The sequence below is a fragment of the Achromobacter aegrifaciens genome, from assembly GCF_902859735.1.
GTDB lineage: Bacteria > Pseudomonadota > Gammaproteobacteria > Burkholderiales > Burkholderiaceae_B > Achromobacter > Achromobacter aegrifaciens.
This window is the reverse complement of record NZ_CADIJY010000002.1, coordinates 735,636-790,937: the sequence shown is the minus strand read 5'-3', so window position 1 is coordinate 790,937 and position 55,302 is coordinate 735,636. Positions and strand designations below refer to the sequence as shown.

56 protein-coding genes (2 of these 56 running past the window's edge) are annotated in these 55,302 nt (G+C 66.9%); 35 read left to right on the top strand and 21 right to left on the bottom strand.

Translation table 11 applies throughout. From position 1 onward, the window contains the following. From HV766_RS09600 to HV766_RS09570, 7 genes are all read left to right on the top strand, one after another. Positions 1-433, top strand: partial view of an AAA family ATPase gene (locus HV766_RS09600; RefSeq protein ID WP_175181033.1) — the end only. 2,195 nt of this gene lie to the left of the window's left edge; only the last 433 of its 2,628 coding nucleotides appear in the window; the start codon falls outside the window, past its left edge; its stop codon occupies positions 431-433. A 373-nt stretch (positions 434-806) separates the two neighbouring features. Next, positions 807-1,688 (top strand): DMT family transporter, encoded by an 882-nt coding sequence (locus HV766_RS09595; protein ID WP_119449646.1) that lies wholly within the window; start codon positions 807-809, stop codon positions 1,686-1,688. 159 nt (positions 1,689-1,847) lie between these two features. Continuing rightward, positions 1,848-3,029, top strand: a complete 1,182-nt coding sequence (locus HV766_RS09590; RefSeq protein ID WP_175181032.1) for an acyl-CoA dehydrogenase family protein — start codon at positions 1,848-1,850, stop codon at positions 3,027-3,029. Then, positions 3,026-3,709, top strand: a complete 684-nt coding sequence (locus tag HV766_RS09585; RefSeq protein ID WP_119449648.1) for a TetR/AcrR family transcriptional regulator — start codon at positions 3,026-3,028, stop codon at positions 3,707-3,709. The genes HV766_RS09590 and HV766_RS09585 overlap by 4 nt, the downstream gene beginning before the upstream one ends. Beyond that, positions 3,702-4,757, top strand: coding sequence for a hypothetical protein (locus tag HV766_RS09580; protein ID WP_415823312.1), 1,056 nt, complete (start codon positions 3,702-3,704; stop codon positions 4,755-4,757). The genes HV766_RS09585 and HV766_RS09580 overlap by 8 nt, the downstream gene beginning before the upstream one ends. Positions 4,758-4,781: 24 nt before the next feature. Beyond that, positions 4,782-5,924 carry a CaiB/BaiF CoA transferase family protein gene (locus tag HV766_RS09575; RefSeq protein ID WP_125472313.1) on the top strand — a complete coding sequence of 381 codons (1,143 nt, stop codon included), beginning with the start codon at positions 4,782-4,784 and terminating at the stop codon, positions 5,922-5,924. Between the two features lie 40 nt (positions 5,925-5,964). Then, positions 5,965-6,930 (top strand): Bug family tripartite tricarboxylate transporter substrate binding protein, encoded by a 966-nt coding sequence (locus tag HV766_RS09570; RefSeq protein ID WP_175181030.1) that lies wholly within the window; start codon positions 5,965-5,967, stop codon positions 6,928-6,930. A gap of 34 nt (positions 6,931-6,964) precedes the next feature. Here HV766_RS09570 and HV766_RS09565 read toward each other — a convergent pair whose 3' ends face one another. Continuing rightward, positions 6,965-7,846, bottom strand: coding sequence for a hypothetical protein (locus tag HV766_RS09565; RefSeq protein ID WP_175181029.1), 882 nt, complete (start codon positions 7,844-7,846; stop codon positions 6,965-6,967). A 463-nt stretch (positions 7,847-8,309) separates the two neighbouring features. Beyond that, entirely contained in the window at positions 8,310-9,290 is a 981-nt protein-coding gene (locus tag HV766_RS09560; protein WP_175163865.1) for a Bug family tripartite tricarboxylate transporter substrate binding protein, read from the bottom strand. A gap of 560 nt (positions 9,291-9,850) precedes the next feature. Between HV766_RS09560 and HV766_RS09555 the strand changes: the two genes are divergently transcribed. The 10 genes from HV766_RS09555 to HV766_RS09510 all read left to right on the top strand — a co-directional run bounded on the left by HV766_RS09555 (position 9,851) and on the right by HV766_RS09510 (position 18,944). Then, positions 9,851-12,766: a monovalent cation/H+ antiporter subunit A gene (locus tag HV766_RS09555; RefSeq protein ID WP_175181028.1), complete on the top strand. Its 2,916-nt coding sequence runs from the start codon at positions 9,851-9,853 to the stop codon at positions 12,764-12,766. Continuing rightward, positions 12,766-13,110 (top strand): Na+/H+ antiporter subunit C, encoded by a 345-nt coding sequence (locus HV766_RS09550; RefSeq protein ID WP_054453926.1) that lies wholly within the window; start codon positions 12,766-12,768, stop codon positions 13,108-13,110. The genes HV766_RS09555 and HV766_RS09550 overlap by 1 nt, the downstream gene beginning before the upstream one ends. Next, the gene (locus tag HV766_RS09545) at positions 13,107-14,738 is read left to right on the top strand and encodes a monovalent cation/H+ antiporter subunit D (protein ID WP_175181027.1); all 1,632 of its coding nucleotides are present in this window, start codon (positions 13,107-13,109) and stop codon (positions 14,736-14,738) included. Before HV766_RS09550 ends, HV766_RS09545 begins: the two co-directional genes overlap by 4 nt. Beyond that, positions 14,738-15,220, top strand: coding sequence for a Na+/H+ antiporter subunit E (locus HV766_RS09540; protein ID WP_054453929.1), 483 nt, complete (start codon positions 14,738-14,740; stop codon positions 15,218-15,220). Before HV766_RS09545 ends, HV766_RS09540 begins: the two co-directional genes overlap by 1 nt. Further along, a complete protein-coding gene (locus HV766_RS09535) occupies positions 15,217-15,498 on the top strand; it encodes a K+/H+ antiporter subunit F (RefSeq protein WP_013394078.1) in 282 nt (93 codons plus the stop codon). Before HV766_RS09540 ends, HV766_RS09535 begins: the two co-directional genes overlap by 4 nt. Further along, positions 15,495-15,836, top strand: coding sequence for a monovalent cation/H(+) antiporter subunit G (mnhG, locus tag HV766_RS09530; RefSeq protein ID WP_054453932.1), 342 nt, complete (start codon positions 15,495-15,497; stop codon positions 15,834-15,836). Before HV766_RS09535 ends, mnhG begins: the two co-directional genes overlap by 4 nt. Before the next feature lie 130 nt (positions 15,837-15,966). Next, positions 15,967-16,449 carry a hypothetical protein gene (locus HV766_RS09525; protein WP_254593302.1) on the top strand — a complete coding sequence of 161 codons (483 nt, stop codon included), beginning with the start codon at positions 15,967-15,969 and terminating at the stop codon, positions 16,447-16,449. Positions 16,450-16,559: 110 nt separating this feature from the next. Beyond that, positions 16,560-17,408, top strand: coding sequence for an HAD family hydrolase (locus tag HV766_RS09520; RefSeq protein ID WP_059380070.1), 849 nt, complete (start codon positions 16,560-16,562; stop codon positions 17,406-17,408). Between the two features lie 10 nt (positions 17,409-17,418). Beyond that, on the top strand, positions 17,419-17,910 hold the full coding sequence (tadA, locus tag HV766_RS09515; protein WP_054453937.1) for a tRNA adenosine(34) deaminase TadA: 492 nt from the start codon (positions 17,419-17,421) through the stop codon (positions 17,908-17,910). Continuing rightward, positions 17,907-18,944 (top strand): LD-carboxypeptidase, encoded by a 1,038-nt coding sequence (locus tag HV766_RS09510; RefSeq protein ID WP_175181026.1) that lies wholly within the window; start codon positions 17,907-17,909, stop codon positions 18,942-18,944. Before tadA ends, HV766_RS09510 begins: the two co-directional genes overlap by 4 nt. A gap of 36 nt (positions 18,945-18,980) precedes the next feature. Here HV766_RS09510 and HV766_RS09505 read toward each other — a convergent pair whose 3' ends face one another. Genes HV766_RS09505 through HV766_RS09495 form a run of 3 tightly spaced genes read right to left on the bottom strand, consistent with a single transcriptional unit; the run spans position 18,981 to position 22,497 of the window. Beyond that, positions 18,981-20,549, bottom strand: a complete 1,569-nt coding sequence (locus HV766_RS09505; protein WP_175181025.1) for a M48 family metalloprotease — start codon at positions 20,547-20,549, stop codon at positions 18,981-18,983. Between the two features lie 7 nt (positions 20,550-20,556). After that, positions 20,557-20,913, bottom strand: coding sequence for a hypothetical protein (locus tag HV766_RS09500; protein WP_054453943.1), 357 nt, complete (start codon positions 20,911-20,913; stop codon positions 20,557-20,559). A gap of 6 nt (positions 20,914-20,919) precedes the next feature. Further along, positions 20,920-22,497 carry a CHASE2 domain-containing protein gene (locus HV766_RS09495; RefSeq protein ID WP_054453945.1) on the bottom strand — a complete coding sequence of 526 codons (1,578 nt, stop codon included), beginning with the start codon at positions 22,495-22,497 and terminating at the stop codon, positions 20,920-20,922. A 235-nt stretch (positions 22,498-22,732) separates the two neighbouring features. Between HV766_RS09495 and HV766_RS09490 the strand changes: the two genes are divergently transcribed. Beyond that, positions 22,733-24,337, top strand: coding sequence for an ABC-F family ATPase (locus HV766_RS09490; protein ID WP_119449656.1), 1,605 nt, complete (start codon positions 22,733-22,735; stop codon positions 24,335-24,337). A gap of 51 nt (positions 24,338-24,388) precedes the next feature. Here the strand turns inward: HV766_RS09490 and HV766_RS09485 are convergent, their stop codons facing one another. From HV766_RS09485 to HV766_RS09455, 7 genes are read right to left on the bottom strand one after another with little or no spacing between them, the layout of a single operon-like run. Next, positions 24,389-25,165, bottom strand: a complete 777-nt coding sequence (locus HV766_RS09485; RefSeq protein WP_119449657.1) for an SDR family NAD(P)-dependent oxidoreductase — start codon at positions 25,163-25,165, stop codon at positions 24,389-24,391. 17 nt (positions 25,166-25,182) lie between these two features. Then, positions 25,183-26,340, bottom strand: coding sequence for a thiolase family protein (locus tag HV766_RS09480; RefSeq protein WP_054453947.1), 1,158 nt, complete (start codon positions 26,338-26,340; stop codon positions 25,183-25,185). After that, positions 26,337-26,732: a Zn-ribbon domain-containing OB-fold protein gene (locus HV766_RS09475; RefSeq protein WP_054454816.1), complete on the bottom strand. Its 396-nt coding sequence runs from the start codon at positions 26,730-26,732 to the stop codon at positions 26,337-26,339. Before HV766_RS09475 ends, HV766_RS09480 begins: the two co-directional genes overlap by 4 nt. Positions 26,733-26,737: 5 nt before the next feature. Next, positions 26,738-27,520 carry an enoyl-CoA hydratase/isomerase family protein gene (locus HV766_RS09470; RefSeq protein ID WP_175181024.1) on the bottom strand — a complete coding sequence of 261 codons (783 nt, stop codon included), beginning with the start codon at positions 27,518-27,520 and terminating at the stop codon, positions 26,738-26,740. Beyond that, positions 27,517-27,996 carry a MaoC family dehydratase gene (locus HV766_RS09465; RefSeq protein ID WP_175181023.1) on the bottom strand — a complete coding sequence of 160 codons (480 nt, stop codon included), beginning with the start codon at positions 27,994-27,996 and terminating at the stop codon, positions 27,517-27,519. Before HV766_RS09465 ends, HV766_RS09470 begins: the two co-directional genes overlap by 4 nt. 12 nt (positions 27,997-28,008) lie before the next feature. Further along, positions 28,009-28,974 (bottom strand): Bug family tripartite tricarboxylate transporter substrate binding protein, encoded by a 966-nt coding sequence (locus tag HV766_RS09460; RefSeq protein ID WP_054453953.1) that lies wholly within the window; start codon positions 28,972-28,974, stop codon positions 28,009-28,011. Positions 28,975-29,023: 49 nt separating this feature from the next. Next, the gene (locus tag HV766_RS09455) at positions 29,024-30,265 is read right to left on the bottom strand and encodes a CaiB/BaiF CoA transferase family protein (RefSeq protein ID WP_175181022.1); all 1,242 of its coding nucleotides are present in this window, start codon (positions 30,263-30,265) and stop codon (positions 29,024-29,026) included. A 274-nt stretch (positions 30,266-30,539) separates the two neighbouring features. On the opposite strand from HV766_RS09455, the gene HV766_RS09450 reads away from it, so the two are divergent. From HV766_RS09450 to HV766_RS09430, 5 genes are all read left to right on the top strand, one after another. Then, entirely contained in the window at positions 30,540-31,310 is a 771-nt protein-coding gene (locus HV766_RS09450) for an ABC transporter ATP-binding protein (protein ID WP_175181021.1), read from the top strand. Between the two features lie 70 nt (positions 31,311-31,380). Continuing rightward, entirely contained in the window at positions 31,381-32,379 is a 999-nt protein-coding gene (locus HV766_RS09445) for an ABC transporter substrate-binding protein (RefSeq protein ID WP_054453961.1), read from the top strand. After that, positions 32,376-33,149: an ABC transporter permease gene (locus HV766_RS09440; RefSeq protein WP_119449661.1), complete on the top strand. Its 774-nt coding sequence runs from the start codon at positions 32,376-32,378 to the stop codon at positions 33,147-33,149. The genes HV766_RS09445 and HV766_RS09440 overlap by 4 nt, the downstream gene beginning before the upstream one ends. Before the next feature lie 18 nt (positions 33,150-33,167). Continuing rightward, on the top strand, positions 33,168-33,974 hold the full coding sequence (locus HV766_RS09435; protein WP_119449662.1) for a transporter substrate-binding domain-containing protein: 807 nt from the start codon (positions 33,168-33,170) through the stop codon (positions 33,972-33,974). Between the two features lie 27 nt (positions 33,975-34,001). Then, entirely contained in the window at positions 34,002-34,589 is a 588-nt protein-coding gene (locus tag HV766_RS09430) for an IMPACT family protein (RefSeq protein ID WP_054454822.1), read from the top strand. A gap of 28 nt (positions 34,590-34,617) precedes the next feature. On the opposite strand, the gene HV766_RS09425 is transcribed toward HV766_RS09430, so the two are convergent. The 3 genes from HV766_RS09425 to HV766_RS09415 all read right to left on the bottom strand — a co-directional run bounded on the left by HV766_RS09425 (position 34,618) and on the right by HV766_RS09415 (position 37,678). Then, the gene (locus HV766_RS09425) at positions 34,618-34,992 is read right to left on the bottom strand and encodes a thioredoxin family protein (protein ID WP_013394055.1); all 375 of its coding nucleotides are present in this window, start codon (positions 34,990-34,992) and stop codon (positions 34,618-34,620) included. A gap of 168 nt (positions 34,993-35,160) precedes the next feature. Then, a complete protein-coding gene (locus tag HV766_RS09420; RefSeq protein WP_175181020.1) occupies positions 35,161-36,177 on the bottom strand; it encodes an LLM class flavin-dependent oxidoreductase in 1,017 nt (338 codons plus the stop codon). A 208-nt stretch (positions 36,178-36,385) separates the two neighbouring features. Then, positions 36,386-37,678 (bottom strand): NCS2 family permease, encoded by a 1,293-nt coding sequence (locus HV766_RS09415; RefSeq protein WP_119449664.1) that lies wholly within the window; start codon positions 37,676-37,678, stop codon positions 36,386-36,388. Between the two features lie 110 nt (positions 37,679-37,788). On the opposite strand from HV766_RS09415, the gene tsaD reads away from it, so the two are divergent. Then, a complete protein-coding gene (gene tsaD / locus HV766_RS09410) occupies positions 37,789-38,820 on the top strand; it encodes a tRNA (adenosine(37)-N6)-threonylcarbamoyltransferase complex transferase subunit TsaD (RefSeq protein WP_054453971.1) in 1,032 nt (343 codons plus the stop codon). Between the two features lie 51 nt (positions 38,821-38,871). Here tsaD and plsY read toward each other — a convergent pair whose 3' ends face one another. Next, on the bottom strand, positions 38,872-39,513 hold the full coding sequence (gene plsY / locus HV766_RS09405) for a glycerol-3-phosphate 1-O-acyltransferase PlsY (RefSeq protein ID WP_054453973.1): 642 nt from the start codon (positions 39,511-39,513) through the stop codon (positions 38,872-38,874). A 188-nt stretch (positions 39,514-39,701) separates the two neighbouring features. On the opposite strand from plsY, the gene surE reads away from it, so the two are divergent. From surE to rlmD, 7 genes are all read left to right on the top strand, one after another. Then, complete coding sequence (gene surE, locus HV766_RS09400) at positions 39,702-40,460, top strand: 5'/3'-nucleotidase SurE (protein WP_054453975.1); 759 nt, start codon at positions 39,702-39,704, stop codon at positions 40,458-40,460. Continuing rightward, positions 40,445-41,269: a protein-L-isoaspartate(D-aspartate) O-methyltransferase gene (locus HV766_RS09395; RefSeq protein ID WP_254593301.1), complete on the top strand. Its 825-nt coding sequence runs from the start codon at positions 40,445-40,447 to the stop codon at positions 41,267-41,269. The genes surE and HV766_RS09395 overlap by 16 nt, the downstream gene beginning before the upstream one ends. Positions 41,270-41,286: 17 nt before the next feature. Further along, positions 41,287-42,141 (top strand): peptidoglycan DD-metalloendopeptidase family protein, encoded by an 855-nt coding sequence (locus HV766_RS09390; protein WP_054453979.1) that lies wholly within the window; start codon positions 41,287-41,289, stop codon positions 42,139-42,141. Next, positions 42,138-42,917: a 3'-5' exonuclease gene (locus HV766_RS09385; protein WP_054453981.1), complete on the top strand. Its 780-nt coding sequence runs from the start codon at positions 42,138-42,140 to the stop codon at positions 42,915-42,917. The genes HV766_RS09390 and HV766_RS09385 overlap by 4 nt, the downstream gene beginning before the upstream one ends. Before the next feature lie 180 nt (positions 42,918-43,097). Beyond that, the gene (locus tag HV766_RS09380) at positions 43,098-43,703 is read left to right on the top strand and encodes a hypothetical protein (protein WP_119449666.1); all 606 of its coding nucleotides are present in this window, start codon (positions 43,098-43,100) and stop codon (positions 43,701-43,703) included. A gap of 357 nt (positions 43,704-44,060) precedes the next feature. Continuing rightward, positions 44,061-44,813, top strand: coding sequence for a TorF family putative porin (locus HV766_RS09375; protein ID WP_054453985.1), 753 nt, complete (start codon positions 44,061-44,063; stop codon positions 44,811-44,813). A 185-nt stretch (positions 44,814-44,998) separates the two neighbouring features. Continuing rightward, positions 44,999-46,486 (top strand): 23S rRNA (uracil(1939)-C(5))-methyltransferase RlmD, encoded by a 1,488-nt coding sequence (rlmD, locus tag HV766_RS09370; RefSeq protein ID WP_119449667.1) that lies wholly within the window; start codon positions 44,999-45,001, stop codon positions 46,484-46,486. 25 nt (positions 46,487-46,511) lie between these two features. Here rlmD and cueR read toward each other — a convergent pair whose 3' ends face one another. Continuing rightward, complete coding sequence (cueR, locus tag HV766_RS09365) at positions 46,512-46,904, bottom strand: Cu(I)-responsive transcriptional regulator (protein ID WP_054453989.1); 393 nt, start codon at positions 46,902-46,904, stop codon at positions 46,512-46,514. 124 nt (positions 46,905-47,028) lie between these two features. Between cueR and HV766_RS09360 the strand changes: the two genes are divergently transcribed. From HV766_RS09360 to HV766_RS09350, 3 genes are all read left to right on the top strand, one after another. Beyond that, positions 47,029-47,229, top strand: coding sequence for a heavy-metal-associated domain-containing protein (locus HV766_RS09360; RefSeq protein ID WP_054453991.1), 201 nt, complete (start codon positions 47,029-47,031; stop codon positions 47,227-47,229). Positions 47,230-47,405: 176 nt separating this feature from the next. Then, entirely contained in the window at positions 47,406-48,134 is a 729-nt protein-coding gene (locus HV766_RS09355; RefSeq protein WP_054453993.1) for a glutathione peroxidase, read from the top strand. Between the two features lie 213 nt (positions 48,135-48,347). Then, on the top strand, positions 48,348-49,784 hold the full coding sequence (locus HV766_RS09350; RefSeq protein ID WP_119449668.1) for a dihydrolipoyl dehydrogenase: 1,437 nt from the start codon (positions 48,348-48,350) through the stop codon (positions 49,782-49,784). A gap of 71 nt (positions 49,785-49,855) precedes the next feature. Here HV766_RS09350 and HV766_RS09345 read toward each other — a convergent pair whose 3' ends face one another. The 3 genes from HV766_RS09345 to HV766_RS09335 form a co-directional block, all read right to left on the bottom strand. Further along, entirely contained in the window at positions 49,856-50,746 is an 891-nt protein-coding gene (locus HV766_RS09345) for a 23S rRNA (adenine(2030)-N(6))-methyltransferase RlmJ (RefSeq protein WP_054453997.1), read from the bottom strand. A gap of 12 nt (positions 50,747-50,758) precedes the next feature. Then, entirely contained in the window at positions 50,759-51,508 is a 750-nt protein-coding gene (ugpQ, locus tag HV766_RS09340) for a glycerophosphodiester phosphodiesterase (RefSeq protein WP_175160423.1), read from the bottom strand. 109 nt (positions 51,509-51,617) lie between these two features. Next, positions 51,618-52,910 carry a M20/M25/M40 family metallo-hydrolase gene (locus tag HV766_RS09335; protein WP_054454001.1) on the bottom strand — a complete coding sequence of 431 codons (1,293 nt, stop codon included), beginning with the start codon at positions 52,908-52,910 and terminating at the stop codon, positions 51,618-51,620. 343 nt (positions 52,911-53,253) lie between these two features. Here HV766_RS09335 and HV766_RS09330 point away from each other — a divergent pair, with 343 nt between their 5' ends. Then, the gene (locus HV766_RS09330; RefSeq protein WP_119449669.1) at positions 53,254-55,215 is read left to right on the top strand and encodes a SurA N-terminal domain-containing protein; all 1,962 of its coding nucleotides are present in this window, start codon (positions 53,254-53,256) and stop codon (positions 55,213-55,215) included. A gap of 11 nt (positions 55,216-55,226) precedes the next feature. Here the strand turns inward: HV766_RS09330 and HV766_RS09325 are convergent, their stop codons facing one another. Next, positions 55,227-55,302, bottom strand: the final stretch of a protein-coding gene (locus HV766_RS09325) for an arylesterase (RefSeq protein WP_054454005.1). It continues 572 nt past the right edge of the window; only the last 76 of its 648 coding nucleotides appear in the window; the start codon falls outside the window, past its right edge; the stop codon is at positions 55,227-55,229.

The window sequence follows — 55,302 nt, the reverse complement described above, 5'->3', positions numbered from 1 at the left end:
GCTGGAACTCCTGCAAAAGCTGCTGGCAGACAAGCGCGCGGCGGCGACGCAACGCCTGCAAGCGCCGCTGGCGCGCCGGCTGAACCACTACCTGGCGCTGCTGTTTCCGGAAGCCGACCTGCGACTGGACGATGCCTTGCTGCCTGCCGCGCTGCGCCGCGCGGGCGGCGAGGACCAGCTGTCCGCGCTCAGCTTCGGCACGCGCGAACAACTGGGCATCCTGGCCCGCTTCGCCTATGCCGATCTGCTGCGCGAAGCAGGGCGGCCGACGCTGCTGCTGCTCGACGACGCGCTGGTCCACACGGACGACGCGCGGCGCGACTTCATGAAGCGCGCGCTGTTCGACGCGGCCACGCGGCATCAGATCCTCATGTTCACCTGCCATGGCGAAGCGTGGCGCGACATGGGCGTGGAGCAGCGGCGCATCGCTTGACCGCGCCGCGCGCAGCCGGTAGGCTACGCCCCATGCCTGACCACACGCTCCTCGCCGATTCCGCATCCGCTGCCCGCGCAGCGGATACGCGTGCGCGTGTGCTGTCCCGACGCTCCGCAGTTTCCCCCGGTTTTTCTCCTGTCGTGTCCACGGTGGTATCGCCGCCGGTCGCGCCGCCTTGCGACGTGGTCTCGGGTGCTTACCCGCCTAGCGCGGTCGTCGTCGGCTGACGCCGTCCGCAACGCGACTCCAGCCTTTTTTCAAAAAGCTTCGTCAGACGTCCTGATGCATATTGCATCCGTCTAGCGCATGCTTATGCCCGCTTGCGCGGGCGGGGCTGGAGCCTGTTCATACCCCGACAGGTAGAAACCTCATGTCTTTCGATAGATCTGCGTGGACCTCCTATGGCTCCACTTCCTTGTTCGTGCTGCTGTGGAGCGGCGGCGCGATTTTCGCCAAGTGGGGGCTGTCCCACGCCTCCGCCTTCGGCTTCCTGCTGTTGCGCTTCATCCTGGCGCTGGCCGCACTGATGCTGTTGTGCGCGTGGCGGCGGCGTTGGCTGCCAGAGCCTGGCACGCGTCTGACGGTCGCGGCCACTGGCCTGCTGCTCATCGGCGGCTACTCCATCTGCTATCTGCTGGCGCTGGACCACGGCATCACGCCGGGCGTGCTGGCCACGCTGCTGGGTGCGCAGCCCATTCTGACGTTGGCGGTGATGGAAAGGCGTTACTCATTGCCGCGCGTGGCGGGCCTCGGCCTTGCCTTGTGCGGGCTGGTGATGGTGGTCTACCAGAGCATAGGCATGGCGCGCTTTTCCGCGGCCGGCATGGCCTACGCGCTGGCCGCGCTGCTTTGCATGACCAGCGGCGCGATGCTGCAGAAACGCGTGCGCCAGGCGCCCATGGACGTCATGCCGTTGCAGTACTTCGTCAGTCTGGCGTTGTGCCTGCTGTTCGTGCCATTCCAACCGATCCGCGTGGAGTGGGTGATCGGTTTCATCCTGCCGCTGATCTGGATGGGCCTGGTGATCTCGGTGGGCGCGACCCTGCTGTTCTACCGCATGATCCAGGCTGGCAACCTGGTCAATGTCACCAGCCTGTTCTATCTGGTGCCGGCCGGCACGGCAGCCCTGGATTACCTCATCCTGGGCAACCGGTTGTCGGCGTTGAGTCTGGGCGGGATGGCGGCGATCCTGCTGGGCCTGATGCTGGTGTTGCGCAGTCCGGCGCCAGCGGCGAAAGCGGTGCAGACCTGACCGTTGCCAGTTGAGGCATGACCCCGCGAGCGGATTTGAGTGCGCCCGCGGGGCAACTCATTGGGTCGCGGGTTTTCCCCAGGTATCGAAGAAAAATACCAAGTAGTATGTTCTCATCCAGCTTATTAAATACTCATTAGTATGTTGCTGGAGACAACGATGTCCGTGATCTGGAATCCCCCGCTCGACCCGCAGGCAAGCGCCTGGCGCGACAAGGCCGCCGACCTGACCGCGCGGGCGTTCGCGCCGGCGGCCGCCGCCATAGACCGGGAACAACGCTATCCCGTGGAGCACCTGGCGCCGTTGCGGGAAAGCGGGATCTCGGGACTCTTCTTTCCGGCCGAGTACGGTGGCGCGGGCGCATCGCTGACCTCGCTGGTGGCGGTGGTGGAAACCGTGGCCCAGGGCTGCGCCTCCACGGCCGCCATCCTGGCGGCGCTGTCGCTGGGCGCGTTTCCGGTCATCCTGGGAGGTACCGCCGAACAGAAGATGGTGCTGCTGGGCGGCCTGGCGCGCGACGGCCACGCGGTCAACTTCGCCCTGAGCGAGCGCGGCGCCGGTTCGGATGCGGCGGCCCTGTTGACCACGGCCGTGCCCGAGGGCGACGGATGGCGCATCCGGGGCGAAAAATGCTGGCTGGGCAACGGCGGGCATTCGCGCCATTTCATCGTGTTCGCCCGCACGGGCGAGCCGGGGGCGCGCAACAACATCAGCGCATTCGTGGTCGACCGCGACGCAAGCGGCGTGGTGGTAGACCACTACGAAGACAAGATGGGCATACGCGGCACCACCACCACGAACCTGAAACTGGACACCTGGGTCGGCGCTGAAAGCGTGGTCGGGACGCTGGGAGAAGGGCTGAAGCTCGCCTTGGCGACTTTGAGCATCGGCCGCGTGGTGGTGGCGGCCCAGGCCAACGGTATCGCCTTGTGCAGCTATGCCGAGGCGCGAGACTTCGCGGTGCAGCGCCAGACCTTCGGGCGCAGCATCATCGACCACCAGGGCGTGGGCTTCAAGCTGGCCGACGCCGCCACCGCGCTGTCGTCCTCGCGGATGATGACCTACGAAGCCGCGCGCGCCTACGACGCCGGGCAGGACATCGGCACGCTGGGCGCGATGGCCAAGCTGCTGGCCAGCGAAACCTCGCACAGCGTGGTGGACGACGCGATGCAGATTCTCGCCGGACGCGGCTATGTGAAGCCCAGCGCGGTGGAACGCTGCTACCGGGACCAGCGCATCACCGAAATCTACGAAGGCACCTCCGAAATCCAGCGCGTGGTCCTGGCCCGCGCCATCAAGAAAAGCGCAGGCGCTGCGGCGCAGCGCGGGGAGTTCGCATGAAAGCCAAGACTGCCATTCCTTATGACGAGATGCCCCTGCGGCAAGTGGAGCTGCTGGACGCGGCCGCGCATGCCTTCACCGAAATGGGATTCGCGGCGACCACGATCGATTCGGTCGCCGACCTGATCGGCGTCACGAAAGGCAGCGTCTATTACTACTACCGCAGCAAGACCGACCTGTTCTTCGCCGTGCACCGGCGCGCCATGCAGTTGAACCTGGACACGGTGACGCCGCTGGCGGAGGACGAGGCCGCGTCGCCGCCTCAGCGGCTCTGGAACATGGCCCACGCCCACACGCATCTGATGATGGCGCACCTGCCGTACCAGCGCGTCACCGTGCAGGGCGTCGAACTGCACCTGGCCGGACGCACCACGGCGAACCAGCGTGCCGAGCTGGAAGAACTGGTGCGGCAGCGCGACCGCTACGAGTCGCTGTTCCGCAGCGTGGTCGAGGCGGGCATGGCGACCGGAGACTTCCGGCGCGGTCCGCCGGCCTTGCAGGTCAAGCCGCTATTGGGCGCCTTGAACTGGACCACCATGTGGTATCGCCCCAGGGCCGGCGAATCCGAAGCGGATCGCGAAGCCATCGCGCGCGACATCGCGGATTTCGCTGTCGCGTCCATGCAATCCCTGCTGCCCGGTTCCGTGGCGGTTCCCACTGGAGTGAATGGCCATGCATGACATGCAATCCGAGGAACGCGGCTGGCGCGCGGTTTCCGAGTGGTATCACGCATTCTTCACCGGCATCGTCCTGTCGGCCGTGACGCGCCGCGGCACGGCGCGCGCGGCCGAACTGGTCTACGAAATCTTCTGCCGCCAGCGCAACGAGCGCTTCCTGCCGGGCCTGAAGAAGCTGGGCATCGCGCATCTGCCGCCCGCGGTGGCGGCGGCGCAGTACCACTACCTGTCCAACCATATCGGCGGCGTGGCGGTGCAGTACATGTACGAGTCCGACCGCAAGGCCTGGATACGCTATTCCGCACCGCGCTGGATCTGGTCGGGCACCGCGCTGTGCGCGATACCGTCGGAGGTGTCGCGCGCCATGCTGGCGGGCTGGCATGCGCAGAACGGCGTGTCGCTTAACAATCCGCGGCTGGGTTTCGTATGCACCAAGCAGGCTGTCGACGGCCAGTCTGGGCTGGAGGGCTACTACTACGAGTACGACCGCGACCTGCAGCCGCATGAACGCCTGCGCTTCAGCCGCAATGAGGACGCGCCCGATTTCGACGCCGCTGCCGCACCGACGCTGCCCACCGTGGATTGGCCCGCGACGCGCCTGGCCAAGGCCAGCCGCAACTACGCCATGGAGTACGTGCGCAGCGCCTTGCCCGTAGCGGTGAACCTGTGGGGGCCGGAGGACGCGACCGCGCTGCTGCACCTGACGGGAAGAATGATAGGCATGCAGTTCTATCACGAGACGGCGCGGGCGCTGGGCGTGGGGCAGGATACTTCCGCGCTGCAGTTCGGGCGCTTCATGGTGGCGCTGGCGCAAGCACAGGGCGACACGTGCGAGTTGAGCGAAACGGCGGAAGGCGTGCGTGTGACGCAACACGGCTGGAACCTGATGGACGCTGTGGCCGATGCGCACCCCTGCGTGGCGCAAGCCTGGAACGGCCTGCTGGAAGGCGCGCTGGATGCGCACAATCACCGGCTTGCGCTGCGCATGAACACGCAGGCGGGCGCGCAGGGCAGGGAATTCAGCTGGCTGATCGCCCGCACTTCGGCCTGAGCCTGAAATCGAAGGAGACAGACTATGCATAGCAGCGATACCGGCGGCGCGCTCGCCGGCCTGCGCGTCATCGACGCGTCGCGCGTCCTGGCAGGGCCATTCTGCGGCCAGATGCTGGGCGACCATGGCGCCGACGTAATCAAGATCGAATCGCCGGAAGGCGACGAATGCCGCGGTTTCGGTCCCCCCTTCGTGGACGGCAGTTCGGCCTATTTCCGCGCCGTGAACCGCAACAAGCGCAGCATGGTGCTGGACCTGAACAGCGAAGCCGGCCGCGAGACGTTCTGGCAATTGCTGGAAACGGCCGACGTGCTGATCGAGAACTTCAAGGCCAGCACGCTGCGCGCTTGGGGCGTGGCCGAACCGTCCGCCATCACCGAGCGCTTTCCGCGACTGGTCCATTGCCGCATCACGGGCTTCGGCGACGATGGCCCGCTGGGCGAATTGCCCGGCTACGACGCCGCGGTGCAATCCATGGCCGGCCTGCTCAGCATCAACGGCGAGGCGGGTGGCGAACCCTTGAGGCTGGGCGTGCCGGTGGTTGACCTCACCACCGGCATGAACGCCGCGATCGCCGTGCTGCTGGCCCTGCAGGCCCGGCACCGCACGGGGCGCGGCCAGATGGCGGACGTGTGCCTCTACGATTCCGCCGTATCGGTGGCGCATCCGTTCCTGGCCAATTACCTGGCGTCGGGCAATACGCCGCGCCCCAGCGGCAACGGGCATCCCAACATCGTGCCCTACAACGTTTACCAGACCCGGACCTGCCCCTTGTTCATCGCGGTCGCCAACGATCGCCTCTTCACCAAGCTGTGCACGCAGCTGGGCATTGCCGACATGGCGCAGGACGAACGCTACAAGTCCAACGGGCAAAGAGTGGTCAACCGCGAAGCCGTGGATGCGGCGCTGGCCCAGGCGTTCGCGCAGGTCGATGGCGAGGCGTTCGGCAAGCAGTTGCTGGCGCAGAACGTGCCGGCCGCGCCGATCCTGGACATGGCATCGGTGGCCGCAGCCGCCCATACCGAGCATCGCCAGATGGTGGTCCGGCGCGACGACTACCACGGCCCGGGCATACCGATAAAACTGTCCGGCACGCCGGCGGCCATACGCCGGGGCCCGCCGCGCTTGGGCGAAATGAACGCCGCAACACCGCCGTCAGAGCGGTAAGGCGAACCAGGCAGTACCCATAAAACCAGGAGACTAGACCATGAAAACGATTCGATTCGCGCTGTTGGCATGCGCGCTGCTGAACCTGTCCGCGCAAGGCGCGGCGCAGGCCGAGACCTATCCGGGCGACAAGCCCATCAAGATCGTCGCGGCTTTTTCGCCAGGAAGCGCGACCGACACCAGCGCCCGCATCATCGCGGAAGAACTGCGTAAGGACCTGAACGCCAACGTGATCGTCGAGAACAAGCCCGGCGCCCAAGGCCTGATAGGCACCGAGTATGCGGTGCGTTCGCCGGGCGACGGCTACACGCTAACGATCTCCAGCAGTTCGCTGAACTCCATCAATCCGGGGCTGTTCAAGAAGCTTCCCTACGATGCGCAGAAGGACTTCAGCCACGTGTCGCGCCTGACCACCATGCCCATGCTGCTGCTGGTGCGCGCGGACGGTCCGTACAAGGACTTGGCCACGTTCGTGAAGAAGGCGGCCTCGGGTTCCTTGAACTACGGCTACGGCTCGCCGGGCGGGCAGGTCGGCGCGGCGGCGTTCAACCGCATTGCCGGCGTGCGCGCGGAAGGCGTGCCGTACAAGAGCCAGCCCCCGGCGTTGACGGACCTGGCAGGCGGGCAGGTCGATTACGTGATGGCGGACCTGTCGGTCGCCACGCCGCTGCTGCGCGGCGGCAAGCTGCGGGCGCTTGCCATCAGCACCGAGCGCCGCTTGCCGGACCTGCCGGATGTGCCAACCTTTGCCGAAACGGAATATAAGGATTTCGACCTGGTGGTATGGGTAGGCCTGGCCGGTCCCGCCGGCATCCCCCAGCCTATCCTGGAGCGCTTGAACAAGACGGTGAACGACGCGCTGGCGCGTCCCGAGGTGCAGCAGAAGTTCGCCGCCCTGGGCATGACGGCCGCGCCGAACACGCAGGCGCAACAGCAGGCTTTCGTGGAGGCGCAACTGGGCACCTGGGGCCGCCGCATGCAGGAAGCGAACATCAAGCCGGAGTAGGCGGCTTTGCGCCCCGGCTGCGCCGGGGCTGCGGTTATGCGTAGGCGGCGCTGTCCTGGCCGTCCCAGTGCCCGCTGACCAATTGCTCGGGCCGGCTCTGCGCCACCACCCGCGCGCAGGCGGCCCAGGCGTCCAGGCGGACGCTCAGGCCGGCGTAGATGCCGTGGCCCGCGCCGGCCTCGATCACGCCTTCGGCCTGCACGCCTTCGCCTGCCCGGATTGCGCCTTCGGCGCGGATGTCCTCGCCGGCGATCAGGCCCCAGCCGGAAGCGAGGTGCTCGCCGCACTGGATGGAGCCCCCGGCCTGGATGCCGCAGGCGGCGTCGATTTCCTTTTCGGCGCGCACGTCGCCGCCGGCCTTGATGCCCTGGCCGCATTTGATGGCGCCTTGCGTCTGGATGTCCTGCCCGGCATGCAGGTGGCCGGTCACGGCCAGGTCCTGGCCGGCGCAGATGTCCCACTTGGCGCGCACATTGCCGCCGCAGTCCAGGCGCGTGGCGGTTTCGATGCCCCAATCGGCGCTGATGTCTCCGCCCGCGCGCAGGTTGCCGCCGCTGGCGAGGTTGGCGTTGGCGGTGATGTTCTCGCCCGCCTGGATGGTTTCGCCGGCGCGGATGCCGCCGCCCGTGACGATGCTGCGCCCGGCGCGCACCACGCTGTCCACATTGATGCCCATGCGCACTTCCAGCGTGCCGGCGAACACGATGGCATTGGCGTCGACCGAATCCAGCCGCAGCACCGCGTCGGTGGGGCCGAACTGGTCCAGCAGCCAGCAGGCGTCGCTGACGCGGCCGTCAGCGACCAAGGCGTCAAGCACGGCCTGGTAGTCTCCCTGGCCGTTGTGGTCGCGGATGAACCATTTGTAGCCGCCCGCGCAGGGGTTCTTGGCTTTGACGAAGTTCTTGGTGAGTTGCATGGCGCTTGAATAGGTCGGTGCGTGGCCTGGCCGCAAGCCTGCGTTGGCGTTGCGGATCGAGGGACGAGACGCGGATCCCGGCCACGCGGCAGGGCGTCCGCCGGCCGGCAGCAAGGCTGCCGGATGCGCGAATGTGCGCAGGCAGCCGGCGGCGGGCCGGTGCAGGAATCAGAAAGAGGAAAAGCGGGCGATTAGCCGGGCTTGGAGCGCGCGTAGGCGGAGCGCGCGGCGACTTCCTGCGAGCTCAACAGGGTCGAGCGCAGGGCGCAAAGCGCGCAGGCGGCGCAGGGAGGGGGAGAAAGATGGGATCGCACGGTCGCACATGCTACCACCGGGGCGATTGCAGTCAAGCGCAGCCCTTGGAACGTTGGGGGCGCAAGGCGGGCGCGAAAAAAAACCGGCCTGGGAAACAGGCCGGCCTTGGGGCGGCGCCGGACTGGGCCGGCGCGCTGTCCGCTGACGATCAGTTGGTCGACTGGATGTTGCGTTCCTTGGCGATGCGTTGGCGCAGTTCCAGCTCGCGCTTGATCTGGGCGGCGTATTCGGCGGGCGTGTTGCCGTCCACCAGCGAGCCGCCGTCGGCCAGGCGCTGCACGATCTTCGGATCCTTGAGCGCCTTGACGGTGGCGTCATGGATGCGGTCGACCACCGCCTGCGGCGTGCCGGCGGGAGCTACCAGGCCGTACCAGGCCATGTTGTCCATTTCCGGCAGGCCGCCTTCGGAGAAGGTCGGCACGTCCGGCAGCGCGGGCAGGCGCTTGGGCGCGGCCACGGCCAGGGCGCGCAGCTTGCCGGCCTGGATGTGGGGCATGGACGAGGGCAGGTTGTCGAACTGGGCGTTGACCTGGCCGGCGATCACGTCATTGAGGGCCGGACCCGAACCGCGGTAGGGCACGTGCACCATGTCGGTCTTGGTCAGCGACTTGAAGAGCTCGCCGTCCAGGTGGCCGATGCCGCCCGCGCCCGAGGACGCGTAGGCGTACTTGCCGGGGTTGGCCTTCAGCAGGGCAATGAACTCGGCCAGGGTCTTGGCCGGCACGGCCGGGTTCACCGTCAGCACGTTGGGAACGTTCACCATATTGGTGATGGGGACGAAGTCCTTCAACGGGTTGTACGGGTTCTTGGGGTTGGTGGCCGGGTTGGTGGCCATGGTGCTGACGGTGGCCACGCCCAGGGTGTAGCCGTCGGGCGTGGACCGCGCCACGGCATCGGCGCCGATCGAGCCGCCGCCGCCGCCTCGGTTCTCGACCACCACGGCCTGGCCGAGCTCGCGGGTCAGGCCTTCGGCGACGATGCGCGCGACGATGTCGGTGGTGCCGCCCGCGGCGAACGGGACGATCAGGCGGATGGGTTTGTTGGGGTAGGGGTCGGCTGCCTGCGCGGCGGTGGTGAGGCAGAGGCCGGCGATGGCGGCGGCCAGGACGGCCTTGGCTTGGGACAGCATGGTCAAGAGTCTTCTCCAGATTATTTGAATTTCCGACCCGGCCGGCTTCTTGGGCCGGCGTCGGTGAAGCCTGCCGCGCCCGGATGCTGGCGCGGTGGATGCTTCGTGGGCGCCATTCCACACAGTAAATATCCGTCGGTCAACCCGGATAGACCCTGGCTTGTCCAGGGTTATTTTTTTACGGCGCCGTTGCCGGGAGAAGACGGCAATAGACGAAAAAATCCAATGCTGACAAAGACATGAACAGCTTCCGGAATATTTCAATTGCGCAAGGATTGCGCATCTATCTTGCTGTCATCCGCATCGTAAACACATAAATCTCTGCATAACTTACAAGAATCTGATATTTTTCGTATGAGATTCTTGGCCGGTCTTGCAAGAAAGCTATTGCGTTTGTTTCTGTCTGCGCCGTTCAATGGCGTTGGTTGATGCCCCCCGCGGGGCAACGTGTAGTGCAGCGACGCACCGGGCCAGGGTTCCGTCCGTTTTTCAATCCCCGGTCTGTTCGTCTTTCGCTGCCTTGCGCTGGCGGGAGGGGGCCCGGACACTCTCGGAACGCCATGTCGCTGATCCTGATCCTCGCTCTGCCGTTTGCCGGCAGCCTGTGCGCCGCGCTTCTGCCATCCAACGCCCGCAATGCCGAGGCCTGGCTGGCGGGCCTCATCGCACTGGTCTGTGTGGTGCTGGTCATCAGCCTCTATCCCGAGGTCGCCAACGGCGGCGTGGTCCGCTTCGACATGCCCTGGGCGCCCGCCCTGGGCCTGCAGTTCACCCTGCGCATGGACGGCTACGCCTGGCTGTTCGCGCTGATCGTCGCCGGCATGGGGGCGCTGGTGGTGCTGTATGCGCGCTACTACATGTCGCCGGAAGATCCGGTGCCGCGCTTTTTCTCCTTCTTCCAGGCCTTCATGGCCGCCATGCTGGGCGTGGTGCTGTCGGGCAACCTGATCCAGCTGGTCATGTTCTGGGAAATGACCAGCCTGGCGTCCTTCATGCTGATCGCCTACTGGCATCACCGCCTGGACGCCCGCCGGGGCGCGCGCATGGCGCTGACGGTCACGGGCGGCGGCGGGCTGTGCCTCTTGGCCGGCGTCCTCATCCTGGGCCATATCGTCGGCAGCTATGACCTGGACCGCGTGCTGGCCGCGGGCGATCTGGTGCGGGCCGACCCCTGGTATCCGGCCGTCCTGATCCTGGTGGCGCTGGGCGCGCTGACCAAGAGCGCGCAGTTCCCGTTCCATTTCTGGCTGCCCAACGCCATGGCGGCGCCCACGCCGGTATCCGCCTACCTGCATTCGGCGACCATGGTGAAGGCCGGGGTGTTCCTGCTGGCGCGCTTCTGGCCGGTGCTGTCGGGCACCGACGAATGGTTCTGGATCATCGGCGGGGCGGGGCTGATCACGCTGGTGCTGGGCGCGTACGCCGCCATCTTCCAGCAGGACATGAAAGGGGTGCTGGCGTACTCCACCATCAGCCACCTGGGGCTGATCACGCTGCTGCTGGGCCTGAACAGCACGCTGGCGCTGGTGGCCGCCATCTTCCACATGATCAACCACGCCACTTTCAAGGCCTCGCTGTTCATGGCGGCGGGCATCGTGGACCACGAGACCGGCACGCGCGACCTGAGCCGTTTGTCCGGCCTGTACAAGGCCATGCCGATCACCGCCACGCTGGCCATGGTGGCGGCTGCGTCGATGGCGGGGGTGCCGCTGCTCAACGGCTTCCTGTCCAAGGAAATGTTCTTCGCCGAGACCACCTTCGTCAGCGGCGACCGCATCACCGAGATCGGCCTGCCCCTGGTGGCCACCATTGCGGGCGCGTTCAGCGTGGCCTATTCGCTGCGCTTCATCCTGCAGGTGTTCTTCGGCCCCCCGGCCACCGACCTGCCGCGCGCGCCGCACGAGCCGCCGCGCTGGATGCTGTTCCCCAGCGCGCTGCTGGTGGCGATCTGCCTGCTGGTGGGCGTGGTGCCGGGCCTGACGGTCGGCCCGTTCCTGGCGACCGCGGCCCAGAGCATCCTGGGTCAGGACATGCCGGAGTACAGCCTGGCCGTCTGGCACGGCTTGAACCTGCCTTTGGTCATGAGCCTGGTTGCGACCACGGCCGGCATTCTGCTTTATCTCGCCCTGCGCGCCCATCAGCGCGCCAATCCGGGCCGGGTGCCGTTCATCTACCGCCTGGACGGCCGCCGCAGCTTCGAGGCGCTGCTGGACGGCTCCAGCGTGGCCGCGGCCTGGCTGCTGCGCTGGCTGGCGTCCTCGCGCCTGCAGGTGCAGATGCTGCTGATCGTGCTGGGTACGCTGTTCGTGGCCTGGCTGCCGCTGCGCGCGGGCGGCTGGCTGGATGGCTCGGGCCGCATGACGCCGATCGATCCGGCCTTCGCGCTGCTGTGGCTGGTGGGCGCGGGCTGCGCGCTGGCCGCCGCCTTCCAGGCCAAGTACCACCGCCTGGCGTCGCTGGCGCTGGCGGGCGGCGCCGGCCTGATCACCTGCCTGACCTTCGTCTGGTTCTCGGCGCCCGACCTGGCGCTGACCCAGCTGTCGGTCGAGGTCGTGACCCTGGTGCTGTTGCTGCTGGGCCTGCGCTGGCTGCCGCGGCGCATTGCACAGGATGAAGACGAAAGCCTGAAGGCCACGCTGCGGGCTCGCGGGCGGCGTCTGCGCGACCTGTTGCTGGCAGGCGCCGCGGGCACCGGCATGGCCGCACTGGCCTATGCGGTGCTGGTGCGGCCGCAAGGCGACACCATCTCCTCGTATTTCGTCGACCGTGCGCTGCCCGATGGCGGCGGCACCAATGTGGTGAACGTGATCCTCGTGGACTTCCGCGGTTTCGATACCTTCGGCGAAATCACGGTGCTGGGCATCGTGGCGCTGACCGTCTACGCGCTGCTGCGCCGCTTCCGTCCGGCCGCCGAAAGCGCGGACCTGCCGCGCCAGCAGATCGACCAGGACGGCGGCGTGCCGGCCGCGCCGGACATCAAGTCTCTGGTGCCCACGGGTTCGATGATGGTGCCGACCGTGCTGGTGCGCCTCTTGCTGCCCACCGCCGCGCTGATTTCCGTGTACTTCCTGCTGCGCGGCCACAACGAGCCGGGCGGCGGTTTCGTGGGCGGATTGATCTTCGCCACCGCCGTCATCCTGCAATACATGGTCGGCGGCGTGTACTGGGTGGAGTCTCGCAGCCGCCTCAACCCGCAGAACTGGATCGGCATCGGCCTGTTGTTCGCCGGCACCGCGGCGGTGAGCGCGTGGCTCGCCTACAAGCCTTTCCTGGCGGCGCTGGCCTGGGATGTCGCGCTGCCGCTGATCGGCCACGTGCATCTGTCCAGCGTGCTGCTGTTCGACCTGGGCGTCTACATGCTGGTCGTGGGATCCACCGTGCTGGTGCTGGTGGCGCTGGCCCACCAATCGCTGCGCGCGCAACGCAAGGCTGCCGTCGAAATCCAGGCGGCGGCCGCACAAACAGGGGAAGCCTGATGGAATTGATATACGCCATCGCTATCGGTGTCTTGGCGGGCTCGGGCGTCTGGCTGCTGCTGCGGCCGCGGACCTTCCAGTTCATCATGGGCCTGTCGCTGGTTTCCTACGCGGTGAACCTGTTCATCTTCGGCATGGGCCGGCTGACCTCGGGCCGTCCGCCCGTGGTCGATCCGGCAATGGCCCATGATCCTTCCTGGTATGCGGATCCGCTGCCGCAGGCGCTGGTGCTCACGGCCATCGTGATCGGCTTTGCCACCACCGCGCTGTTCCTGGTTGTGCTGCTGGCCTCGCGTGGCCTCACGGGTACCGACCACGTTGATGGACGGGAGTCCCAATCTTGAATTTTTGGCTGCAACACCTGCCCGTATTGCCCATCGTCACGCCGCTGGCGGCTGGCGCAGCGATGCTCCTGCTGGCGGACACCCGCCGCTACACCCGTGGCGCCATTGCGCTGGTTTCGACGCTGGGCCAACTGGCCGCCGCCATCGCGCTGCTGGTGGTGGCGGGCGGCGGCGTGCCTGGCGTCTGGCCGGACGGGGTCGGAGTCTATCTGGTGGGCGACTGGCCCGCGCCCTTCGGCATCGTGCTGGTGGTCGACCGCCTGGCTGCGGTGATGCTGGCCCTGACCGCGGTGCTGGGGCTGGCGACGCTGGTCTATGCGCTGGCGCGCTGGGACCGCGCCGGAGTGCATTTCCATTCGCTGTTCCAGTTCCTGCTGATGGGCCTGAACGGCGCCTTCCTCACGGGCGACCTGTTCAATCTCTTCGTGTTCTTCGAGGTGCTGCTGGCGGCGTCCTATGGCCTGTTGCTGCACGGCTCGGGCGTGGCGCGCGTGAGCGCCGGCCTGCAGTACATTGCGGTCAACCTGGTGGCCTCGTTCCTGCTGCTGATCAGCATCGCGCTGATCTACGGCGTCACCGGCACGCTGAACATGGCGGACCTGGCGGTGCGCGCCGGCAACCTGGCGGGCGCGGACCGCATGCTGTTCGAGGCGGGCGCGGCCATCCTGGGCGTGGCCTTCCTGGTCAAGGCGGGCGCCTGGCCGCTGAACTTCTGGCTGGTCAAGGGCTACGGCTCGGCTGGCGCCCCGGTCGCGGCCATGTTTTCCATCATGACCAAGGTCGGCATCTACGCGCTGCTGCGCATCGGTTCCTTGCTGCTGCCCACCGGCGCGCCGGCGGCCTTCAGCCTGGATTGGATGTTCGCGGCGGGGTTGGCCACGCTGCTGTTCGGCGGCCTGGGCCTCCTGGCGACCCAGCAACTGGAAAAGATGGTGGGTTACTGCGTGATCGTGTCGGCCGGCACGCTGTTGACCGCACTGGGCATGCCCGGCGTGACGCTGACGGGACCGGCGCTGTTCTACCTGCTCAGCTCCGTGCTGACCACGGGCGCGTTCTTCCTGCTGGCTGAGTTGATCGAGCGCACCCGCAGCTTCGGCGCCAACGTGCTGGCGGTCACCCTGGACGCATTCGACCTGGACGACCCGGCCTCGGTCAACCGTTCCGACGACGTGGTGGGCGTGGCCATTCCCGCCGCCATGGCCTTCCTGGGCCTGGCCTTCATTTCCTGCGCCTTGCTGGTAACCGGCCTGCCGCCGCTGTCGGGCTTCGTCGCCAAGCTGTCGCTGCTGTCGGCGGCGGTGTCGGCCGCCAACGAATCGGCCGTGCCCATGGACGCCTGGATACTGGTGGCCGCGGTGTTGCTGTCGGGGCTGGCGGGCCTTATCGGCCTGGGCCGCACCGGCATCCGCGTGTTCTGGGCCAGCGATGACCGCAGCACGCCGCGCCTGCGCTTGATCGAAGCCGGGCCGGTGGCCGTGCTGTTGCTGCTGTGCGTGGGCCTGGCGGCCGGCGCCGGCCCCGTGTCGGCCTATCTGGACGACGCGGCACGGTCGCTGGACCAGCCCAAGTCCTATATCGACGCCGTCATGTCTGCGCAGACCGTGCGCGGCCTCAAGGGAGGAAGCTGATGCGCCGCCTCTACTTCCTGTTCCTGCCCGTCTACCTGTTCGTCCTGTGGCTGGTGCTCAACCAGAGCGCGTCCGCGGGCCAGATCGCGCTGGGCATCGCGCTGGCGCTCTGGTTCACCTGGGCGGCGTCGCGCCTGCGACCGCTGAGGGCCAAGCCGCGCCGCCTGTGGAAGGCGGTGCCGCTGTTCCTGCACGTGACCGCGGACATCATCAAATCCAATATCGCCGTGGCGCGGCTGATCCTGAATCCGCGCCGCAATGACTTTTCGCCCGGGTTCATCATGATCCCGCTGACCATGCGCGACCCGCACGGCCTGGCGATGCTGGCTTGCATCGTCACATACACGCCGGGCACCGTCTGGGTGGACCTGACCGACGACCACAGCCTGAAGCTGCACGTGCTGGACCTGCAGAACGAAGGCGACTGGATCAAGCTGGTGCAGGAACGCTACGAGCGCCCGCTGATGGAGATTTTCGAATGAATAACATACTTTATTGGGCGGCGTCCTTCGCCTTGCTCTGCTTCGCGCTGGGCATGGTCTTCGCCGCCATCCGGCTGCTGCGCGGTCCCACCGCGCAGGACCGCGTGCTGGCCCTGGACACGCTCTACATCAACGGCATGCTGACCATGCTGGTGTTCGGCATCCGCTCCGGCACTTCCGTGTATTTCGACATTGCGCTGCTGATCGCCTTGTTCGGCTTTGTCGGTTCCACCGCCATGGCGCGCTTCCTGCTGCGCGGCGAGGTGATCGAGCCATGATCGACGCCCAGATCCCGCTGTGGGCCGCCATACCCGCGAGCATCCTGCTGGTGCTCGGCGGCCTGCTTGCGCTGACCGGTTCGGCCGGCCTGCTGCGCTTCCGTACCTTTTATGCCCGCATCCATGCGCCCACCTTGGGCAACACCATGGGTTGCGGCTGCGTGCTCGCGGCGTCCATCCTGGTGTTTTCGGCACTGTCCTCGCGGCCTGTGTTTCATGAAGTCATCATCACGCTGCTGCTGATCGTGTCTTCGCCCGTGACCGCCATGCTGCTCATGCGTGCGGCAACCTACCGTAATCGCCTGAGCAAGACCGACGCCGAGCGCGATGCAAGTTAAGGGGAAAGGCAGGGTTTGTTGCGTCGCGTCAATTGAAACGTAGTCTTACGATTTCACGTCGCTGGACATGTAGCCGAAGCGTCATCGTGGGATAGTGGGTAACGGTTCAATCAACTTCAAGGAGCTGACCATGACTACACGACCCATGCATACCAAACGCCTCGCGGCGACGCTTTGTGCCGCTGGCCTGATGTTGGCCGCGGGAGCGGTCCACGCGGCTGATGCGACCGGCCGCGGCTCAGCTCAGTCCCAGTACCAGCAGGACGTCGCGGCATGCAAGAGCGGCGCCACCGGCCAGGACCAGGCCGCCTGCATGCGCGAAGCCGGCGCGGCGCGCCAGGAAAGCGGCCGCAACAACCTCAAGGACGGCAACAACGATCAACTGCACCAGAACATGCTGGACCGCTGCAACCGCCTGCCGGCCGCCTCGCGCCAGGACTGCGTCACGCAGATGACCTCGCCGACCAATGTGCGTGGCAGCGTGCAGGGCGGGGGCGTGCTGCGTGAAACCGTGATCCAGGTGCCGGCCGATACCGTGCCGCCCGCGACTAGCGCGCCGGGCATGGCGCCCGCGCCGGCGGCGGCGCCCATGACCGCGCCGGTGCGCCAGTAAGCGACAGTCGGGGCCGGGGCGGCAGGGCCGCCCGCCTTGGGCCTCCAGGGGCGCAGCCGCCGCCACATTCAGGCAAAATGGCGGCTGTCGCCCCTTTTTCACGCATATACATGTCCGACGTCATCGCCCTGATATTCGACTTCGACGACACGCTGGCCTCGGACAGCACGTCCGGCTTCCTGGAAAGCATGGGCGTGGACACGGCATCCTTCTGGAAGGATGAGGTCGATCCCTTGCTCTCGCAGCAGGATTGGGATCCCGTGCCCGCCTATCTGTACCAGATGATCCAGCTGTCGCAATCGGGCAAGCACGGCCTCATCACGCAGCAGCGCCTGAAGGACTGGGGCGCCCGGCTGGAATTGCACGACGGCGTGCCCACGCTGTTCCAGCGGCTGCGCGCCGCCGTGCGGGCCGAACAGCCGCAGGTGCAGCTGGAGTTCTACCTGATTTCCAGCGGCATCGGCGACGTGGTCAGGTCTACGCCCATCGCGCATGAGTTCACCGAGATCTGGGCGTCCGAATTCATCTACGGCGCGGACGGCGGCATCGCGTTTCCGCGACGCATCGTCAGCTTTACCGACAAGACCCGCTACCTGTTCCACATCCAGAAGGGCATCATCGGCCGCGACTTCCGCAACAAGCCTTTCGAGGTCAACCGCAAGGTGCCCGAGGACCGCTTGCGCGTGCCGTTCGACCAGATGGTGTTCGTCGGCGACGGCTACACCGACATCCCGTGCTTTTCGCTGATCCGCCGCGCCGGCGGCTTCGCCTTCGGTGTCTGGGACCCCAAGCATCGCGACAAGCGCAGCCGGGCCTGGGGCTTCATCGAAGAGGGCCGGGTATCGAACCTGAACCAGGCCCGCTACGACGAGCACGCCGAGCTCTACCAATGGCTGGAAGAGGCCGTGACCAGCCTGGCCGGCCGCATCGCGCTGAAGTCCCGGGTGTACCGTGGTTGAAGCAGTCCCGATGGCGGCGGTCCCGGCCTGGACCGCGCAGGATGCCAGCTTCATGGAACTGGCGCTGGAACAGGCGCAAGCAGCCTACGACATCGGCGAGGTGCCGGTAGGCGCGCTGGTGGTGTCGGCCCAGGGCGACATCCTGGGGCGCGGCTACAACCGCACCATCATCGACCACGACCCCACCGCCCACGCCGAGATCGTCGCCTTGCGCGGCGCCGCGCGCGCGCTGGAAAATTACCGGCTGCCGGGCATCACCGTATACGTCACGCTGGAGCCCTGCGTCATGTGCATCGGCGCCATGCTGCATGCGCGGCTCGCGCGCGTCGTGTTCGGCGCCTACGATCCCAAGACCGGCGCCTGCGGCAGCGTGCTGGACGTGGGCTCGGTCCCCAAACTCAATCATCACACCTCAGTCACCGGCGGCGTGCTGGCGGAACCTTGCGGCGAGCTGCTGCGCCGGTTCTTCCGCGAACGCCGCAGCAAGGAATCCGCAGCATGAGCAAATCCCAAGGCGCCAAGGCGCGCGGCGCGAAAGCCGCCGCCGCCCACGACCATGACCACAACCACGATCATGGCCACGCAGGCCACGAATGTGATGAAGACTGCGGGCATGACCACAGCCACGCTCACGTGCTGCCCGACGCCCGCGGCATCTACCTGATCTCGCCGTCGTCTGCCGTGCGCGATCCGGCCGCCGTCGAACTGGCGCGCGAACGGCTGCAGCAGCAGGGTTTCAAGACCGCCGTGGACCGCACTGCGTACGCGCAGCACCAGCGCTTTGCCGGCACCGACGCGCAGCGCCTGGCCAGCCTGACGCGCGCCGCCAAGCAGAAGCTGCCCATCGTCATGGTGACGCGCGGTGGTTACGGCATGGGCCGGCTGCTGCCCGCCATCGACTGGAAGGCCATGGCCGACAGCGGCAAGCGATTCGTGGGCATGAGCGACTTCACTGCCTTCAACCTGGGCCTGCTGGCACAGACCGGCGCGGTCAGCTATACCGGCGCCTCGGCCGTCTATGACTTCGGCGGCAAGAAGGTCGATGACCTGACCGAAGCGCTGTTCGGCGAGATCATGCGCGGCGAACTGGAAATCCTCAGCTTCGAAACCCGGGACGCCGATGCGGTGGACTGCCGCGGCATCCTGTGGGGCGGCAACCTGGCCATGCTGACGTCCTTGCTGGGCACGCCCTACATGCCCAAGGTGCGGGGCGGCATCCTGTTCCTGGAAGACGTGGCCGAGCATCCCTACCGCATCGAACGCATGCTGATCCAGCTGGCGCAGGCCGGCATCCTGGGCAAGCAAAAGGCCATCGTGCTGGGCCGCTTCTCGGACTACAAGCTGGCGCCGCACGACAACGGCTACGACCTGCACGAAGTCGTGGCCTGGCTGCGCAAGACGGTCAAGGTGCCGGTGGTGACGGGGCTGCCGTACGGCCATGTCGCCACCAAGGCGACGCTGCCGATCGGGCAGAAGGTAGGCCTGGCCACCGAGAAAGGCATGGCGCACCTGGTGCTGGACGAACACACGCACTAAAAAAGGAAAGGGGCGCTGAGCGCCCCTTTCTCATTGCTACTTGAACAGCCTGTCGACCAGCGATTGCGCCTTCTGCTCGCTGCGTCGCTTGGCCTCGGCCTGCTCGGCGGGCGACTGTGCCGCCTTGCTGCACTCCCCGGCATAGCTCGCGAAGCGCGACGCGCATTCCTGCGCCAGCTTGCGCGCCTGATCCCAGCCCTGGGTCTGACCATAGAAGCGGATGGCTTCAGGCCATGCCAGCGCCGAACCACGGAAGTACTCGAAGCCCTGGCCCATGATCTTGGAGGCCGGCCCGGACTGGCCCGCGCCCAGCAGATTATTGGCGCGCAGCACGTACACCTGCCACGCGCGGTCGGGCTCGGACGCGAGGTTGCGGTCCAGCAAGGCGGACCCGCGCGCGCCGGACTCCGCCTGCGCCATGCTCAAGGTCAGCAAGGGCAGGGCGTGCGCGGCGCTGGGCCCCGAAGCGGCCTGGGCCGCGAGCTTGCGGGCGCGCGGATAGTCCTGAGCTTGCAGCGCCTGCTGCGCCTCGGCTGCGGTCTTGTAGTTCTTCAGCAGCGCGGCCGTGCGGCGTTGCGCGCGGGCCTTGTTCCAGGGCGCGGTCGCCGCCGCAGGTCGCGGCTTGCCCGCCATCAGGGGCATGACTTGTTCGGTCAGCGCGGCCAGGCGCGCGCCGGTGTCGGGATGGCTGACGGTCAGCTTGTTCCAGATGTCTTCCAGGCCGGTGCGCAAACCTTCGCTGGCGCCGGCCACGCCGGAATTCAACGAGGCCTGCATTTCGGTCAGGGGTGCGATGCTGTTGCCCTTGGCCGCCTCCCGCTTGCGGGTGTTGTCGGCCGCCGCCTGTTTGATCTGCTCGAGCATGCGCTGGCGCGCTTCGGCCTGTACCTGGGCGTTCTCGGCTTCCCAGGTGGCCTGGCGTTCCAGGAACGCCTTGAAGCCTTGCGTATACGAGTAGCCCAGTTCCAGGCTGACAGTGGCGCCGAAACGGTCGGCGTTTTCTTCCTGCTGCCGGCCCCAGGCCGGCACCAGCATGTTCTTGCCCAGCGTATACGAGGCGATCACGCTGTCCACGGGGCTCCAACCGGTGGCGCTGCCGGCCTTGCGGGCCAGCGCCACGCCCACGGCCGCCAACGATGCGACCTGGTCGCCCGCGGCATTGACCGATTCCATCTGGTGGTAGTCGAGGTAGACGTGGCCGAACTCATGGGACAGGATGGCGACGATCTCGTCCTCGGATTCCGCCGAGGCCAGCCAGCCCATGGACAGGTAGATGTTGCCCGCGCCGGTGCTGTAGGCTTCCAGCGCCGATGAGGAGGTCACGTGAACCGCGCCAGGCCAGCCCGGCACGCCCGCGGCGTTCTTGATCCGGGCAAGCAGGCCGTTCAGATAGGTTTCCATCTCCGGCATGGCGACCAGGCCCATGCCCTGGGCGCGCTGGTTGCGCGCGTCCAGGTTGGCGTCGGGCCATTGCCGGTCGGCGGGAGGCGGAGGCAATTGGCCGGCCGTGACCGAAAAACCCTTGCCTCCGGGAAGGGTGGAGCAGGCGCTCAGCAGCAGCGCGCCGGATACGGCGGCCATGCGCAGGATGTGGGCGGATCGCATGGGCGGCTCAGCGGCAGACGTTCTCGCCCGCGCCTGCGGTCGAGCCGGTGGGCGGCGGCACGCCCTTGATCACAGGCCCGCATTGCGCGGCGGAACCTCGCGCGATGCGCACGTGCATGCTGTCCACCCAATAGTCCTTGCCGTCGACCTTGACGTGGTAGAACTCATTGGCCTCTTCGAGCACGGGCCAGGGCATGCCCTGGCCATCGGACTTGGCCGCGGGCGCGCCGCCGTCCGACTTGGCATACAGCGGCACGGGCTTGATGTTCAGGCCGACGATGGCGTCCGCCGCCGAGGCGCTCGCGCCAGCCAGCGCAAGAGCGGCCGCGGCCAGCGCGGTAATCAGGGAGGAGGGCTTGGGCATGCGTTTCTACTCCTGTTGTGGGCGGGTAGCGGATGGCTCCCGCGAGGGTGTCGTGGACGCCGGCGCGGAAGCGCGGTCCGGTTTGCCAAAAAGAAAGGCGGTGGCGCGATTGGTCCAGCCGAGCCAGTGGGCGGCCAGGGCCATGATTGCCAGGTCGACGATGGGCAGGGTGCCCACGTTCAGCCAGCGCTGCGCAAGCAGCACGATGTACAGCACGATGAGCGAGGACAGGACGATGGCGGCCGCCTTGCGCAGCAGCAGCAACGCCGCGACGCAGAGCTTGGACGTCAACCAGCGCGCCAGCCACAGGCGCGCGGCGCGGTCGCGCAGCAGGGCTGACAGGCGCCCGGCCTTGGCCTTCCAGCCGTCGCCGGCTTGCGCGGCCGGCGGCAGCGGCAGGGCGGGTGCATCGGCAAAAAGCCGCCATTCGGCGGGCGGGGCCAGCAGCCGGCCGCCCAAGCGCGTATTACCGCGCAGCCATTGCGCCAGCCAATGCAGGAAATGGGCCAGCATGACGACCGGGATGCCCAGCAGCCACAGAACATTGGGCGGCCAGATTTCCCATTCGAGGGCGCGCTTGTAGTCGTCCTGGTAGGTCAGCAGATTGTCCAGGGCCATGGCGTGCATGAACACGCCGGGGATGGCGTCATGCACGGGCGACAGCACGGTGTCGTTGAAGCCGCTGAGCGCGGCGCCGATCATGACGTAGCGCCCCGTGAGCATGTCGGCCAGGCGGGCGCCGTCGGCTTCTGGCGCGCGCAGTTCGGACAGGGTCAGCGCGCGCGTGTACGGGCAGATGGGCTGGGCGGCGTCCGGGTCGCCCAGCAGGCTGCGGACGTAGGACGGCAGCATTTCCATGTAGCCGCCGCGGGCCTGCCGGCATTCCATGCTGAAGCGGCGCTGGTCCAGGTTGTCGACGCCCCAGGTCAAGGCCATGGCTTCGTGCGTGCGCGTGATGGCCACCCCCGCCGCGTCCTGGGCGATGGCCAGCGCCGCGCTGCGCGCGTGCTCGCCCGACCAGAGGGGATAGCTCCATACCAGCCGGTCCACCTTGCTGGGGGTGTAGCGCACGTCGACCATGGTGAAGCATGGCTTCTCGCCCGCGGGCGCTTCCAGGCCCGAACGCAGGCTCAGGTTGCCCTGCGCATCGGGCAGCGCGGCCAGGAACACCGGGATGTTGGCGTCGCGCAGCTCGCACAGGGCGGCGGCCAGCTCGGGCAGGGTCGGATCGTCGCGCTCGCGCCCGAAGGTGATGTCCAGGAAGATGGCCTTGGGCTTGTGGATCAGGCCGATGTTGCGCAGCCAGCGCGCATGCGTCCTGTAAGGCACCGGCCAGGCGCCTTTCTGCTGGTCCAGGGAGTCGTCGTCGATCAGGACGACCGTGGTGTCGTTGCGGTGCGCGATGTCGTAGTGGCCGCCGACCAGCCGGGCCTGGAGCCGCGCCGCCGCATAGGTGAGCAGGTCGGAACTGGGGGTGAGCCGGGGCGTCGCCCACAACATCACGATCGCGACGATGGCCGCCACGATCAGCGACCGGCCATAGGAAAGCTCGACTTTCTCGGAGGAGTGGTTGGCGTCTGCCACGTAGCGGGGGAGGTGGGTTGCAACCGCCTGACCGGCCTGGCGGCCATAGGCGCTGAGTTGCCCGCAATAGTACCCCAATTAATACAAATGTTTACGTTGTGACATCAAATGCCATGCAGCATTTCCAGATGCTTCAGCAGGTAGCTTGCCCGGCCTGGATGCGATTCACGGATGCTTGGTACACTATCGGGTTTCTCCGCATGCGTCCCCGGACGCCCAAAGACTCAAACATACCGTGATCTCCACCGCCAATCTCACCATCCAGTTCGGTCCCAAACCCCTTTTCGAGAACGTCAGCGTCAAGTTCGGGGAAGGCAACCGCTACGGGCTGATCGGGGCCAATGGTTCCGGCAAGTCGACCTTCATGAAGATCATCGGCGGCGACCTGGAACCCTCGGCGGGCAACGTGTCGCTGGAGCCGGGCGTGCGCCTGGGCAAGCTGCGCCAGGATCAGTTCGCGTTTGAAGACCTGCGCGTGCTGGACGTCGTCATGATGGGCCACACCGAGATGTGGGCCGCCATGTCCGAGCGCGACGCCATCTACGCCAATCCGGAAGCGACCGAAGACGACTACATGCGCGCGGCCGACCTGGAAGCCAAGTTCGCCGAGTACGACGGCTACACCGCCGAAGCCCGCGCCGGCGAACTGCTGCTGGGCCTGGAAATCGCCGTCGACCAGCACAACCTGCCGATGCGCGAAGTGGCGCCGGGCTGGAAGCTGCGCGTGCTGCTGGCGCAGGCCCTGTTCTCGAATCCGGACGTGCTGCTGCTGGACGAACCGACCAACAACCTGGACATCAACACCATCCGTTGGCTGGAAAACGTGCTCAACAGCTACCAGAGCACGATGATCATCATCAGCCACGACCGCCACTTCCTGAACCAGGTGTGCACGCACATGGCCGACGTGGATTACGGCGAGATCCGCATTTATCCGGGCAACTACGACGACTACATGCTGGCCTCGACCCAGGCCCGCGAGCGCCTGGTGGCCAACAACGCCAAGGCCAAGGAACGCGTGGCCGAACTGCAGGACTTCGTGCGCCGCTTCGCCGCCAACAAGTCCAAGTCGCGCCAGGCCACCTCGCGCCTGAAGCAGATCGACCGCATCAAGGCCGACCAGGTCGTGGTCAAGCCCTCGTCGCGCCAGAACCCGTACATCCGCTTCGAGCAGAACAAGGTCATGCACCGCCTGGCGGTCACCGTCGAAAACCTGTCCAAGGCCTACGACGCGCCCGTCATCCGCAAGTTCTCGGCCATGGTCGACGCCGGCGAAAAGATCGCCATCATCGGCGCCAACGGCGTCGGCAAGACGACCCTGCTGCGCCTGCTGGCCACCGATCTGCAGCCCGATTCGGGCGAAGTGAAGTGGTCCGAAAACGCCGACTTGGGCTACATGGCCCAGGACGTGTCCGACCAGTTCCTGCAGACCGACATCAACCTGCTGGACTGGATGGGCGACCATCGCCAACCGGGCGACGACGACCAGTCGATCCGTTCGGTGCTGGGCCGCCTGCTGTTCTCGGCGGACGACCTGCCCAAGGCGCCCAAGGTGCTGTCCGGCGGCGAAAAGAACCGCATGACCTTCGGCCGCCTGATGCTGGGCCGGCACAACGTCATGCTGCTCGACGAGCCCACCAACCACCTGGACATGGAATCGATCGAATCGCTGCAGTTCGCGCTGGAAAAGTACGAAGGCACGCTGGTGTTCGTGTCCCACGACCGCGAGTTCGTGTCCGGCCTGGCCACGCGCGTGATCGAGATCCTGCCCACGGGCGAGATCGTCGACTACCGCGGCGGCTACGACGACTACCTGACCTCGCGCGGCATCGACGGCTGAGGCCGCCGCGGGCCGCCGCCAGAAGCATCTGGCCGCGGCCCTGGATTTTCCCTACATGCCTATGGTCATGCCGCCATTGGCATAGAGGTGCTGTCCCGTCATGTACGAGGCGGCATCCGACAGCAGGAAGCACACCGGCCATGCCACCTCTCCAGGCTGGCCGAAGCGGCCCAGCGGGATCTGCGACAGATAGGTGTCGCGGAACTTGTCCCCCCGTATGGTCTCCGTCATGGGCGTTTCCACCACGCCGAAGCCGATGGTGTTGACGCGTATCCCGTATTTGCCCCATTCGCGCGCGGCGCTCATCGTCAGGCCCAGCACGCCGGACTTTGCCGCGGCGTAGTTGATCTGGCCTATGGTGCCGCGGCGACCCGCGTCCGAGGTGATGTTGACGATGGAGCCGCCGGGCTTGCCAGTCTCGCGCGCCCCAGCCAGCATGTGGCGGCCGACGGCCTGCAGGAACTGGAAGGATCCGGTCAGGTGCACGTCGATCACCTTTTGCCAAGCTTCCTGGGTCATTTTTTCTATCATGGCGGTGCGGGTGATGCCCGCGTTGTTCACCAGGCCGTCCACCGCGCCGTAGCGCTGCGCCGCGCGCTCGACCGCCGCGGCCGCGAATGCCGGGTCCGACACGTCGCCGGCCAGGGTCAGCAACTGATCCTTGGGCGCCTCGCGCTCGAACGCGGCGAGGGCGTCGGCGTTCATGTCGACGGCGGTCACGCGCGCGCCTAATTGCATGGCCAGTTCGCTGATGGCGCGGCCTATGCCCTGGGCGGCGCCCGTCACGATGATGCTGCGCTGGTCTAGCAGAAAAGCTGTGCGGTTCATGGTTTTCCTTGTCGGGTTCAGAGGGTTTCGGCCGTGCCGAGGATCAGGGTGGCCTGGCTGGACAGCTCGCCGCCGTTGCCGTGAGCCAGCGCCAGGCTGGCGCCGGGCACCTGGCGCGCGCCGCCCAGGCCGGCCAGCTGCACGTAGGCTTCAACCATGGTGAACAGGCCGTACATGCCGGGATGCACGCAGGACAGGCCGCCGCCGTTGGTGTTGACGGGCAGCTCGCCGCCGGGCGCGATGCGGCCGTTTTCCACGAACGCCGCGCCTTCGCCCTTGGCGCAGAAGCCCAGGTCCTCCAGGAACAGGATCGGGTTGATGGTGAAGGCGTCGTACAGCTCCAGCACGTCGATGTCCCGCGGCCGCACGCCGGCCTGGGCAAAGGCGCGCGCGCCGCTGCGCGCGGCCGCCGTCACCGTCAGGTCCGGCATATTGGTGATTTCGCGGTGGTCCGTGGCGGCGGCCGCACCCAACAGATAGGCGGGCCGGGCGCAGTGGTCGCGGGCCCGGTCGGCGCGGGTCATCACCACGGCGGCGGCGCCGTCGGTGACCAGGCAGCAGTCGCGCACGCTCAGGGGCTCGGCCACCATGCGGGCCGACAGGTACTGCGCCATGTCCAGAGGTTCGCGCATGTAGGCTTCAGGATTGAGCATGGCCCATTGGCGGGCGGCGATGGCCACCGCGCCCAGCTGTTCGCGCTTCAGGCCGTACTGGTGGGCGTAGCGCGAAGCCGCCAGCGCATAGGCGCCCACCGGACGCGCCAGGCGGTAGGGCGCTTCGTTGGGGGCGGGGCGCATGGAGCTCACCAGTTTGCCCGCGCCGCTGCGCTGATTGCTGCCGTAGGCGATCAGCGCCACGTCGCATTGCCCCGCTTCCAAGGCCAGCGCGGCCCACATGGCGTGCGTCAGAAAGGAGGACCCGCCGGTGCGGTTGTTCTCCGTCAGGCGAGGCGAGATGCCCAGGTATTCGGCAAAGCCCAGGCCGGACATGAAGTCATCGGGCAGACCGATGAAAAGGCCGTCGACCTGATCCGGGCGCAGCCCTGCCTGGTCCAGGGCCGCAAGACTGGCCTGGACGGCGAGGTCCATCGAGCTCAGCCCCGGGGTCTGGCCGATACCGTAGGTGGCTGCGGCGACGATGGCGGCCTTGCCGCGCGGGAAACGGTCTTGGGTCATGCTTGCTCCGCCACAGGTTCAAACACCAGCACGCCGCATCCGGCCTCCTGGACAACGCGGGCGCGCACCCGGGCGCCGATGCGCACGTCCTGCGCGGGGATGCCGTCCACCCGTGACATCAGCCGCGGCCCTTCGTCCAGATCGACCAGCACCACGCCGTAGGGCGTTTCGGGCGGCCGGGGGTGGATGACGGTGGCGGCGTAGATCCGCCCCAGTCCGCTGGGTGCGGCCCATTCCACGTCGCGCGAACCGCTGCGCGGCGCGGCTACGCGCGGATAGAAGAAGAATTCGCCGCTGGCGCGGTCGCGCTGCAGCATGAAACGGCCTTCGTTCAGATAGGCCTCGTAGCGGGCCTGCGGACCCGGTTCGGCGGTTTGGGTTTGCGTAGGCATGTCGTTCAATCCCATTTGTATGCGGGGGGCAGCTTTTCCACGAAGCGCCGAGCGGCTTCGCGGTGGAAGGCGCTGTCGCGGCAGATGGCCTGGGCCATGGCTTCCTGCGCGTAGATGTCTTCGCGGCTGGATTCGAAGGTCCGGTTCATGATGGTCTTGGCCAGGCCCAGCGCCTGCGTCGGGGCGTTGTGAAATCGTTCGGCCATGGCCAGCGCCTGTTCCAGCGGATCGCCGTCGCAGAGCGCCTGCACCAGCCTAAGATCGAGCGCTTCTTCGGCGTCGCAGACCCGGGCCGTGAACACCAGTTCCTTGGCGCGCGCCAGCCCGACGGCGCGCGGCAGCAGATACATGCCCAGCATATCGGGCACGTAACCGATGCGGGCGAACACCGCGCAGAAGGTGGCGCCGCGCCGCGCGATGGCGTAGTCCGCGCACAGCGCCAGCGACAGGCCGGCGCCGAAAGCCACGCCTTCCACCGCGCTGATGACGGGTTTCTCCAGATCCACCAGCGCGTCGTACCACTGGTGGATCTTGCGGATGCGCGCGCGCCCCTCGAAGGCGTCCAGGCCCTGGGCATGCGCCTGCGCGATGGACTTGATGTCGCCGCCGGCGCAGAAATGCCCGCCCGAACCCGTCAGGACGACGGCCTTGATGCCGTCATCCTCGCGCAGTTCCGGGAGGGCGCGCGCGAACGCCTCGCGCATCTCCAGGCTGAGCGCATTGCGCTGGTCGGGGCGGTCCATGGCCAGCACGGCGGTGGCGCCGTGGCGGGTGATCTTCAGTGTCATGTCTGCTCCTTGCCTGCGTGATAGGCGATCTGCGTGAGCCAGCGCGCAACCAGCGCCGGTCTTTCCTCGCCGTCGATATCGATGCGAACGTCCCACGCCAGGCGCGCCTGGCCATCCGGCAGCTCGTCCACGCCAGTCAGTGCAAACGCGCCGCGGATGCGCGCGCCGGCCTTGACCGCCTGGGTGAAGCGCACGCGGTCAAAGCCGTAGTTCACCGCCAGCCTGCGGTTCGGAAAGCGCATCGCCGACGCATAGAGGCTGGGCAGCAGCGAGAGCGTCAGCAAGCCGTGGGCGATGGCCGCGCCGTAGGGCGATTCGGCCTGCGCGCGCTGCGGGTCCATGTGGATCCACTGCGTGTCGCCGGTGGCCAGGCCGAAGCGGTTGATGGTGTCCTGGTCGACCGTCTGCCAGGGAGTCAGCGCGGGAGGCTGTCCGGAAAAGGCGCGCAGCGCCTCGATGGAGTCCAAGGTGATCATGGGGGGCTCTTTTCACTGGGCCTTCAGGCCCAGGTCGCGGGCGACCGGCAGCCAGCGGTCGCGCTCGGCCTGCACGAAGGCGGCGAACACCTGGGCGTCGCCCGGCATGGCCACCGCGCCGATACTGGTGAGCTTGCGCTGCAGTTCCGGCTGCGCGAGCGCCTGGTTGACGCCGCGGTTCATCTGATCGACGACGGCGGTCTGCGTGCCGGCGGGCGCCACCAGGCCGAACCAGGCGCTAGCGTCGATGCCGGGATAGCCGAGCTCGGCGGCGGTGGGTACGTCGGGCAGGCCGGCGAAGCGCTTGTCGTCGAGCACGGCGAAGGGGCGGATCTTGCCGGACTGCGCCTGCGTCATGCTGGAGGGCAGGGCGTCGAACATCATGTCGGTGCTGCTGCCCATCAGGCCGACGATGGCGGGGGCGCTGCCCTGGTAGGGTACGTGCGTGACCTGGAAGCCCAGCTTGCTGACGGCGTATTCGCCGGCAAGATAGGTGATGTTCCCGGTGCCGGCCGAGCCCATGGTCAGCTTGCCGGGAGATTGCTTGCCCAGGGCGATCAAGGCCTTGACGTCGCGCGCCGGCAGGTCATGGCGCACCACAAGCAAGAGCGGCGACTTGGCCATGCCCGAGACCGGGACGAAGTCCTTGGACGGGTCGTAGGTCATCTTTGCGTAGAGCGCCTGGTTCACCACCAGCGGGGCATTGGAGCCGACGAAGAAAGTCTTGCCGTCGGGCTTGGCGCGGGCGACGTAGTCGGCGGCGATCATGCCGGCGGCGCCGGGCTTGTTCTCGACGATGATGGTCGCGCCGCCGCCCTTGCTCATTTCCTGCGCCACCAGGCGCGCGATCTGGTCGGCGGCGCCGCCGGGCGGGTAGGGCACGATGAAGCGGACGGGCGCGTCCTGAGCCGACGCGGGGGCGGCCGCTAGGGCCGCCAGGGTCAGGGCGCTGCAGACTGCGGCGGTGATGATGCGCATGGTGGTGTCTCCTGGGTTGTTGTCATGGCCGCCTGCCCGGCGGTTGGGGTCAGATGATTCCGCGGCCTTTCAGCTGCGCGATGCGGGCTTCGTCCAGGCCCAGCCGCTCGCGCAGCACGGCGTCGGTGTGCTGGCCCAGCGCCGGCGCGGCGCGGTCGTAGCGCATGGGGGTGTCGCGCATGCGGATGGGGTTGGCCACGGCCGGCGTGTCCACGCCCGAGACATGGGGCAGCGACAGCTGCATGCCGCGATGGCGCACGTGCGGGTCCTGGAATACCTGTTCGATGTTGTAGATGGGCCCGCAGGGCACGTTGACCGCTTGCAGTATCTGCACCCATTCCTGCATGGTGCGCGCCAGCATCGCCTCGGCGATCGGCGGTATCAGCGTGTCGCGGTTCCGATTGCGCCCGCCGGCCGTGGCGTAGCGTTCGTCGGCGGCCAGGTCGGCGCGGCCGATGGCGCCGCAGAAGGCGCGGTATTGGCCGTCATTGCCGACGGCGACGATGACCGAGCCTTCCTTGCAGGCGAATACCTGGTACGGAACCATGTTGGAATGGGCATTGCCCATGCGCTGCGGCACCCGCCCGGACAGGAAGTAGTTGATGGCCTGGTAGGACGAGATCGTGATCACGCAGTCCAGCAGCGACATGTCGATGTACTGCCCCACGCCGCTGACGCGGCGGTGTTCGACTGCGGCCAATATGGCCGTGCTGGCGTAGACGCCGGTCAGCAGGTCCGTGATCGCGATACCGGATTTCATCGGCTCGCCGGCGGGGTCGCCGGTGATGCTCATCAGTCCGCCCATGCCCTGGAACACGAAGTCGTAGCCCGGCAGCGGCGCGTAGGGTCCGTCCTGGCCGAAGCCGGTGATCGAGCAATAGACCAGGCGCGGATTGATGGCGCGCAGGCTGTCGTAGTCCAGTCCATAACGCGCCAGCGTGCCGACCTTGTAGTTCTCGACCAGCACGTCGGAGTCCTTCGCCAGTTCCGCAATCAGAGCCTGGCCTTCCGCCGTGGCGATGTCCACGGTAATTGACCGCTTGCCGCGGTTGGCGCTCAGGAAGTAGGACGAGTCCCGGGTCTCAGCGCCGTCGGCGCGGGTCAGGAAAGGCGGCCCCCAGCCGCGCGTGTCGTCGCCGTGTCCAGGGCGCTCTACCTTGATGACGTCAGCGCCCATGTCGGCCAGCGTCTGCGTCGCCCATGGGCCGGCCAGCACGCGCGTCAGGTCCAGGATCTTGAGGTGGGAAAGCGCGCCGCGCGGCTGCGCGGCGGCGGTGTTGTCTCGCTCCATGTCGCTCCGATCGGGGTGGGCCCCGTTATGTCTGGGGTCCACCTTAATGACGGAGGTAGCGAGGGTCCAATATCGTTTTACGCGTTATCGATTCGAATTGAGTATTGCCGGCGGGATGGGGCCGCCGTTCGATGTCCGTAACCAGCCCGGGCAGAACGCTGTTGATGCGTTCTTTATTACGAAAAGAAGTTAAGACATTCAATATTGATAGTTTGGATTCATATAACGAATTGTTAGATTGGAGGCTCATTTTTGGCCCGCCACGATACGTTCCATGAATCTCACCTTCGATCATGTCCACAAGCACTTCGGCGAACTGCCAGTGGTGGACGGCTTTAGCAGCGAAATCAAGACCGGTGAACTGGTTGCCCTGGTGGGCCCCTCGGGTTGCGGCAAGTCCACCTTGCTGCATCTGGCGGCCGGCCTGGAAAAGCCCACCGAAGGCAGCGTGCTGGCCGACGGCAAGGCGGTTGCCGGCCCCCATCCCAGCCGTACCCTGGTGTTCCAGGAACACGCGCTGTACCCCTGGCTGACGCTGGAGGACAACGTGGCGCTGGCGCTGGAATTCCAGAACACGCCCAAGCCCCGCGCCCGTGAAGCCGCGCGCCAGTGGCTGGCGCGCGTCAGCCTGGCCGGCTTCGAACACTATTACCCCCATCAGGTGTCCGGCGGCATGCGCCAACGCGCCGCGCTGGCGCGCGCCTTCATCGCCCAGCCGCAGACCATGCTGATGGACGAGCCTTTCGGCGCGCTGGACGCGCTGACCCGGCTGAGCCTGCAGGACGTCCTGCGCCAGCTCATCGCCCAGGAAAAGCCCACCGTGCTGCTGGTGACGCACGACGTGGACGAGGCCTTGTTCCTGGCCGACCGCATCATCGTCTTCAGCCCGCGCCCGGCGCGCGTGCTGCGCGAGTTCAACCTCGCGCACCGCGAAAAGACCCATGACCTGTCCGGCCTGGCGGCCGAGAAGCGCGAGATCCTGCGCCTGCTCGGCATCGTGGTGGACGGTTCGGGCGAGCACGCGGACCTGGCCCTGGCAGCCTGACCCCCGGATCTGGATTCTTGCTGGCGGCGCGTGCGCGTCGGCCGGCCCTGCATACCTTGGAGCACTTCCCATGAAACTGAAGCAATGGCTGTCCCTGCCGCTGGCCGCGGCGCTGCTGGCGGCAGCCCCCGCGATGGCGGCCGAGAAATTCCGCGTGGGCTATCTGCGCGTGATGGACGATGCGCAAGCCATCGTCGCGCAAGAGGGCGGCTACTACAAAAAGGCCGGCCTGGATTCCGAACTGATCGAGTTCAAGTCGGGCACCGACCTGATCAAGGCCATCGTCGGCGGCCAGCTGGACATCGGCGTGCTGGGCTTTACCAACGCGGTGGCCTGGGCCTCCAAGGGCGCGGACCTGAAGGTGGTGGGCGGTGCGCAGCAGGGCTACCACTCGCTGATCGTGCGCGAAGACTCCGGCATCAAGGACATCGCCGGGCTGAAGGGCAAGACCCTGGCCTCCCAGGCCGAAGGCAGCACTGCCGACGTGGTGCTGAAGGGCGTGGTGCTCAAGCAGGGCAACCTGGCTGCGGACGACGTCAACGTCATGGGCGTAAGCCCGGCCGTGGCGGTCCAGTCGCTGGTGGGCAAGCGCGTGGACGCGGCCTTCCTGTTCGAACCCTACGATCGCATCGCGCAACTGGTGGCGCCGGTCAAGCAGATCTATGAAGTGGGCCAGGCCTGGCCGTTCCCGTGCATGGTGGTGATCACCTCCGGCGAGACGCTGGCCAAGCGCAAGGACGACGTCTGGAAGGCGCTGGATGCGCAGAACCAGGCCATCCAGCTGCTGCAGAAGGAACCCGCGCAGGCTTCCAAGCTGATCGCGTCCTACTTCATCGCCGAACCCACGCTCAAGACCCTGACCCGTGGCGAACTGCCGCGCGAGACCGTCATCGCCGAAGCCATCGGCACGCAGGTCTTCACGCCCAAGCTGACCGACAAGGACACCCGCCGCATGCAGGAAATCGCCGACATCCTGCAAGCCCAGGGTTCGCTGAAAACGCGCGACGGCAAGCCGTATGACGTCTCCAGCATCGTCGACCTGTCCTGGCAAGAGGCTCGCAAGCTTTGAGCGCATCTACCCGAGTCACCGGCGCCCGCAAGCATTTCGCGGGCGTTCTGGGCGTGTTGTTCATCCTGGCCTTGTGGCAACTGGCGGCGTTCGCGCTGCCGGACTTCCTGATGCCGGGCGTGCCGGCCGTGGTCGAGCGCCTGGTCGAAGACCTGAGCAAGCAGTCCTTCCACCAGAGCCTCCTGGGCACGCTGGGGCGGCTGGGCGCGGGCTACGGCCTGGCGCTGGCGGCCGGCATCGGCTTCGGCCTGGTGGCGGCTGTGCTGTTCTTCTTCCGCGAAGTGCTGCGCAGCGCCATCGTCATCCTGCAGTCGATTCCGTCGATCGCCTGGGTGCCGCTGTTCCTCATCGTGATGGGCTTCGGCAATACGCCCATCATCGTCGTTGTGGCATTGTCGGCTTTCTTCCCGGCCGCGCTCAGCGTGATGAACGCGACTGAGTCCGTGCAGCGCGTGCATGTATCGGCGGCGCGCGTCATGGGCGCCACGCGCTGGGGACTGGTCAAGCGGGTCTACCTGCCGGCCGTGATGCCCGAGCTCATCACCGGCGCGCAGCTCGCCTTCGGCAATGCCTGGCGCGCGCTGATCTCGGCGGAAATGCTGATCGGCTTCGGCAAGGGGCTGGGCCGTTCGCTGGCCTATTCGGGCGAAATCGCCGACATGACCGGCGTCATGACCAACATCCTGGTCATTGCCGTGCTGGCCGCGCTGATCGACCAGTTCGTGCTTGAAAACCTCAAGCACCGCCTGCTGCGCTACCAGTACGTCTGAGGGCGACAGGAGTCCCGCATGATTGGCCGCATCCGTCTGTTTGTCCTCGGCGCCTGCCTGGTTGCATCGGGCTTCGCGCAGGCGCAGCCCGACGCCTTCGCGGCGGCGCGGGCGCGCGGCGAGCTGGTGGTGGGCGTGCCTTACCTGGCGCCGCCGCCCGCGGCCGGCGCCAAGATCCGCACGCCGGACGGCCTGGACGCCGCAATGACCGATAGATTGGCGCAAAGCCTGGGACTGCCGGTGCGCCTGGTGCAATTGCCGCAGGAACAGGCCGCTGCCGCGCTGGCGGCGGGGCGGGTCGACCTGGTCCTGGCCGACGGCGCGTCGGCCCAGCCGGACGCGGTCGCGACGCAAGCCACAGGCTATGCCGCCCGACCCAAGGCCGTGATCCGCAGCGACACCAGCCTGCGCCGGCCCGCCGACGTGCGCGGCCGCAGCGTCTGCATGGCGGAGGCCGCAAGCGCTTCCCGCGCCCTGGCCGAAAGCTGGGGCGCGGTGGTGCGCACCTACCGCGTGCCGTCCGATGCGCTGGTCGCCGTGCGCGAGGGCAGCTGCGATATCGGCCTGGTCGACGACGCGGTCTGGGAGCCGCTGGTGCGCTTCCCGGAATGGAAGAAGTTCTCCTCGACGCTGGCGGCCGATGGCGCGCGGCGTGAACGCGTGTGGCTGCTGCCGGCCTCCGACTCCGCCAGCCGCAACTGGCTGAGCCAGGAAATGCGCTCCTGGGACCGAGCGGGCGCCTGGAAGGCCATGACCGCGAAGTGGGCCCGCGACGTGGCCTTCGATGTCTATCTCGACCAGGAAGTGCCCGACTGCCACGGCTAGGGACTGGCGGCACATACAATGCCGGTCATGACGCACACGCTGACCGCCCCTTGCACCTACCAGGAAGACATCAAGAAAAGCCGCTTTGTCGCGTATGCGGCGCCCGTGTCCGGCGTGGACGAAGCCATGCGCTTCTTTGCCGAACATAGCGACGCCGAAGCGACCCACAACTGCTGGGCCTACCGCATCGGCCAGGAATACCGCTTCAATGACGACGGCGAGCCGGGAGGCACGGCCGGCCGTCCCATCCTGCAAGCCATCGAAGGCCAGGACATGGATCGCGTGGCGGTGCTGGTAGTGCGCTGGTACGGGGGCATCAAGCTCGGCGCAGGCGGACTGGTGCGCGCCTACGGGGGCTGCGCGGCCAACTGCCTGCGGCTGGGGGAGCGGACCGAGATCGTGGATCTTGCAACCGTCGCCTGCGCTTGCGGTTTCGGCGAACTGGCGTTGCTGAAGTCGCGCCTGGCTCAGGCAGGCGCGGCCATCCTGCAGGAAGACTTCAACGAGGAAGGGGTGGCGCTACGGTTCACGGTGCCGCGCGCAGCGGTGGCGGACCTGGAAGTGACCGCCGCCAACATCACGCGCGGGCGTGCGGCCTGGGAAGTCGAGTCCTGATCCCAGGGGCGCACGGCCCGCGCAGCGTTCAGGCGTCCTGCCCGTTCTGGGCTGCTGCGATTTCCTGATGGACCTTTTCCATGTCCACTTCCTTGATCTTGGCGAGCAGCTCATTGAGCTGGCCGCCCGACAAGGCGCCCGGTTGCGAGAACAGCAAGACCTTCTCGCGGAACACCATCAGGGTCGGGATGGAACGGATGCCCAGCGCGCCGGCCAGTTCCTGTTCCACGTCGGTATTGACCTTGGCGAAGGTGACGTCGGGATGCTCGGTGGCGGCCTGTTCGAATACCGGCGCGAAACCGCGGCAGGGGCCGCACCAGGGCGCCCAGAAATCGACGATCAGCGTACCGTCGGGGGTAATGGCTTCCTGGAAGCTGTCTTTGGTGAGTTCAACAATACTCATTTTGAATCCTTGCCGGCGAGCGGCGTAAAAAGCGGTGTCAGAGGCCCGGGGTATGCCCGTCCCGGACCCGATGGGGCGTTGCGGCGGCGTTCAGTGCTTTAAGAACGATAGTAGAGCGGGTAATGGCCGCGTCGCAATGGTTGGCGCCTGAGGCGCGGGCTGCGGCCCTCAGGCCGCGGTGCTTGCCGGGGCGCCGCTTTTCAACGACGCGACGATCTCGAAGGAACGCAGGCGGTCGGCGATATCGTAGAAATCCGAGACGATCATGACTTCGTCGGCCTCGGTCTCGGCCACCAGCGCTTCCAGTTCGCGCCGGACGGTATCCGGGCCGCCCACGATGGCCGCGCCCAGTCTTTGATGGACCGCCTCGCGCTCCCATTCGTTCCACAGGCCGTCCATGCTGTCCACGGGCGGTTGCAGCTGCAGGCGGTTGCCGCGCACCAGCGACAGGAATTTCAGCTGCTGGGTGGTGGCCTGGCGCCTGGCGGCTTCATCGGTTTCGGCGGCCACGACCGGCACGCCTATCATGGCGTAGGGCCGCGCCAGCGTTGCCGACGGCTTGAACAAATGGCGGTACAGGCGCATGGCCGCCATGCCTTCGGGCGAAAAATGTCCCGCGAAGGAGAAGGGCAGGCCCAGCTCCGCGGCAAGCCGCGCGCTGAAATCGCTGGACCCCAGCAGCCAGATCGGAATGTCCAGGCCTTCGCCGGGAATGGCGCGCACGGGCTGGCCAGGGCGCGAAGGCGCGAGGAAACCGCGCAATTCTTCCACCAGCGCCGGGAACTCCAATCCGCTGCGCGGACCGCGGCGCAATGCGTGTTGCGTGGCGCCGTCGCTACCGGGCGCGCGGCCCAGGCCCAGGTCGATACGGCCAGGGTAAAGCGTTTCCAGCGTGCCGAACTGCTCGGCGATGATCAGCGGCGCGTGGTTGGGCAGCATGACGCCGCCCGAGCCCACGCGCAGGGTGCTGGTGTGCGAGGCGACGTGGCCGATCAGTACGGCGGTGGCGCTGCTGGCCACGCCGTTGATGTTGTGGTGTTCCGCCAGCCAGAAGCGCTTGTAGCCCAGGCGTTCCACGTGCTGCGCCACCGCAACCGTGTTGCGGAAGGCGTCAGCCGCGTCGCGGCCTTGCACTATCGGGGCCAGGTCCAGTACGGAGAAAGGGATGCGGGCCAGGCTGCTCATGCGGAAACCTCCGTATGCACGGTGGGACAGGACAGCGGGGCGGAAACAAAGCGGGTAAGGCGCAAGGCGGACTCCATATGCCGTTATACATGGGGAGTGTATCGGTGAAATCAAGCGGACCCGCCAGCAACCATATGGCGCGGCGGGTTGATTGATTTCCGCTATTGCCGCGATTGGCCCGCCTTGCGAGCGGCCTTGGGGCTTGCGCCTAGCCGGGGAAGAATGCGTAGCGGATCACGAACAGCGCCGCGACCAGCCAGGTGGCGGGATGCACGTCGCGGACCTTGCCGGTGGCCGTCTTCAGCACGACGTAGCTGATGAAGCCGAAGGCGATGCCATTGGCGATCGAGTACGTGAACGGCATGACCAGGGCGGTCAGCGCGGCCGGCGTGGCCTCGCAGACGTCGTTCCAGTCGATGTCGATCAGTTCGCGCATCATCAGGCCGGCCACGTAGAGCAGGGCGGGCGCGGTGGCGTAGGCCGGCACGGCGCCGGCCAGCGGCGAAATGAACAGCGCGGCCAGGAACAGCACCGCGACGACCAGGGCCGTCATGCCGGTACGGCCGCCAGCCTGCACGCCGGAGGCGCTTTCCACATAGGCGGTGGTGCTGCTGGTGCCCAGCATCGAGCCGGCCACGATGGCGCTGCTGTCGGCGAAGAGCGCGCGGCCCAGGCGGTTGGGGCGGTTCTCGGGCATCAGGCCCGCGCGCTTGGCCACGCCCACCAGCGTGCCGGTGGCGTCGAACACTTCAACCAGCACGAACACCAGGATCACGTGCACGAAGCCGCTGTGCAGCGCGCCCAGGATGTCCAGCTTCATCAGCGTGGGGGCCAGGCTGGGCGGGGCGGCGAAGATGCCCTTGAATTCGTTGTAGCCCAGCGCCATCGACAGCACCGTGACCACCAGGATGCCGATCAGGATCGCGCCGCGCACGCGCAGCGCATCCAGCGCGGCGATGATGAAAAAGCCCAGGATGGCGAACAGCGGACCGGGCTGGGTCAGGTCGCCCAGGGTGACCTTGGTGGCGGGATGCGCAACCACGATGTTGGCGCTGGATAGCGCGATAATGGCAAGGAACAGCCCGATGCCGGCGGCGATGGCGCTGCGCAGCGAATGCGGAATGCCCTTGACCAGCCAGACCCGGATGCCCGAGAACGTCAGGAACAGGAAGATCACGCCCGAGATGAACACGGCGCCCAGCGCCTGCTCCCAGGTGTAGCCCATGGTCTTGACCACGGTGAATGCGAAGAAGGCGTTCAGGCCCATGCCCGGCGCCATGCCGATCGGCCAGTTGGCGATCAGCGCCATCACCAGCGAGCCCAGCGCGGCGGCCAGGCAGGTGGCGACGAACACGGCATCGCGGTCCATGCCCGTCGACGACAGGATGTCCGGATTGACGAAGATGATGTACGACATCGTCAGGAATGTCGTCAGGCCGGCGACCAGTTCCGTACGCGCTGTCGTGCCGTGTTCACGCAGCTTGAATAGCTTCTCGAGCATTCGAGTCCCCAATGTGTTTGCAGGATTGCGGGTTGTTGTGGGCGGGCTGGGTTGCCCGCCGGTTTTTCATGAAAGGGCGTATTTTCGCATCAGTTGTAAACTCTGCCGCCATGATTATTCTCGGCTTTGAAAGCTCCTGCGACGAAACCGGCGTCGCTGCCGTCTGTACGGAACGGGGCCTGCTCGCGCACGCGCTGCATACCCAGATCGCCATGCACCAGGAATACGGGGGCGTGGTGCCGGAACTCGCCTCGCGCGACCATATTCGCCGCGTCGTGCCGCTGACCCGGCAGGTCCTCGAAGAAGCGGGCCTGCAAATGTCGGATGTCGGCGCCGTGGCCTATACGGCCGGCCCCGGCCTGGCCGGCGCCTTGCTGGTGGGCGCCAGCGTCGCGCAGTCGTTCGCCTGGTCGCGTCATTTGCCCGCCATCGGCATCCATCACCTGGAAGGCCATCTGCTATCGCCGATGCTGGCGGATCCGCGGCCTGAATTCCCCTTCGTGGCGCTGCTGGTGTCCGGCGGACACACGCAGCTGATGCGCGTGGACGGGGTGGGACGCTACGAATTGCTGGGCGAAACGCTGGACGACGCGGCGGGCGAGGCCTTCGACAAGTCGGCCAAGCTCATGGGCCTGGGCTATCCCGGCGGACCGGCGCTGTCCCGGCTGGCCGCCAGCGGCGATGCCGCGCGTTTCGATCTGCCGCGCCCCATGCTGCACAGCGGCGACCTGGATTTCAGTTTCAGCGGCCTGAAGACGGCCGTGCTGACCCGGGTCAAGGCTGCCGAAGCCGCGGGCGGACTGGACGAACAGACCCGCGCCGACCTGGCCGCGGCCACGCAGGCCGCCATCGTGGAAGTGCTGGCGGCCAAGGCCATCAAGGCCCTGAAGCAGACCGGCCTGAAGCGCCTGGTGGTGGCCGGGGGAGTGGGGGCCAACCAGCTGCTGCGCGCCAAGCTGGACGCGGCGCTCAAGCCGCTCAAGGCGCGCGCCTATTTCCCGCCCCTGGAACTGTGCACCGACAACGGCGCCATGATTGCCTTTGCCGCCGCCGAGCGGGTCAAGGCTGGCCTGGCGACGCTGGATCCGGATGCGCACAGCTTCACTGTGAAGCCGCGCTGGGACCTGGCCGACATCGCCTGAAAATGAAAAGGGCGGCCATGCAGGCCGCCCCGAAGCGCATTCCTTGCGCGTTTATTTCTTCTTGCCGCCGCCGATGCGGCTTTCCGTGCCCTGGACCAGGCGCGTGATGTTGGCGCGGTGGCGGTAGAACAACAGCACGCCGATGACCGCAAGCGCCACGCCCATGGACGGCTGCGCATACCAGGCCAGGCCGGAACCAAACACGTAGTAGACGGGGGCGAAGAAGGCCGCCACCAGTGAAGCCAGGGACGAATAGCGGAAGAACACCGCGACGATCAGCCAGGTGGCCGCCGTGGCGACCGCCAGCCAGGGCTGGATTGCCACCAGCACGCCCAAGGCGGTGGCCACGCCCTTGCCGCCCTTGAAGCGCAGGAATATCGGGTACAGATGGCCCAGGAAGGCGGCCAGCGCCACCAGCGCCAGCGCGACGGGGGAGATCCCGGGAGCCAGTTTTTCGGCCAGCCAGATCGCGAACCATCCCTTGGCGGCGTCGCCCAGCAGCGTCAGCGCGGCGGCCGTCTTGTTCCCGGTGCGCAGCACATTGGTAGCGCCGGGATTCTTGGAGCCGTAGCTGCGGGGGTCTTGCAGGCCCATGAGCTTGCTGACGACCACTGCGAAGGGCACGGAGCCGATCAGGTAGGCCAGCAGGATGAGCGCAGCGCTGAAGACCAGGGAGGGGTCGTTTATCGCCATGGATAGGATCCGTTGTTGTTGTGTTGTTGCGGTAATGGGTGCGGATTCTACCGCGCCCGGGGCCGGGTCCGGCTACGGGTTATCGAGCGGGGCTGCGGCCCCCGTCCGCCAGTCGATCGCACGGATACCGGCCGCGGACGGTACAATCCGACGCGTTCACCCGCGTTTTATTTTCTTTCGGATGCACAATGCGAATTCTGGTTTCGAACGATGATGGTTATTCGGCCCCTGGGCTCGAGGCGCTGGTTGACGCGCTGCAGGGCCTGGGCGATCTCACTGTCGTCGCGCCTGAAACCAACCATAGCGGCGCGTCCAACTCCCTGACGCTGAACCGGCCGCTGTCGGTACGCACCGCCTCCAACGGCTTCATTGCCGTCAACGGCACCCCGTCCGACTGCGTGCACGTGGCGCTCACCGGCCTTATGGATACCCGGCCCGACCTGGTCGTGTCCGGCATCAACAACGGCGCCAACATGGGCGACGACACCCTGTATTCGGGCACCGTGGCCGCTGCCAGCGAAGGCTATCTGTTCGGCATCCCGGCCATCGCGTTCTCGTTGGCCGAGAAGGGCTGGGAGCACATCGATTCCGCCGCGCGCGCCGCGCGCCTCGTGGTGGAACGCCATCTGGCCCAGCCGCTGGCCGCGCCGGTGCTCCTGAACGTCAATATCCCCAGCCGCCGCTTCGAAGACATGCACGGCTTCGCGGTCACGCGCCTGGGCAAGCGCCATCCCTCGCAGCCGGTGGTGCGCACCACCACGCCGTATGGCGATACCGTCTATTGGATCGGACCCGTGGGTTTGGCGGCCGACGCCACGCCAGGCACGGACTTTCATGCCGTCGAGCAGGGTACGGTGTCGGTCACGCCGCTGCGCCTGGACCTGACCCAGCACAGCCAGCTCGACGAGATCCGGACCTGGGCGGAGCCGCTATGCGTAAACGTGTAAGCCAGCCGGACGTGACCCAGCCGGTGCCCGGGCGTACCGGTCCGGTGCGCTACGACTCGGGTCGGCTCAGTCCGGGCGTCACGCCCGCCAACAGCAACACCCGCATTTCCGCAGCCACGCTGCAACGCCAGATCCAGGCGCCGACGCCCGCATCGGGCAGCAATCTGGGGCTGAATTCGGATCGCCTGCGCCAGGCCATGGTCGAGCGCCTGCGGGCGCAGGGCATTACCGACGAGCGCGTGCTCAACGCCATGGGCGCGGTGCCGCGCCATCTGTTCGTCGACGAGGCGCTGGCCAGCCGCGCTTACGAAGACGCCGCGTTGCCCATCGGTCATTCGCAAACCATCTCCCAACCCTGGGTGGTGGCGCGCATGATCGCCGCCGCCTGCGACGACCGCACGCCCACCCGCGTGCTGGAAGTCGGCGCGGGTTGCGGCTACCAGGCGGCGGTGCTCGCGCAATTCGTGCGCGAGGTTCACACCATCGAACGCATCCGCGGATTGTATGAACTTGCGCGCGAGCATCTGCGCGCCCTGCGGCTCACCACCAGGATCCGCTTGATCTACGGCGACGGCATGCTGGGCCTGCCCGGTGTGGCGCCGTTCGATGCTATCGTTGTGGCTGCCGCTGGCCTTGCCATCCCGCAGGCGCTGCTCTCGCAGCTCGCACCGGGTGGCCGCCTGATCGCTCCTGAAGGGGGCGCCAACCAGCGCCTGGTTCTCATCGAACGCACAGGCGCGGCCAGCTGGAAACGCACAGAATTAGAGGCCGTGCGCTTTGTGCCGCTACGGGCCGGAATACAATCTTGAGCAAACAGGAGAAACGTATGCTCAACGGGCAGTTGCAACTGACCGATATCACCCTGGGCGCGTCCATGACGCGCCTGCGCCGCCCGCTCTTCATCGCGGGGGCTCTCAGCCTGTCCATCCTGGCTGGCTGCGCTTCCAAAGGCACTCGCGCGCCGGTGGTCGACATGACCGGCGGGCAACCCGCGCCGGCCACCCAGACCGGCGGCACCTATGTGGTGAAACCGGGCGACACGCTCTACAAGATCGCCCGCGCCAACAATGTGGATGTCGAAAACGTCAAGCGTTGGAACAACCTCAGCGACCCCAACCAGATCTCGGTCGGCCAGGTCCTGAAGATGTCCGGCAGCGCCAGCGGCGGGGCGCAGACCGCGCCGGTCGCGGGCTCCAAGACGCAGCCGCGTCCGCTGGACCAGCCGGAAACCCTGCCGCCGCCGACCACTGAAACCACCACGCCGCCGCCCACCGCGCCGGTCGAGACCAAGCCCGCCACGCGCGCGGCCGACGCGGCCGTCATCAATTGGGCCTGGCCCGCCAACGGCCAGATCGTGCAAGGCTTCAACAACAGCAGCAAGGGCATCGACATCGCCGGCGCGCTGGGCGATCCGGTCACCGCCGCCGCCGACGGCCTGGTCAAGTACAGCGGCAACGGTGTGCGCGGCCTGGGCAACCTGATCATCGTCGAACACCAGAACGGCTTCATCACCGCTTACGCGCATAACCGCGCGGTGCTGGTGAAGACGGGCCAGAACGTCAAGCGCGGCGCCAAGATCGCCGAACTCGGCCAAAGCGATACCACGTCGCCGCGCCTGCACTTCGAGATCCGCCGCCAAGGCCAGCCGGTGGACCCCATGCAGTATCTGCCTGCCCGATGACGCCCACTCTCGTCTTCGACCTGGAAACCATCCCCGACGCCGAGGGGCTGCGCAAGCTCAACGGCTGGGGGGCTGATGTTTCCGACCAGGAGGTGGTCGAGCGCGCGCTGACCGCGCGCCGCGAGGCCGTGGGCCATGATTTCCTGCCGCTGCATCTGCACAAGGTGGCGGTGGTGGGCTGCGTGTTCCGCGACGACCAGGGCTTTCGCGTCAAGACCCTGGGCCAGCCCGACGATCCCGAAGCCGCCTTGCTGGCGGGCTTCTTCAAGACCATCGAGCGCTACACGCCCAAGCTCGTGAGCTGGAACGGTTCCGGCTTCGACCTGCCGGTGCTGCATTACCGCAGCCTGATCCAGGGCGTGCCCGCGCCGCGCTACTGGGACATGGGCGAGGAAGACCGCGACTTCAAGTTCAACAACTACATTTCGCGCTACCACTCGCGTCACCTGGACCTGATGGACCTGCTGGCCAAGTACAACGGCCGCGCCAACGCGCCGCTGGACGAACTGGCCAAGCTTTGCGGCTTTCCCGGCAAGCTGGGCATGGACGGCAGCAAGGTGTGGGAAGCCTGGAGCCAGGGCCGCGCCGACGAGGTGCGGGCCTATTGCGAAACGGACGTGGTCAACACCTGGCTGGTGTATTGCCGTTTCCGTTTCCTGCGCGGCGAACTCGACCGCACTTCCTACGAAGCGGAAATCGCGCTGGTGCGCGACACCCTCAGCGCCAGCGATGCGCCGCACTGGAAGGAGTACATGGCGGCCTGGGACGCCAACTGAGCGGCGTCTCGGCCGGAGGATCCGTCTTCCGGCGGACAGGATCGAACGGGGCCCGCGAGGCCCCGTTCTTGCGTCTGGATCATGCGCAATCGACTGAAACATTGCTTGCGCCCGCGAAACCTGGATGAAACCGGGCCAATCGCACAATGGCCTCGCTTTCTTCACTTTCAGGAGACCTACATGTCCCGATTCGCTATCCGCTCCAATTTGGCCGCTCTTGCATTTGTCGCCGCGACGGGCGGCCTGGTGGCCGGCTCCGTCATGGCTGCGCCTCCTCCTCCCGCTGACGGCGGCCCCGCCGCCATGCACGATGGCCAGCGCGGCGGCTTCCACAAAGGCATGCGCGACGGCCTCTTCATTCCCGGCCTGGGTCCGGTGACCAAGGCGCAGGTCGCCGAGCTGAAGCTGGACGACAAGCAGCAGGCCTTGTTCAAGACCGCGCAGGACGGCCAGCGCAGCCTGCACGAAGCCATGCGTGCCTCGGGCGGCAAGCGCCACGACCTGCTCAAGGCGCAGCTGGACAGCGGCAAGCTGGATCCCCGCGCGCTGGTCGAACAGTCCGAAAAGTCGCGTGATGCCTTCGGTCCCCAGGCCAAGCAGGTGCGCGACCAATGGCTCGCGGTCTGGGACAGCCTGAACGACACCCAGCGCGGCCAGGTGACCAAGTTCGTCAAGGAACGCCAGGACCGCATGCAGGAGCGCCACGCCCGCATGGAAGGGCGCCACGGCAAGGGCAAGGCGGATGCGCCCGCTGCCGCCGCGCCGGCCAAGCCTGCCGCCAACTAAGCAGTGCGGCCGGCCGTCCCGGCCGGTGCACGCCAGCAACCCCGGACACGCGACCGCGTGCCGGGGTTTTTCATTTGGCGTCCGGGATGGCGGCTGGCGGCGGCTCGCCATGCGTACCGATAGGGAGCGGGTTCCCCGTTTTGACGCATAAGCGCGTGCGCCGGCACACGCGTCCGCACTGTTCTGGTGCGGCGCGGGCGCCGTCAGCGGGCGATGCGCCTGCGTATCGGCTTGCCGCAGACCTGGCACGGACATTGCTTTGTGGAGTAGGAACCGGTTTCAAACGCTGCATCGCCGGTCCTAGTGATGCGCCTCGGCCATCTACCTACTCGACAAATCCGATCAGGACTCCGCACCATGAAGAAGACGTTGCTAGCCGTGCCCTTTGCGCTCGCCGCTTGTTTCACCGCGACGGCGCAGGCCGAACCCACCGACCTGGGCGGCGGATTTTCGCTCAGCGGCAACGCCGCCATCGTCAGCGACTACCGTTTCCGCGGCTACTCGCAGACCGACTTCCGGCCCGCCGTGCAGCTGGGCTTCGACCTGACCCACAGTTCCGGCTTCTATCTGGGCAACTGGAACTCCAATGTTTCCGATTTCGTGTTCACCGACGGCAACCTGGAAATGGATTTCTACGGCGGCTGGAAGGGCGACGTGGGCGGCGGCTTCACGCTGGATGCGGGCGTGCTGCATTATTACTACCCGGGCTCCAGCTCGCCGAAGGGCGGCAACTACAACAACACCGACCTCTATCTGGGCGCGTCCTACGGCAACTACAGCCTCAAGTACTCCTATACGCCCAGCGACTTCTTCAGCACGCCCGACAGCAAGGGCACCTGGTACCTGGACGGCACGGCCAACTTCGACCTGGGCGACGGCTGGGGCCTGGTCGGCCACCTGGGCTACCAGAAGCTCAAGAACCAGACCAATATGGACGGCGACTCCATCGGCCATTACGTCGACTACAAGCTCGGCGTGACCAAGGACCTGAAGGGCTGGATCCTGGGCCTGGCCGCCGTGGGGGCGACCAAGGACAACTGGCTGCCGACCAAGTACGGCCATCCTTCGGGCCGCCTGGGCGCCGTCTTCTCGGTGGCGCGTTCCTTCTGACCGATATCCGTGGCGGCGCCTGGCAGCGCCGGCTTTCGGGCTTGCCGACGATTGGCGGTGACCGCCGTCCGGGGCAAGCCCTTTTTTCATCGGGAGACCGTTCCGGCCCCACATCGCCATTTCCAGGATTGGCCGCAGTCCTTCTACAATAGAAGGTTGCGTGTAATTCTTCTGGACTGCGTGAGATGTCTGACGTTTTGAGTATTGAATCCCTGGACCTGGAAGCCAGGGGTATCGCCCGCCGCGACGGGAAGGTCGTCTTCGTGGAAGGCGCCTTGCCGGGCGAACGGGTCACCACGGTTACGCTGCGCCGCAAGCCGTCCTACGAGATTGCGCGCGTGGACGAGGTGCTGCGGCCCTCGTCGCAGCGCGTGGCGCCGCGCTGCCCGCATTTCGGCGTCTGTGGCGGCTGTGCCATGCAGCACCTGGAACCCAGCACGCAGGTCGCCATCAAGCAACGTTCGCTGGAAGACACCTTCTGGCATGTCGGCAAGCTGCGTCCCGCGCGCATCCTGGCGCCGCTGCAAGGCCCGACCTGGGGCTACCGCTACCGCGCCCGCCTGTCGGTGCGCGTGGTGCCCAAGAAGGGCGGCGTGCTGGTCGGTTTCCATGAGCGCAAGAGCAGCTATGTGGCCGACATGCGCGAATGCCATGTGCTGCCGCGCCACGTCAGCGACCTGCTTATCCCTTTGCGCGAAATGATCGGTTCCATGTCCGCGCCGGACCGCATGCCGCAGATCGAAGTGTCGCTGGGCGAGGGCGTGACCGCCCTGGTGCTGCGCCATCTGCTGCCGCTGACCGATGGCGACATCGCCATCCTGCGCGCCTTCGCCGCCAAGCACAACGTGCAATGGTGGCTGCAGTCCAAGGGTCCGGAAACCGTGCACCCGCTGGAGCGCGAGCACGGCGACACGCTGGCCTACACCATGCCGGAATTCGGCCTGCGCATGCCGTATCGGCCCACCGATTTCACGCAGGTCAATCACGCCATCAACCGTGCGATGGTGTCGCGCGCGCTGAAACTACTGGAGGTGCAGCCTACCGACCGCGTGGCGGATCTGTTCTGCGGGCTGGGCAACTTCACGCTGCCGCTGGCGACGCAGGGCAGGGAAGCCGTGGGCGTGGAAGGCAGCAAGGCGCTGACCGACCGCGCTTTCGACGCGGCATCGCGCCACGGCCTGGGCGATCGCACCAGCTTCGCCACCCTGAACCTGTTCGAGGTGGATGTGGAATGGCTGCGCGGCCTGGGCTACTTCGACCGCATGCTGATCGATCCGCCGCGCGAAGGCGCGCATGCCGTGGCGCAGGCCCTGTCGCTGTTGGAGGCGCACGAGCGCCCCGTGCGCATCGTCTACGTGTCCTGTAATCCGGCCACGCTGGCGCGCGATGCGGCCATCATGGTGCATGAAGGCGGCTATGTGTTGAAGAGCGCGGGCGTGATCAACATGTTCCCGCACACGGGCCATGTGGAGTCCATTGCGGTGTTCGAATCGCTGGACGCCGAAGGTATCCAGGCCGTGCGGGAACGCGCCCGCCAGCGCGCCATTCAGGCGGCGGCCGAAGCGGCAGCCGCGGAAGAAGCCAAGGCCGCGGCCGCCGCCGAGAAGGCGGCCGCCAAGCAGGCCGCCACCGACGCCTATCACGCCAAGGTCGCGGCCGAAGCGCAGGACTGACGCCGCGGGAAGGGCCTGGGCCGTTTCAGTGCTTGCAGCCCAGGCCTTCCAGTATCGGGCAGTCCGGCCTGTCATTGCCCTGGCAGTGTTCGGCCAGATGCTTCAAGGTGGCCGCCATGTCGCGCAGCGCCTCGGCCTTGCGCTCCAGTTCCTGCACGTGTTCCAGCGCGATGCGCTTGACGTCGGCGCTGGCGCGGCTGCGGTCCTTCCACAGCGCCAGCAACTCATTCATCTGTTCCACCGAAAAACCCAGGTCGCGCGCGCGGCGCACGAAGTGCAGCGTATGCAGATCGTGTTCGCTGTACACGCGGTAGCCGGAATCCGTGCGTCCGGCGGGGCTGATGAGGCCGATGCTTTCGTAGTAGCGGATCATCTTGGCGGAAATGCCGGAACTCCTGGATGCCTCGCCGATATTCATTGCCGTGCTCCTGTGTAGCCTGAGTGCGATTCTACGCTTGACCTTTCCATCATGGGAAGGTTTAAGCTGCTTTCCATGGTGGACGAAACGTAGTCCATCGCCCTTGAATCCTATGGAGATAACTATGAGCATCGAGTTCCAAGTGGCTGACATGACCTGCGGCCATTGCGCCAAGACCATTACGGCCGCGGTGGCCCAGGCGGCTCCGGGCGCGACTGTCACGATCGATCTGCCCACGCACCGCGTGACCGTGACCGGGGCCGATGACGCCGACAAGATCGAAGACGCGATCCGCGACGCCGGCTACCAGCCGCAGCCGGTGTAATTCCTCCAGGCGCGAGGCCGGGCTATGATAGATCCGGTCTCGCGCTGGTTATTTATTCATTGCTAAAATCTATCGATTCATTGAATTTATTAAATTTGAATAATTGATAGTAAGGATTTATCATTCTTTCCATGGTGGTTAATCAAACAACCCCGCTACCCCAAGGAGAGATTTGAATGCTGCAAAACCGCGAAGGCCAACGTGTTCCGAACGTAACGTTCCCGGTCCGTGAGGACAACACCTGGAAGAAGGTGACGTCCGACGACCTGTTCAAGAACAAGACCGTCGTGGTCTTTTCCCTGCCCGGCGCCTTCACGCCGACCTGCTCGTCGACCCACCTGCCGCGTTACAACGAACTGGCTCCCGCCTTCTTCGCCGCCGGCGTGGACAGCATCGTCTGCGTGTCGGTCAATGACACCTTCGTCATGAACGAATGGGCCAAGGACCAGGAATCGGCCAACATCACGCTGCTGCCCGACGGCAACGGCGAGTTCACCGAAGGCATGGGCATGCTGGTCGACAAGAGCGACCTGGGCTTCGGCAAGCGCAGCTGGCGCTATTCCATGCTGGTCAAGGACGGCGTGGTCCAGAAGATGTTCATCGAGCCGGAAAAGGAAGGCGACCCGTTTGAAGTGTCGGACGCCGACACCATGCTGGCGCACTTCGCCCCGTCGGCCAAGAAGCCCGACCAGGTGGTCGTGTTCTCCAAGCCGGGCTGCCCGTTCTGCGTGGAAGCCAAGGCGCTGCTGGATGCCAAGGGCTACGCCCCGATCGAGATCCCGCTGGAAAACAAGGTCCGTGGCCGCGTGATCGGCGCTGTCTCGGGCAAGGGCACCGCCCCGCAGGTGTTCATCAATGGCGCGCTGATCGGCGGCCTGGAAGACCTGAAGGCGCACTTCGCCTAAGCGTCTGCAACGCTACCGGTCCCGGGTTCGCCCCGGGGCCGGGCAGCAGGGCGGTTCGCCGCCTGCTGCACCCTTCACGAGTTTCCCTTTTTACGCATCTTTGTGCGCGGCCCCCGGCGGGCGCTGCGGGACTGTCCACGTCCATAGGGTGCGGAAAAAGGCGGAATCCGCCTTTGAATTCCTGCTCCACGCCACATCGGGGGATACCCAGTCATGAAAACTCTGCATACCGATATCGCTGTCATCGGCGCCGGCACGGCCGGCCTGGCCGCCTACCGCGCCGCCCGCGCCGCGGGCCAGCGCGCGCTGCTGATCGAAGGCGGTCCCTACGGCACGACCTGCGCCCGCGTCGGCTGCATGCCGTCAAAGCTGCTGATCGCCGCCGCCGAAGCGGCCCACAGCGCGGCCCACACCGAGCCGTTCGGCGTGCATGTGGGCGGTGAGATCACCGTCGATGGCACCGAAGTGATGGACCGCGTCAAACGCGAGCGCGACCGCTTCGTCGGTTTCGTGCTGGAAGGCGTGGAAAGCATCCCGGCAGAGGACAAGCTGCGCGGCTATGCGCGCTTCTTGTCGGACACGGTGCTGAAGGTGGACGAGCACACCGAAGTGCATGCGTCCCGCGTGGTGATCGCCACCGGTTCTCGGCCATCTGTGCCGCCGCCGTTCCGTGCGCTGGGCGACCGTCTGGTGCTGAACGATGACGTGTTCGCCTGGGATGATCTGCCTGGCCGTGTGGCCGTGTTCGGTCCTGGCGTGATCGGGCTGGAACTGGGCCAGGCGCTGGCGCGCCTGGGCGTGGAAGTGCGCGTGTTCGGCGTCAGCGGCAGCCTGGGCGGCATCAGCGATCCGCAAGTACGCAATACGGCCCGCAAGATCTTCCAGCGCGAGTTCTATCTGGACCCGGACGCCCGCGTGCTTGAAACCACCCGCGTAGGCGACGAAGTGGAAGTGCGCTACGTGACGCTGGACAACACCGAGCGCACCGAACGCTTCGACTACGCGCTGGTGGCCACGGGCCGCCGCGCCAACGTGGACGGGCTGGCGCTGGAAAACACCTCGCTGCAATTGGACAAACACGGCGTGCCGTTGTTCGACCGCGAAACCATGCAGGCGGGCGATGCGCCCATCTTCATCGCGGGCGATGCCAACGCCGACGCGCCGCTGCTGCACGAAGCCGCCGACGAAGGCCGCATCGCGGGCGAGAACGCGGCGCGCTATCCCGAAGTGCGCAAGGGCCTGCGCCGCGCGCCGTTGGCCGTGGTGTTCTCGGACCCGCAGATCGCCATGGCCGGGCAGGGCCACGCACGGCTGGTGCCGGGCACCTTCGTGACGGGCGAGGTGGACTTCAGCGACCAGGGCCGTTCGCGGGTCATGCTGAAGAACCGCGGCATGCTGCATGTCTATGCGGACATCGAAACGGGCCGTTTCCTGGGCGCCGAGATGGTCGGCCCCAGCGCCGAGCACATCGGCCACCTGCTGGCCTGGGCTGTGCAGCAGGAGCTGACCGTGGCGCGCATGCTGGAAATGCCGTTCTATCACCCCGTGATCGAGGAAGGCCTGCGCACTGCCTTGCGCGACGCGGCGGCCAAGCTGGCCCGGGCGCAGGAGGCGCTGCGGCGGGAAGCTCCGGAGAATGAACTGGCTTGAACGCCAGCGCGATCCGCGACACCAGCAAAAAGGCCACGAAACATCGTGGCCTTTTTGCTTTTCGTATCGGATCAATCGTCCGACTGCTTCTTTGGCACCGGGAACGGATTCTCGCGGAACTGCAGCGTGAAGCCGGCGCGCTCGTCCTGTCCCAGCGTGCGGGCCAGATACGGCATGGCTTGCTTCAAGGCGTCGTGCAACGTCCAGGGCGGATTGATCAGGAACATGCCGCTGCCGTGCAGGCCGTAGCCGTCGATGGCTGCTTTCTTGACCGTCAAGGTCGCGTGCAGCCAGCTCTTGACCTTCAGGTTCTCCAGGTGGCGCGCCATTTCATTGGCTTCGCGGCGCTGGACCAGCGGGTACCAGACGGCGTAGGTGCCGGTGGCGAAGCGCTTGACGCATTCCTTGACCGCGTTGAGCGTGCGGCGATAGTCGTTCTTGTCTTCGTACGAGGGGTCGATCAGCACCATGCCGCGGCGCGTGGGCGGCGGCAGCAGCGCCTTGACGCCTTCAAAACCGTCGTCGCCGTAGATCGTGGTCTGGCGTTGCGCGGCGCGGCCCTGGTGTTCCAGGTTGCCGACCAGCGTGTCGATCTCGGTAGGGTGCATTTCGAACAGGCGCAGCCGGTCGGACGGACGCAGCGCGTCCAGCGCCAGCCATGGCGAGCCCGGATAGCGCCTGAGGCGGCCGTTGGTGTTGTAGCCGCGGATCCGGGCGACGTAGTCGGCCAGGATGGGCGGCAGGTCCTCGGCTTCCCACAGGCGGCCGATGCCGTCGGCGAACTCGGAGGTCTTTGCGGCCCAATCGCTATCCAGGCTATAGAGCCCGGCGCCGGCGTGGGTATCGACGACCCAGTAGGGCGCGTCTTTCTTGTTGAAGTAATCCAGGGTGTGGATCAGGATGGCGTGCTTGAGTACGTCGGCGTGGTTGCCGGCGTGAAAGGCGTGGCGGTAACTGAACACGGGCGTTCTGCCTCAGGCGGCGGGCCGGATCGCGGCCAGCTCGTCGGTGAAAATGCCGTCGATGCCCCAGTCGAGCAGCAGGCGGGCGCGCTCCGGGTCGTTGACGGTCCAGGCGGCGATACGGTAGCCGGCGGCATGCACGGCATCGATCAGCTCACGGGTGGCGTCCTTCTGATTGATGTTCAGGGCCACGCACTCGTACTTGGCCAGGCGTTCGCGCCAGTCGGCGGGTACCTTCTCCACCAGCAGCGCGCGCGGCAATTCGGGGGCCGTTTCCAGCGCGGCCTGCAGCGCTGCTTCCGCGAACGAGGACAGGAGCGGCGCTTCGGCCGCGCCTTGCCACAGCTGGCGCGCGGCCAGCGCCACGGCGCGGCCGGTCTCGGCCTCGCGGCCCGGGCAGGGCTTGATCTCGACGTTGCTGGCGATGCCGTTGGCCACCGTGTAGCGGGCGACGGCAGCGAAGGTGGGCAGCGGCTCGCCCGCGTAGGCGGCGGAATGCCAACTGCCGAAATCCAGCTGGGCAAGCTCGGCGTAGGTCTTGGCAGCGGCGGGGCCGCGGCCGTTGGAGGTGCGGTCCACGTCGTCGTCGTGCATCAGCACCAGCACGTTGTCGCTGCTCAGCTTGACGTCGTATTCGAACATCGTGAAGCCGTGCTCGGCGCCTACGCGCATGGCGGCCAGGGTGTTCTCCGGGGCCAGACGGCCGCCGCCGCGATGCGCGATGTAACGGGAGTAGGGCCAGGAGGGGAATTTTGCGCTCATTTGGGGTGTTGCTTCGGGTTCTTTTGGTCAGGGTTGCAAGGATACTCCTTCTGCACGCCCGTTCTGCGGCTGCCGCGGCGCGCGGGAACGCCGCGGCAGGTCTCCAGGCCTATTTCATGGGCGCCTTGTCCTGCGACACGTCCATGATCATCCGCGCGGCAAGGTACAGGCGCGGCACGATGCTGTTGATCTGGATGTACTCGGCGTCGTTGGAATGCGCGCCAAAGCCGCTCAGGCCCATGCCTTCGATTACCGGGCCGCGCGCCTTCAAGGCGGCAAAAGCGGCGTCGGTGCCGCCGCCGCTGGCGCGGTCCACGACCGTCATCGGCAAGTCCAGCTCTTTGTAGATCTGCACGCCGTGTTGGGCCAGGGCGCGCGAGGCCGGCGTGGCTTCCAAGGGCGGGCGGCGCACTTCGAACTTCACGCTGACCTTGGATTCGGGCAGCAGCTTCTTCTGTATGCGTTCTTCCAGCGTGCGCGACAGCGCATCGAAATCGGAGACGCGCAGGGCGCGCGCGTCCGCCTGGGCGGTGGCCTGGCCCGGAATGACGTTGCGGTTGGTGCCGGCCTGGGCCACGGTCCAGTTCAGCTTCAAGCCTTCCTCGGGCTTGGACAGCTTGTCCAGCTGCAGCACCTGGTGGGCCAACTCATACAGCGCGTTGACGCCGCCTTCGGGCCGCGCGCCCGCATGCGAGGTCTTGCCCTGCACGGTCAGGTAGGCCGCGCCGATGCCGCTGGTGGCCAGCGTCAGGCGCGCTTGCGCGCCGCCGCCTTCGAACGAGAACACCGCATCCTGGTCGGCGCCCAGGCGGGTAATGGTGCTGCGCGCGCCGGGCGAGCTGATTTCCTCGTCGCCGTTGATCAGCACGGTAATGGTGCCGTAGTCCTCGAAGCCCAGTTTTTGCAGCAGGGTCAGGGTGTGGATGATGGCGGCCACGCCATGCTTGTCGTCGGCGATGCCCAGGCCGTAGGCCTTGTCGCCGTCGATGCGGAAAGGCTGGTCCTTGAGCATGCCGTTGCGGTAGACGGTGTCCATGTGGGCGATCAGCATGATCTTCTTCTGGCCTTTACCCTTGAATTCGGCATGGACCATGGGGCCGACCTTCTCTGGCGTGTCGTCCAGGCGGAACACGTCGGTGGGCTGGATGATCTCTACCGTTCCGCCCAGCGCCTTGAGCCGGTCGCGGATCAGGACGGCGATGCGCTCCACGCCCTCGACGTCCTTGCTGCCCGACTCGATGCCGACCAGGTCGCGCATGGTATCCAGCATGCCTTGCTGCTGGGCTTGCGCGGCTTCGTGGACGGCGGCGACGGGCGCGGCCAGCGCGGCGGGGGCGCCGCCGACGAAGGCCAGGGCGATGCAGGTGCGCAGGAGTTGCAGGCGGGGAGATGTGTACGGCATCAGTGTGTACCTCTGAGCGTGCGTGGAAGGGGCCGCATCCTTCGGGAGCGGCGTCGGGGTAATGCGGGCTTACCCTGACAGGCCACGATACGAGGGCCGCAAGGGGCTGGAAATGGTGGTTCCCCGGGTTGACTCGGTCCCCGGTTTCGTGCCGTTTGAGCCCGGGGGCAGGCCCGGATGACATTCGAAAGATTCCTGGGCTGCGCGGCGAATGAGAAATGGTAAAATCCGCCCGCTGATCCGGTATTGACCGGTATGGGAACAGGGCGAATCTGGTTCGCCTTTTTTTATGCGTTTTCTTGCGGCTTTGGGCTTGCGCCCGGGGTGCGGCAACAGGGATTCCATGTTCGAATTTATTCGCAGCCATCGGCGCTGGATGCAGTTCATCCTGCTGCTTCTGATTGTGCCGTCCTTCTTCCTGGTCGGTATTCAAGGCTATGACAGCTTCATGCGCGCCGAGCCTGAATTGGCCACGGTCAATGGCCAACCCGTGTCGCGGGCCGAGTTCGATCAGGCGCACCGCAACCAGCTGGAGCAGTTCCGCCAGCGCCTGGGCGCCCAGTTCGATCCGGCCGTCATCGACACGCCGGCGCTGCGCGAAGGCTTGCTCAATCAGTTGATCAACCAGCGCCTGCTGGCCAACGTTGCCGTCGACAACCGTTTCTCGGTGTCCGACGAAACGCTGCGCAACACCATCGCCGCGATTCCGGAAGTCCAGGACAATGGCCGCTTCTCGCCCGAGCGCTATCGCCAGGTGCTGGCTGCGCAAGGCATGTCGCCGACCTCGTTCGAAGCCGGCCTGCGCCGCGATCTGGCGGTCGCGCGCGTGCTGGAGCCCGTGGGCCAGTCGGCCCGCGCACCCGGCGAGGTCGTGGCCGCGCTGGAAACGGCGTTGACGCAGCAGCGCACGGTGCAACTGCGCCGCTTCGCCGCTGCCGACTACCGCTCGCAGGTCAGCGTCAGCCCGGCCGACATCCAGGCCTGGTACGACGCCAACAAGCAGCAACTGCAGATTCCCGAACAGGTCCAGGTCCAGTACCTGGTGCTGGACGAGGCCGCCGCCACGCAAGGCGTGCAGGTCAAGGACGAGGACCTCGCGTCCTACTACGAGCAGAACAAGAACCGCTTCGGCCAGCCCGAACGCCGCCGCGCCAGCCACATCATGATCAACCTGGCGCCTGGCGCGTCGGAAGACGCCCGCAAGGCCGCCCGTGCCAAGGCCGAGGACCTCGCCAAGCAGGCCGCCGCCGATCCGGCGCAATTCGCCGAACTGGCCCGCAAGAACTCGCAGGACGCGGGTTCGGCGACCAATGGCGGCGATCTGGGCTGGCTCGCGCCCGGCATGTTGACCGGTCCGCTGGAAAAGGCGATTTTCGGCCAGTCCAAGGACCAGGTGTCCGGCGTGATCGAAACCCCGTCCGGCCTGCACGTGGTCAAGGTCACCGAAATCCAGCCCGCCGCCATCAAGCCGCTGGCCGAGGTCAAGGACCAGATCACCGCCGAAGTCCGCAAGCAGCTCGCCGCCGTGCGCTTCTCGGAAATGGCCAGCCAGTTGAACAAGCAGGTCTATGACCAGCGCGACAGCCTGCAGCCCGCCGCCGACGCCGTCGGCCTGAAGCTGCGTACCGCTTCCGGCGTGACCCGCGAAGGCTTGTTGCCCGCCGACAAGGCGGGTCCGGGCTCGGCCGCCGCCGGCCCCGATGCCGCGCTGCTGGACAACCCGCGCGTGCGCCAGGTGCTGTTCTCGCCCGACGTGCTGCGTGAAAAGCAGAACTCCGGTGTGATCGAACTCTCGCCCGACACCATGCTGGCCCTGCGCGTGGCCGCTGTCGAGCCGTCCCACGTGCCGCCGCTGGACAAGGTCTCGGACACCATCCGCGCCAAGCTGCTGGACGAGCGTTCGGCCGAAGCCGCCAAGAAGGCTGGTGAAGCCGCGCTGGCTGCCGACAAGGCTAACCCCGCCGCAACGCCGGAAGGCTTTGGCGCGCCGGTGATCGTGTCGCGCCAGGATCCCAAGGATCTGCCGCGTCCGGTGCTGGACGCCGTCATGCGCCTGCCCGCCGCCACGCTGCCGGCCTACGCCGGCGTGCAATCGGGTTCGGACTACACGCTGGCGCGCCTGGAGAAGGTCGAGGCCGGCACGGTCGATCCGGCCGACAAGGAGCGCCTGGCGCAGCAGCTGTCGGGCGCCTGGGGCCAGGCCGAAAACGAAGCCATGCTGCGCATGCTGCGCGAAGAGTACAAGGTGCAGGTGCTGCCCGCCGCCGCCGCGGTCATCCGCGGCGATCAGCCGGCAGCCGGCTGATCAGCCCAGGATCAGTTCAACAGTGGCCGCAGCGTCGGCCACACGTTGTCCAGTAGCAAAGGCTGGGCATCCTCGTTCGGATGGATG

Bases quoted from the DNA above. Each gene is read 5' to 3' on its own strand.
- HV766_RS09465 (WP_175181023.1), bottom strand. From the start codon at position 27,996: ATGATCACCTTGGACTCCATCGAGGCGCTGCGCGCCTTTTCCGGACAG.
- HV766_RS09565 (WP_175181029.1), bottom strand. From the start codon at position 7,846: ATGCAACTCACCAAGAACTTCGTCAAAGCCAAGAACCCCTGCGCGGGC.
- HV766_RS09380 (WP_119449666.1), top strand. From the start codon at position 43,098: ATGTCCCGATTCGCTATCCGCTCCAATTTGGCCGCTCTTGCATTTGTC.
- HV766_RS09420 (WP_175181020.1), bottom strand. From the start codon at position 36,177: ATGAGCAGCCTGGCCCGCATCCCTTTCTCCGTACTGGACCTGGCCCCG.
- HV766_RS09460 (WP_054453953.1), bottom strand. From the start codon at position 28,974: ATGCGCATCATCACCGCCGCAGTCTGCAGCGCCCTGACCCTGGCGGCC.
- HV766_RS09415 (WP_119449664.1), bottom strand. From the start codon at position 37,678: ATGCTCGAGAAGCTATTCAAGCTGCGTGAACACGGCACGACAGCGCGT.
- HV766_RS09575 (WP_125472313.1), top strand. From the start codon at position 4,782: ATGCATAGCAGCGATACCGGCGGCGCGCTCGCCGGCCTGCGCGTCATC.
- HV766_RS09570 (WP_175181030.1), top strand. From the start codon at position 5,965: ATGAAAACGATTCGATTCGCGCTGTTGGCATGCGCGCTGCTGAACCTG.
- rlmD (WP_119449667.1), top strand. From the start codon at position 44,999: ATGTCTGACGTTTTGAGTATTGAATCCCTGGACCTGGAAGCCAGGGGT.
- HV766_RS09425 (WP_013394055.1), bottom strand. From the start codon at position 34,992: ATGAGTATTGTTGAACTCACCAAAGACAGCTTCCAGGAAGCCATTACC.
- HV766_RS09360 (WP_054453991.1), top strand. From the start codon at position 47,029: ATGAGCATCGAGTTCCAAGTGGCTGACATGACCTGCGGCCATTGCGCC.
- cueR (WP_054453989.1), bottom strand. From the start codon at position 46,904: ATGAATATCGGCGAGGCATCCAGGAGTTCCGGCATTTCCGCCAAGATG.
- HV766_RS09385 (WP_054453981.1), top strand. From the start codon at position 42,138: ATGACGCCCACTCTCGTCTTCGACCTGGAAACCATCCCCGACGCCGAG.
- ugpQ (WP_175160423.1), bottom strand. From the start codon at position 51,508: ATGAGCGCAAAATTCCCCTCCTGGCCCTACTCCCGTTACATCGCGCAT.
- HV766_RS09390 (WP_054453979.1), top strand. From the start codon at position 41,287: ATGCTCAACGGGCAGTTGCAACTGACCGATATCACCCTGGGCGCGTCC.
- HV766_RS09535 (WP_013394078.1), top strand. From the start codon at position 15,217: ATGAATAACATACTTTATTGGGCGGCGTCCTTCGCCTTGCTCTGCTTC.
- HV766_RS09445 (WP_054453961.1), top strand. From the start codon at position 31,381: ATGAAACTGAAGCAATGGCTGTCCCTGCCGCTGGCCGCGGCGCTGCTG.
- HV766_RS09505 (WP_175181025.1), bottom strand. From the start codon at position 20,549: ATGCGATCCGCCCACATCCTGCGCATGGCCGCCGTATCCGGCGCGCTG.
- HV766_RS09550 (WP_054453926.1), top strand. From the start codon at position 12,766: ATGGAATTGATATACGCCATCGCTATCGGTGTCTTGGCGGGCTCGGGC.
- HV766_RS09590 (WP_175181032.1), top strand. From the start codon at position 1,848: ATGTCCGTGATCTGGAATCCCCCGCTCGACCCGCAGGCAAGCGCCTGG.
- surE (WP_054453975.1), top strand. From the start codon at position 39,702: ATGCGAATTCTGGTTTCGAACGATGATGGTTATTCGGCCCCTGGGCTC.
- HV766_RS09435 (WP_119449662.1), top strand. From the start codon at position 33,168: ATGATTGGCCGCATCCGTCTGTTTGTCCTCGGCGCCTGCCTGGTTGCA.
- HV766_RS09585 (WP_119449648.1), top strand. From the start codon at position 3,026: ATGAAAGCCAAGACTGCCATTCCTTATGACGAGATGCCCCTGCGGCAA.
- HV766_RS09540 (WP_054453929.1), top strand. From the start codon at position 14,738: ATGCGCCGCCTCTACTTCCTGTTCCTGCCCGTCTACCTGTTCGTCCTG.
- HV766_RS09375 (WP_054453985.1), top strand. From the start codon at position 44,061: ATGAAGAAGACGTTGCTAGCCGTGCCCTTTGCGCTCGCCGCTTGTTTC.
- plsY (WP_054453973.1), bottom strand. From the start codon at position 39,513: ATGGCGATAAACGACCCCTCCCTGGTCTTCAGCGCTGCGCTCATCCTG.
- HV766_RS09335 (WP_054454001.1), bottom strand. From the start codon at position 52,910: ATGCCGTACACATCTCCCCGCCTGCAACTCCTGCGCACCTGCATCGCC.
- HV766_RS09555 (WP_175181028.1), top strand. From the start codon at position 9,851: ATGTCGCTGATCCTGATCCTCGCTCTGCCGTTTGCCGGCAGCCTGTGC.
- HV766_RS09430 (WP_054454822.1), top strand. From the start codon at position 34,002: ATGACGCACACGCTGACCGCCCCTTGCACCTACCAGGAAGACATCAAG.
- HV766_RS09500 (WP_054453943.1), bottom strand. From the start codon at position 20,913: ATGCCCAAGCCCTCCTCCCTGATTACCGCGCTGGCCGCGGCCGCTCTT.
- HV766_RS09560 (WP_175163865.1), bottom strand. From the start codon at position 9,290: ATGCTGTCCCAAGCCAAGGCCGTCCTGGCCGCCGCCATCGCCGGCCTC.
- HV766_RS09485 (WP_119449657.1), bottom strand. From the start codon at position 25,165: ATGAACCGCACAGCTTTTCTGCTAGACCAGCGCAGCATCATCGTGACG.
- tadA (WP_054453937.1), top strand. From the start codon at position 17,419: ATGGCGGCGGTCCCGGCCTGGACCGCGCAGGATGCCAGCTTCATGGAA.
- HV766_RS09520 (WP_059380070.1), top strand. From the start codon at position 16,560: ATGTCCGACGTCATCGCCCTGATATTCGACTTCGACGACACGCTGGCC.
- HV766_RS09470 (WP_175181024.1), bottom strand. From the start codon at position 27,520: ATGACACTGAAGATCACCCGCCACGGCGCCACCGCCGTGCTGGCCATG.
- HV766_RS09455 (WP_175181022.1), bottom strand. From the start codon at position 30,265: ATGGAGCGAGACAACACCGCCGCCGCGCAGCCGCGCGGCGCGCTTTCC.
- HV766_RS09350 (WP_119449668.1), top strand. From the start codon at position 48,348: ATGAAAACTCTGCATACCGATATCGCTGTCATCGGCGCCGGCACGGCC.
- HV766_RS09355 (WP_054453993.1), top strand. From the start codon at position 47,406: ATGCTGCAAAACCGCGAAGGCCAACGTGTTCCGAACGTAACGTTCCCG.
- mnhG (WP_054453932.1), top strand. From the start codon at position 15,495: ATGATCGACGCCCAGATCCCGCTGTGGGCCGCCATACCCGCGAGCATC.
- HV766_RS09330 (WP_119449669.1), top strand. From the start codon at position 53,254: ATGTTCGAATTTATTCGCAGCCATCGGCGCTGGATGCAGTTCATCCTG.
- HV766_RS09480 (WP_054453947.1), bottom strand. From the start codon at position 26,340: ATGACCCAAGACCGTTTCCCGCGCGGCAAGGCCGCCATCGTCGCCGCA.
- HV766_RS09595 (WP_119449646.1), top strand. From the start codon at position 807: ATGTCTTTCGATAGATCTGCGTGGACCTCCTATGGCTCCACTTCCTTG.
- HV766_RS09395 (WP_254593301.1), top strand. From the start codon at position 40,445: ATGCGTAAACGTGTAAGCCAGCCGGACGTGACCCAGCCGGTGCCCGGG.
- HV766_RS09510 (WP_175181026.1), top strand. From the start codon at position 17,907: ATGAGCAAATCCCAAGGCGCCAAGGCGCGCGGCGCGAAAGCCGCCGCC.
- HV766_RS09475 (WP_054454816.1), bottom strand. From the start codon at position 26,732: ATGCCTACGCAAACCCAAACCGCCGAACCGGGTCCGCAGGCCCGCTAC.
- HV766_RS09525 (WP_254593302.1), top strand. From the start codon at position 15,967: ATGACTACACGACCCATGCATACCAAACGCCTCGCGGCGACGCTTTGT.
- HV766_RS09580 (WP_415823312.1), top strand. From the start codon at position 3,702: ATGCATGACATGCAATCCGAGGAACGCGGCTGGCGCGCGGTTTCCGAG.
- tsaD (WP_054453971.1), top strand. From the start codon at position 37,789: ATGATTATTCTCGGCTTTGAAAGCTCCTGCGACGAAACCGGCGTCGCT.
- HV766_RS09450 (WP_175181021.1), top strand. From the start codon at position 30,540: ATGAATCTCACCTTCGATCATGTCCACAAGCACTTCGGCGAACTGCCA.